Annotated in this window: 54 protein-coding genes and 2 pseudogenes (1 of these 56 only partly in view); 32 read left to right on the top strand and 24 right to left on the bottom strand. The window is 56.1% G+C overall.

All coding sequences use genetic code 11. From position 1 onward, the window contains the following. Window positions 1–185, top strand: the end of a protein-coding gene (gene bktB, locus NH344_RS11775) for a beta-ketothiolase BktB (RefSeq protein WP_253027942.1). It extends 1,000 nt beyond the left edge of the window; the window shows 185 of its 1,185 coding nt (coding positions 1,001–1,185); its start codon lies off the left edge, out of view; it ends in the stop codon at window positions 183–185. Window positions 186–223: 38 nt separating this feature from the next. Next, window positions 224–1,876 carry a fatty acid--CoA ligase gene (locus NH344_RS11770; RefSeq protein WP_253027941.1) on the top strand — a complete coding sequence of 551 codons (1,653 nt, stop codon included), beginning with the start codon at window positions 224–226 and terminating at the stop codon, window positions 1,874–1,876. An 11-nt stretch (window positions 1,877–1,887) separates the two neighbouring features. Here the strand turns inward: NH344_RS11770 and NH344_RS11765 are convergent, their stop codons facing one another. Beyond that, on the bottom strand, window positions 1,888–2,892 hold the full coding sequence (locus tag NH344_RS11765) for an AraC family transcriptional regulator (protein WP_253027940.1): 1,005 nt from the start codon (window positions 2,890–2,892) through the stop codon (window positions 1,888–1,890). A 154-nt stretch (window positions 2,893–3,046) separates the two neighbouring features. Between NH344_RS11765 and NH344_RS11760 the strand changes: the two genes are divergently transcribed. Further along, the gene (locus NH344_RS11760) at window positions 3,047–4,966 is read left to right on the top strand and encodes an ATP-binding cassette domain-containing protein (RefSeq protein ID WP_253027939.1); all 1,920 of its coding nucleotides are present in this window, start codon (window positions 3,047–3,049) and stop codon (window positions 4,964–4,966) included. 53 nt (window positions 4,967–5,019) lie between these two features. On the opposite strand, the gene NH344_RS11755 is transcribed toward NH344_RS11760, so the two are convergent. After that, entirely contained in the window at window positions 5,020–5,472 is a 453-nt protein-coding gene (locus tag NH344_RS11755; protein ID WP_044629774.1) for a universal stress protein, read from the bottom strand. A gap of 146 nt (window positions 5,473–5,618) precedes the next feature. Here NH344_RS11755 and NH344_RS11750 point away from each other — a divergent pair, with 146 nt between their 5' ends. Further along, a complete protein-coding gene (locus tag NH344_RS11750) occupies window positions 5,619–6,161 on the top strand; it encodes a preprotein translocase subunit YajC (RefSeq protein ID WP_253027938.1) in 543 nt (180 codons plus the stop codon). A gap of 3 nt (window positions 6,162–6,164) precedes the next feature. Here the strand turns inward: NH344_RS11750 and slyA are convergent, their stop codons facing one another. The 4 genes and pseudogenes from slyA to NH344_RS11730 form a co-directional block, all read right to left on the bottom strand. Beyond that, a complete protein-coding gene (gene slyA, locus NH344_RS11745) occupies window positions 6,165–6,617 on the bottom strand; it encodes a transcriptional regulator SlyA (RefSeq protein WP_139528432.1) in 453 nt (150 codons plus the stop codon). Window positions 6,618–6,689: 72 nt separating this feature from the next. Beyond that, window positions 6,690–7,721 (bottom strand): annotated as a pseudogene (locus NH344_RS11740) (DUF5924 family protein); the annotation flags it as partial. Window positions 7,722–7,736: 15 nt separating this feature from the next. Continuing rightward, window positions 7,737–8,993, bottom strand: a complete 1,257-nt coding sequence (locus tag NH344_RS11735; RefSeq protein ID WP_172415914.1) for an ISL3 family transposase — start codon at window positions 8,991–8,993, stop codon at window positions 7,737–7,739. 25 nt (window positions 8,994–9,018) lie between these two features. Continuing rightward, window positions 9,019–9,177 (bottom strand): DUF5924 family protein, encoded by a 159-nt coding sequence (locus NH344_RS11730; RefSeq protein WP_253027953.1) that lies wholly within the window; start codon window positions 9,175–9,177, stop codon window positions 9,019–9,021. A 285-nt stretch (window positions 9,178–9,462) separates the two neighbouring features. Between NH344_RS11730 and fadB the strand changes: the two genes are divergently transcribed. Together fadB and fadA are read left to right on the top strand one after the other, a co-directional pair. Further along, window positions 9,463–11,649 carry a fatty acid oxidation complex subunit alpha FadB gene (gene fadB / locus NH344_RS11725; RefSeq protein ID WP_253027937.1) on the top strand — a complete coding sequence of 729 codons (2,187 nt, stop codon included), beginning with the start codon at window positions 9,463–9,465 and terminating at the stop codon, window positions 11,647–11,649. A gap of 24 nt (window positions 11,650–11,673) precedes the next feature. Further along, window positions 11,674–12,852 carry an acetyl-CoA C-acyltransferase FadA gene (gene fadA / locus NH344_RS11720; RefSeq protein ID WP_044629769.1) on the top strand — a complete coding sequence of 393 codons (1,179 nt, stop codon included), beginning with the start codon at window positions 11,674–11,676 and terminating at the stop codon, window positions 12,850–12,852. Window positions 12,853–12,914: 62 nt separating this feature from the next. On the opposite strand, the gene NH344_RS11715 is transcribed toward fadA, so the two are convergent. Beyond that, the gene (locus tag NH344_RS11715) at window positions 12,915–13,376 is read right to left on the bottom strand and encodes an NAD(P)H-dependent oxidoreductase (RefSeq protein ID WP_139528436.1); all 462 of its coding nucleotides are present in this window, start codon (window positions 13,374–13,376) and stop codon (window positions 12,915–12,917) included. Window positions 13,377–13,535: 159 nt separating this feature from the next. Here NH344_RS11715 and NH344_RS11710 point away from each other — a divergent pair, with 159 nt between their 5' ends. From NH344_RS11710 to NH344_RS11665, 10 genes and pseudogenes are all read left to right on the top strand, one after another. Then, entirely contained in the window at window positions 13,536–14,102 is a 567-nt protein-coding gene (locus NH344_RS11710) for a hypothetical protein (RefSeq protein WP_253027936.1), read from the top strand. Further along, window positions 14,063–14,336 (top strand): annotated as a pseudogene (locus NH344_RS11705) (hypothetical protein). The gene NH344_RS11710 and the pseudogene NH344_RS11705 overlap by 40 nt, the downstream one beginning before the upstream one ends. 91 nt (window positions 14,337–14,427) lie before the next feature. Then, the gene (locus NH344_RS11700; protein WP_253027935.1) at window positions 14,428–14,775 is read left to right on the top strand and encodes a zinc ribbon domain-containing protein YjdM; all 348 of its coding nucleotides are present in this window, start codon (window positions 14,428–14,430) and stop codon (window positions 14,773–14,775) included. 285 nt (window positions 14,776–15,060) lie between these two features. Further along, window positions 15,061–15,525 carry an SUF system Fe-S cluster assembly regulator gene (locus NH344_RS11695; RefSeq protein WP_054641091.1) on the top strand — a complete coding sequence of 155 codons (465 nt, stop codon included), beginning with the start codon at window positions 15,061–15,063 and terminating at the stop codon, window positions 15,523–15,525. 69 nt (window positions 15,526–15,594) lie between these two features. After that, the gene (gene sufB, locus NH344_RS11690; protein WP_074210746.1) at window positions 15,595–17,037 is read left to right on the top strand and encodes a Fe-S cluster assembly protein SufB; all 1,443 of its coding nucleotides are present in this window, start codon (window positions 15,595–15,597) and stop codon (window positions 17,035–17,037) included. Window positions 17,038–17,107: 70 nt separating this feature from the next. Beyond that, complete coding sequence (sufC, locus tag NH344_RS11685; protein ID WP_044629764.1) at window positions 17,108–17,857, top strand: Fe-S cluster assembly ATPase SufC; 750 nt, start codon at window positions 17,108–17,110, stop codon at window positions 17,855–17,857. Next, window positions 17,854–19,194, top strand: coding sequence for a Fe-S cluster assembly protein SufD (gene sufD, locus NH344_RS11680; protein ID WP_058578311.1), 1,341 nt, complete (start codon window positions 17,854–17,856; stop codon window positions 19,192–19,194). The genes sufC and sufD overlap by 4 nt, the downstream gene beginning before the upstream one ends. 14 nt (window positions 19,195–19,208) lie before the next feature. Then, window positions 19,209–20,474, top strand: coding sequence for a cysteine desulfurase (locus tag NH344_RS11675; RefSeq protein ID WP_074210745.1), 1,266 nt, complete (start codon window positions 19,209–19,211; stop codon window positions 20,472–20,474). 8 nt (window positions 20,475–20,482) lie between these two features. Then, complete coding sequence (gene sufT, locus NH344_RS11670) at window positions 20,483–21,052, top strand: putative Fe-S cluster assembly protein SufT (RefSeq protein WP_044629761.1); 570 nt, start codon at window positions 20,483–20,485, stop codon at window positions 21,050–21,052. Between the two features lie 18 nt (window positions 21,053–21,070). After that, window positions 21,071–21,859, top strand: coding sequence for an ElyC/SanA/YdcF family protein (locus tag NH344_RS11665; protein WP_083602213.1), 789 nt, complete (start codon window positions 21,071–21,073; stop codon window positions 21,857–21,859). Window positions 21,860–21,880: 21 nt separating this feature from the next. Here the strand turns inward: NH344_RS11665 and NH344_RS11660 are convergent, their stop codons facing one another. The 4 genes from NH344_RS11660 to NH344_RS11645 form a co-directional block, all read right to left on the bottom strand. Further along, window positions 21,881–22,327 (bottom strand): hypothetical protein, encoded by a 447-nt coding sequence (locus NH344_RS11660; protein ID WP_044629760.1) that lies wholly within the window; start codon window positions 22,325–22,327, stop codon window positions 21,881–21,883. Between the two features lie 88 nt (window positions 22,328–22,415). Next, on the bottom strand, window positions 22,416–23,324 hold the full coding sequence (gene rimK, locus NH344_RS11655) for a 30S ribosomal protein S6--L-glutamate ligase (protein WP_044629759.1): 909 nt from the start codon (window positions 23,322–23,324) through the stop codon (window positions 22,416–22,418). A 40-nt stretch (window positions 23,325–23,364) separates the two neighbouring features. Further along, the gene (locus NH344_RS11650; protein WP_062362040.1) at window positions 23,365–23,805 is read right to left on the bottom strand and encodes a RimK/LysX family protein; all 441 of its coding nucleotides are present in this window, start codon (window positions 23,803–23,805) and stop codon (window positions 23,365–23,367) included. Window positions 23,806–23,857: 52 nt separating this feature from the next. Next, a complete protein-coding gene (locus NH344_RS11645; RefSeq protein ID WP_054645068.1) occupies window positions 23,858–24,910 on the bottom strand; it encodes a DUF3549 family protein in 1,053 nt (350 codons plus the stop codon). 285 nt (window positions 24,911–25,195) lie between these two features. On the opposite strand from NH344_RS11645, the gene NH344_RS11640 reads away from it, so the two are divergent. Next, window positions 25,196–25,528 carry a YqcC family protein gene (locus NH344_RS11640; RefSeq protein ID WP_044629756.1) on the top strand — a complete coding sequence of 111 codons (333 nt, stop codon included), beginning with the start codon at window positions 25,196–25,198 and terminating at the stop codon, window positions 25,526–25,528. A 98-nt stretch (window positions 25,529–25,626) separates the two neighbouring features. Here the strand turns inward: NH344_RS11640 and NH344_RS11635 are convergent, their stop codons facing one another. The 6 genes from NH344_RS11635 to NH344_RS11610 form a co-directional block, all read right to left on the bottom strand. Next, window positions 25,627–26,253, bottom strand: coding sequence for an OmpW family outer membrane protein (locus NH344_RS11635; protein WP_062375358.1), 627 nt, complete (start codon window positions 26,251–26,253; stop codon window positions 25,627–25,629). Window positions 26,254–26,504: 251 nt separating this feature from the next. After that, window positions 26,505–27,995, bottom strand: a complete 1,491-nt coding sequence (putP, locus tag NH344_RS11630) for a sodium/proline symporter PutP (RefSeq protein WP_253027934.1) — start codon at window positions 27,993–27,995, stop codon at window positions 26,505–26,507. Between the two features lie 298 nt (window positions 27,996–28,293). Next, on the bottom strand, window positions 28,294–31,485 hold the full coding sequence (gene putA, locus NH344_RS11625; protein WP_253027933.1) for a bifunctional proline dehydrogenase/L-glutamate gamma-semialdehyde dehydrogenase PutA: 3,192 nt from the start codon (window positions 31,483–31,485) through the stop codon (window positions 28,294–28,296). A gap of 259 nt (window positions 31,486–31,744) precedes the next feature. Then, window positions 31,745–32,608: a helix-turn-helix domain-containing protein gene (locus NH344_RS11620; RefSeq protein WP_253027932.1), complete on the bottom strand. Its 864-nt coding sequence runs from the start codon at window positions 32,606–32,608 to the stop codon at window positions 31,745–31,747. Window positions 32,609–32,635: 27 nt separating this feature from the next. After that, window positions 32,636–32,995 (bottom strand): hypothetical protein, encoded by a 360-nt coding sequence (locus NH344_RS11615; RefSeq protein ID WP_044629751.1) that lies wholly within the window; start codon window positions 32,993–32,995, stop codon window positions 32,636–32,638. A 278-nt stretch (window positions 32,996–33,273) separates the two neighbouring features. Next, entirely contained in the window at window positions 33,274–33,681 is a 408-nt protein-coding gene (locus NH344_RS11610; protein WP_044629750.1) for a CBS domain-containing protein, read from the bottom strand. A gap of 145 nt (window positions 33,682–33,826) precedes the next feature. Between NH344_RS11610 and NH344_RS11605 the strand changes: the two genes are divergently transcribed. The 8 genes from NH344_RS11605 (at window position 33,827) to NH344_RS11570 (ending at window position 40,083) form a co-directional block, all read left to right on the top strand. Then, window positions 33,827–34,351 carry a YqaE/Pmp3 family membrane protein gene (locus NH344_RS11605; RefSeq protein WP_044629749.1) on the top strand — a complete coding sequence of 175 codons (525 nt, stop codon included), beginning with the start codon at window positions 33,827–33,829 and terminating at the stop codon, window positions 34,349–34,351. Between the two features lie 86 nt (window positions 34,352–34,437). Beyond that, window positions 34,438–35,307, top strand: coding sequence for a carboxylate/amino acid/amine transporter (locus tag NH344_RS11600; protein ID WP_054641093.1), 870 nt, complete (start codon window positions 34,438–34,440; stop codon window positions 35,305–35,307). A 112-nt stretch (window positions 35,308–35,419) separates the two neighbouring features. Further along, window positions 35,420–36,352 carry an NAD(+) kinase gene (locus NH344_RS11595; protein WP_172416063.1) on the top strand — a complete coding sequence of 311 codons (933 nt, stop codon included), beginning with the start codon at window positions 35,420–35,422 and terminating at the stop codon, window positions 36,350–36,352. A gap of 1 nt (window position 36,353) precedes the next feature. Continuing rightward, window positions 36,354–37,340: a metallophosphoesterase gene (locus NH344_RS11590; RefSeq protein ID WP_172416064.1), complete on the top strand. Its 987-nt coding sequence runs from the start codon at window positions 36,354–36,356 to the stop codon at window positions 37,338–37,340. A 200-nt stretch (window positions 37,341–37,540) separates the two neighbouring features. After that, entirely contained in the window at window positions 37,541–38,392 is an 852-nt protein-coding gene (locus NH344_RS11585; protein ID WP_253027931.1) for a rhomboid family intramembrane serine protease, read from the top strand. 41 nt (window positions 38,393–38,433) lie between these two features. Next, window positions 38,434–38,718: a DUF1315 family protein gene (locus tag NH344_RS11580; protein WP_058578321.1), complete on the top strand. Its 285-nt coding sequence runs from the start codon at window positions 38,434–38,436 to the stop codon at window positions 38,716–38,718. A 46-nt stretch (window positions 38,719–38,764) separates the two neighbouring features. Continuing rightward, window positions 38,765–39,565, top strand: coding sequence for a DUF2797 domain-containing protein (locus tag NH344_RS11575; protein WP_253027952.1), 801 nt, complete (start codon window positions 38,765–38,767; stop codon window positions 39,563–39,565). 92 nt (window positions 39,566–39,657) lie between these two features. After that, complete coding sequence (locus NH344_RS11570) at window positions 39,658–40,083, top strand: CopD family protein (RefSeq protein ID WP_044630638.1); 426 nt, start codon at window positions 39,658–39,660, stop codon at window positions 40,081–40,083. A gap of 49 nt (window positions 40,084–40,132) precedes the next feature. On the opposite strand, the gene NH344_RS11565 is transcribed toward NH344_RS11570, so the two are convergent. Then, window positions 40,133–40,591 (bottom strand): DUF2231 domain-containing protein, encoded by a 459-nt coding sequence (locus tag NH344_RS11565; protein WP_044630639.1) that lies wholly within the window; start codon window positions 40,589–40,591, stop codon window positions 40,133–40,135. A gap of 68 nt (window positions 40,592–40,659) precedes the next feature. On the opposite strand from NH344_RS11565, the gene coxB reads away from it, so the two are divergent. The 4 genes from coxB to NH344_RS11545 are packed head-to-tail and all read left to right on the top strand — an operon-like array spanning window position 40,660 to window position 46,904. Next, the gene (coxB, locus tag NH344_RS11560; protein WP_253027930.1) at window positions 40,660–41,724 is read left to right on the top strand and encodes a cytochrome c oxidase subunit II; all 1,065 of its coding nucleotides are present in this window, start codon (window positions 40,660–40,662) and stop codon (window positions 41,722–41,724) included. Continuing rightward, on the top strand, window positions 41,721–44,246 hold the full coding sequence (gene ctaD, locus NH344_RS11555) for a cytochrome c oxidase subunit I (RefSeq protein ID WP_253027929.1): 2,526 nt from the start codon (window positions 41,721–41,723) through the stop codon (window positions 44,244–44,246). The genes coxB and ctaD overlap by 4 nt, the downstream gene beginning before the upstream one ends. Window positions 44,247–44,250: 4 nt before the next feature. Further along, window positions 44,251–44,595, top strand: coding sequence for a hypothetical protein (locus NH344_RS11550; protein WP_253027928.1), 345 nt, complete (start codon window positions 44,251–44,253; stop codon window positions 44,593–44,595). Beyond that, entirely contained in the window at window positions 44,586–46,904 is a 2,319-nt protein-coding gene (locus NH344_RS11545; protein ID WP_366072903.1) for a cation-translocating P-type ATPase, read from the top strand. The genes NH344_RS11550 and NH344_RS11545 overlap by 10 nt, the downstream gene beginning before the upstream one ends. Here NH344_RS11545 and NH344_RS11540 read toward each other — a convergent pair. From NH344_RS11540 to NH344_RS11520, 5 genes are all read right to left on the bottom strand, one after another. Beyond that, window positions 46,825–47,118 (bottom strand): winged helix-turn-helix domain-containing protein, encoded by a 294-nt coding sequence (locus tag NH344_RS11540; RefSeq protein WP_089675408.1) that lies wholly within the window; start codon window positions 47,116–47,118, stop codon window positions 46,825–46,827. The two genes, NH344_RS11545 and NH344_RS11540, sit on opposite strands and share 80 nt — an antisense overlap. Window positions 47,119–47,156: 38 nt before the next feature. Then, window positions 47,157–48,236 (bottom strand): PA0069 family radical SAM protein, encoded by a 1,080-nt coding sequence (locus NH344_RS11535; protein WP_253027927.1) that lies wholly within the window; start codon window positions 48,234–48,236, stop codon window positions 47,157–47,159. Window positions 48,237–48,333: 97 nt separating this feature from the next. After that, complete coding sequence (locus NH344_RS11530; protein ID WP_062360251.1) at window positions 48,334–48,837, bottom strand: opioid growth factor receptor-related protein; 504 nt, start codon at window positions 48,835–48,837, stop codon at window positions 48,334–48,336. A gap of 73 nt (window positions 48,838–48,910) precedes the next feature. Beyond that, a complete protein-coding gene (locus NH344_RS11525) occupies window positions 48,911–49,945 on the bottom strand; it encodes a WYL domain-containing protein (protein ID WP_253027926.1) in 1,035 nt (344 codons plus the stop codon). A gap of 39 nt (window positions 49,946–49,984) precedes the next feature. After that, a complete protein-coding gene (locus NH344_RS11520) occupies window positions 49,985–50,551 on the bottom strand; it encodes a hypothetical protein (protein ID WP_253027925.1) in 567 nt (188 codons plus the stop codon). 683 nt (window positions 50,552–51,234) lie between these two features. On the opposite strand from NH344_RS11520, the gene NH344_RS11515 reads away from it, so the two are divergent. Genes NH344_RS11515 through NH344_RS11505 form a run of 3 tightly spaced genes read left to right on the top strand, consistent with a single transcriptional unit; the run spans window position 51,235 to window position 55,163 of the window. Further along, a complete protein-coding gene (locus NH344_RS11515) occupies window positions 51,235–51,561 on the top strand; it encodes a hypothetical protein (RefSeq protein WP_062360255.1) in 327 nt (108 codons plus the stop codon). Beyond that, a complete protein-coding gene (locus tag NH344_RS11510; protein WP_253027924.1) occupies window positions 51,558–54,482 on the top strand; it encodes an SNF2-related protein in 2,925 nt (974 codons plus the stop codon). Before NH344_RS11515 ends, NH344_RS11510 begins: the two co-directional genes overlap by 4 nt. Before the next feature lie 54 nt (window positions 54,483–54,536). Then, the gene (locus NH344_RS11505) at window positions 54,537–55,163 is read left to right on the top strand and encodes a DNA methyltransferase (RefSeq protein ID WP_253027923.1); all 627 of its coding nucleotides are present in this window, start codon (window positions 54,537–54,539) and stop codon (window positions 55,161–55,163) included. A 218-nt stretch (window positions 55,164–55,381) separates the two neighbouring features. Here the strand turns inward: NH344_RS11505 and NH344_RS11500 are convergent. Further along, window positions 55,382–56,379, bottom strand: a 998-nt coding sequence (locus NH344_RS11500; protein WP_253027922.1) for an IS1380 family transposase, incomplete at its 5' end; no start/stop codon positions are given.

Raw genomic sequence — 56,379 nt, 5'->3', positions numbered from 1 at the left:
GTTTTCCATTGGAAAAGTTAAATCCCAATGGCGGGGCGGTTGCTCTTGGCCACCCCGTGGGGGCGACAGGCGCTATCTTAATCTTGAAAGCGCTGCATGAGCTGGAGCGTATTCAGGGGCGCTATGGGCTTATTACGCTCTGCATTGGCGGTGGGCAAGGTATCGCGCTATTGATCGAGCGCTAAGCCACCCAGGTATCTAACAACAATCAAAGGTATGTCTTATGTCGACGATAACGCCAAAACTGCTTCCTTCTACGTCCTCTGCCACCAACCCTCCCATGCTGATCAAGGATCTGCTGGAGTCCGGTGTGCGCATGGCGGGCAACAATCAAATTGTGTATCGCGATCAAAGCCGTCACGACTACCGCCGATTTCAAGAGCGGGTCCATCAGTTGGCCCACCTACTGACCTCACAGGGCGTTCAGGCTGGAGACGTGGTGGCCGTACTGGATTGGGACAGCCACCGTTATTTGGAGTGCTTTTTCGCCATCCCCATGATTGGTGCGGTGCTGCATACGGTGAACGTCCGTTTAGCACCCGAACAGATTCTTTACACCATGGAGCACGCAGAAGATGTCTTTGTGCTGGTGCATGAAGACTTTGTGCCCCTGCTGGAACCGCTAGCGCATCAACTGCCTAACATTCGCGGTTACCTACTCTGCCAGGAAGCACCGCAGGAGGTGGCTACGCCGCTACCCCTGGTGGGGGAGTTTGAAACGCTGCTGGCTGAGCAACCAAGCCACTACGACTTCCCCTCTTTTGATGAAAATGGCGTGGCCACGCTGTTCTACACCACCGGCACAACGGGTAATCCTAAAGGGGTGTTTTTTACCCACCGACAGCTTGTGTTGCACACGTTAGGCGAGGCCAGCACGTTTCAAGCCCCCGGTTTTGAGCTGCTGAACCGAGATAAGGTGTATATGCCCATTACGCCGATGTTCCACGTTCACGCCTGGGGAGTCCCTTATACGGCTACGCTGTTAGGGGCGACCCAGGTGTATCCGGGCAAATACGAGCCTGAGATGCTGGTGAAGCTGCTGGTCAGCGAAAAGGTCGACTTTTCTCACTGCGTGCCGACGCTGCTTAATATGGTCGTTAGTGCCGAGGCGATAGCGTCGAAGAAGGTGGATTTAACCGGTTGGAAAGTCTTGGTCGGCGGCAGCGCACTGACTCAGGCATTGGCAAGTCGTGCCTGGGCGTTGGGGGTCGATACCCGCAGTGCTTATGGTATGTCGGAAACGTGCCCGCTGCTCACGGCTGATATTTTACCCAAAGAGGTCGCCGAAGCTGATTTTGAAAGCCAGTTGCCGTGGCGCTGTAAAGCAGGGCTACCGGTGCCGTTTGTAAGGCTGCAGGTGGTCGATGTTGACGGACAGCCGCTCCCCCACGATGGCAAAAGCGTCGGGGAGGTGCGTGTCCAAGCCCCGTGGTTAACTCAGGCTTACTATAAAGAAGAAGCGCGTAGTGAGGAGCTGTGGCGAGATGGCTGGCTGCATACCGGAGATGTGGGTTCTCTGGATGAGCATGGTTTCCTAGCGATTAGCGACCGTATTAAAGATGTAATTAAAACTGGCGGCGAGTGGCTGTCCTCATTGGAGCTGGAAAGTTATATCAGCCAGTGTCCGGGTGTTGCCGAAGTGGCGGTGATAGGCGTGGCAGATGATAAGTGGGGAGAGCGCCCGGCCGCGCTGGTGGTGCCCAGTGATCTCAAACAGCCGCCTACCGTAGAGGCTATTCAGGGCTTTATGGAACAGTTTGTGGCGCAAGGTAAACTCAACCGTTGGGGCGTTCCCTCTCTGATTCGTATCGTCGATGAAATCCCCAAAACCAGCGTCGGCAAGCTAGATAAAAAGCGCATTCGTACCGAGATATAAGCGCGAACCTCTCACCTTGTCGCCTGTGCTTTACGGTAGGCGGCAGGGGAGTTACCTGTCCACTGCTTAAAGGCGCGGCTAAAGCAGGCTAAGTCCTCAAAGCCAAGCGTTTCTGCAATGGAAGATAGCGTCCGCTGGCTTCGGGTCAGCGCTTGAATAGCGTAGTCACGCCGGTACTCATCCTTAACGGCTTGAAAGCGCGTACCCTCTAGTTGTAAATGCCTCGATAGTGTCCGAACAGAGACATGCAGCGCCTCGGCAACCTCTTGAACGGTACACGCCTCCGGCAAGTGACGGCTGAGGTGCTCTCTCACCCGGTGGGTGGCTAAGCGGTCTTCAAACGAGACATAAAACCAATCCGCCGGTGCTCGTTGTAAAAAAGCCCCCAAATGCTGCTTTGTTTGCCGAATAGGGTGTTCTAAGAGCGACTTGTCGAAGTAAACAGCCGTTTGTGGCTGGTCGAACTTCACTTTTCCCGGATAAAAATAGAGGTAGTCGGCGCTGTGGGCGGGCTGCGGGTAGCTGCACTCCATTAAAACGGGCGGTATCTTGCGAGCAATCATCCAGGAAGCGATGCCGTGGAAAAGTTTTAGCATCAGCTCATGGACTAAAATGCGGCTGCCTTGCAGCGGCGCATGCTCTTCTAGCGCCAGACGCGCCAAGTCGTTTTCAATCGTAAAGCTGTAGCCAAAATCATCCAGAAGTATACGAAAAAACTGGGTGTAGCGATGCAGGGCGACCTGCAGGGTAGGCGCTTCCAGCATACTTAAGCACAGCAGCTTGAGGGTTCCACAGCGTAAAGGGCGTGAGAAAAAACGCGGTGTTTCATCGTCTAGCTCAACGGCCAGCAGGCGGTAGAGCTCAGCAAATTGCTCAACGGTGACGCGCCCATTAGGGGCAGTGAGTAAAAAGGGTGAAATGCCTGCTTGTTCTAAATAGCGGGTGGGTGGTTGCCCCGCAGCGGTTAGGCCACGAAATAACTCATTAACAAAATGCATGGAGACTGTCACTGTCACGGTGATTTCACCTTACCAGCGTTTTTCAACACCGCTTTATTGTTGTTAATTAGCCTATGACGTTAGCACGTTGTCTCGCTTGGCTCTACAAGGGGGCATCGTAATTCGGAAGCATGCGTTACACTGTGCGCCTCACGACGAAGGAGGACACTGCGTGACCCTGTTACGACTCGAACAGCTGCAACTCGCTTACGGCACCCAAGTACTGCTCGATCGCGCCGACCTGACGGTTGAAAGAGGCGAGCGGCTGGCGCTGGTCGGACGCAACGGCACCGGTAAATCCACGCTACTCAAGCTCGTAGCGGGCGATATTCAGCCGGATGATGGCACCATTTGGCGCGCCCCCGGTTTGAAAGTCGGTGTGCTGGCTCAGGAGCTTCCCGAATCCTCGGGGATGACCATCTTCGATATGGTGGCCCAGGGACTGCCCGAAGCAGGTGAGCTGCTGTCGGAATATCAACACCTGATCAACGATCCTGACCCGGACATGAACCGCATGGCGACGCTGCAGACGCGGCTCGAGGCCATTGACGGCTGGTCGTTTCATCAGCGTATCGATGTCGTGCTCACACGACTGGGTTTGCCACCCGAAGCGGAGATGAGCGCGCTTTCCGGCGGCTGGCGTCGTCGGGTGGCGCTGGCCCGTGCGCTGGTTTCCGAGCCGGACCTACTGCTGCTGGACGAGCCGACCAACCATTTAGACCTGGACACCATCGCGTGGCTGGAGGAGCAGCTGCTCGCCTTCAACGGCGCGGTGCTGCTGATCACCCACGATAGGGCGTTTTTATCGAAACTAGCGACGAATATTTTAGAGCTTGATCGCGGGAAGCTCGGGCGTTATCCCGGTGTCTACAGCGAGTATCAAGAGCGCAAACAGCACGAGCTGGAGGTCGAATCGCGCGAGAATGCATTGTTCGATAAAAAGCTCGCTCAGGAAGAGGCCTGGATCCGCCAGGGGGTCAAAGCGCGCCGTACCCGTAACGAAGGGCGCGTCCGCGCGCTAGAAGCCATGCGCAATGAGCGCAGCCAACGGCGCGAGCGTCAAGGCACCGCCAATCTTACGGTGGATAGTGGCGAGCGCACCGGTAAGCGGGTGGTCGAGCTCAAAGGCGTGACACAGCGCTTTGGTGATGAGGTGATCCTGCGTAATGTGAACCTGGAAGTGATGCGTGGCGACCGCATCGGCTTCTTGGGGCGTAACGGTGCCGGTAAAACCACGCTGTTGAAAATATTGCTTGGCGAGCTAGCCCCTACCGAAGGCAGCGTACAGTTAGGTACTAATCTCAAAGTGGCCTATTTCGACCAGTTACGTGCCGGGCTTGAGCTGGAAAAAACGGTTTACGATAACGTCGCCCAAGGTAGCGACCGAGTCAGCGTGGGTGGTAAAGACCGCCATGTGATGAGCTATCTGCAGGATTTCTTGTTCACCCCAGATCGCGTGCGTCAGCCAGTGAAAGCGCTATCCGGGGGCGAGTCCAATCGCCTGCTGTTAGCCAAGCTGTTTACTCAGCCTGCTAACGTACTGGTGCTGGATGAGCCCACCAACGACCTAGACATGGAAACGTTGGAGCTGCTTGAAGAGCTGCTGTTAGATTTTGATGGCACGCTGCTTCTGGTTTCCCACGACCGAACCTTCATGGATAACGTGGTGACCAGCATGCTGGCCTTCGAAGGTGAAGGGCGCGTGCGTGAATACGTGGGCGGCTATACCGACTGGATTCGCCAGGGCGGTAAGTTACCCCCTGCACCGTGGGAAGGTGCTGCACGCCAGCACACAGAACCCACCAGCGAGGCCGTTAAAAAAGCTGCGCCAGCCCCAGCGGCTGAACCGGCCAAAAAAGCTGTTAAGCTCTCTTACAAACTACAGCGTGAGCTAGATGCGCTGCCCGCTGAGATTGAACGCTTAGAGGGGGACGTAGAGACGCTTGAGCAGGAGATTGGCGACCCGGCGTTTTATCAGCAGGAGGCCACCGCTGTGACGGCTAAACTGCAAGCGCTAGAGAAGGTTCAGCAGGCACTGGAAGTGGCGATGGAGCGTTGGATGGAGCTTGAAGCAATGGCCAATGGCGAATAGCTAGCGCTGTTATATGCTAAAGGCCCCGGGTGGGGCCTTTACCGTTAAAAAAGCTATTCGTCGCTTTTTTCACCTTTTTTGCCCACACGAACGGCTAAAACGTCGCACTGAGCGCCGCGTAATACGCCAGTAGAGGTGGAGCCAAGCAGCAAAGCAAAGCCGTGACGGCCATGGGAGCCGACCACGATGAGGTCAACGTCGTGCTCTTCGGCAAAGCGGTGAATCTCCGTGTCCGGCATACCTACCACTACATGCTGGTCAGCAGCCTCGACGTGAGGCGCGGCGATCTCCGCTAAGCGCTTCTTGGCATGCTCATCTAGCTGGTCCTGGATGCTGGTAAGATCCATAGGAATATCGCCGCCGTAGGCGAATCCCAAGGGTTCCAGAGTGTGCATGATCGAAATTTTCGCGCCGTTGTTGCGCTCGGCAATCGCCACCGCACGCTCAAGGATTTTGTGAGAGTCTTTGGTTAAGTCGACGGCGACCAGGATATGGCGATAGCTCATGGCGTATCTCCTTGGTGATGTGGCACACAGAAAGGCTCTTGTTCGATACCTTTACTTTAGGTCTGAAAATGAATCTTAACAACGACCTAGGTCATAGTTTTTAAATATTGCGAGTTGAGTTTGACGAAAAGAGGGTAAGCGTTGCAATGGAATGGTTGATCATCGTTTTTATTCTGATGTTTGTGATTGCGCCAGTCATGTGGTTAAAACCAAGCCCGCGTCAAAAGCGCCAGATGGCGCTGCGCTCCTGCGCAGCGCGTCAGGGGGTGACGGTCAAAATGGCCAAACCGCCGCTCCATCACTTTAGAGGCACGATGCCCGCGTATCGCTGGCACTACCCGCAACAGGCGCCTGGGCCTGATTTTGTACTGGTACGTGACTCCAACGCTAGTGACGCTTTGGAGCCTTTTCACGCGGGTTGGCGCTGGCGCATTGCGCCGCTGCGTCCCTTGCCCGATATGGCCAGCACACACTTACGAACTCTGTTAGAGCGTCTGCCCCAGGATGCGTTGGTATTGGAATCTAACACCCATTCGCTGACGCTATGGTGGTGGGAATCACAAACCGCCGAGCGGTTTACGCGCTATTTGGCGGATATCGAACCTCTCAAGAAGGCGTTGAGCGGCCTTTCAGACCATCCACCTGCCAAACCGCTAGCGCCAGATGGCGTGGAACAAAGAAACGTCTAATGATTAGGCTGTGGGGCTATCTTGATCCCTTGCCTGAATCGCCAGACCGTTGGATTCGATCAGCGCAAGCCACTTATCCAACTGGTCCAGGTCCTGTTCGCTCAAGCCTGCTAGCATCTCCTGACGCGCAGCCAGTACCACACTATCGATCTGCTCCAGGAGCGGCATGGCGGCTGGAGTAAGATAGAGCCGTTTGCTGCGTCGATCGTTATCGCAGGCGCGACGCTCGACCAGACCTTGCGCCTCCAACTGTCCTAAAGTACGCACCAGCGACGGCGCCTCGACACCGATCGCGCGCGCCAAATCACACTGAGGATTGCCTTCCCCCAGTTTCCAAAGATGGTACAGAGTCACCCACCGGGTTTGGGTCAGCCCTAATGGTGCCAGCCTGCGATCGAGGATCGAGCGCCACAGATGGGGCAAACGAGCAATACGAAAACCAATTGTTGATGCCATAGGTAACTAACTGCCGAAAAGTGTAAGTGAACGAATTGTCATAAGCTGCGTCGCTGAATGCAAGGTGTTCTGCTACTCCGGCTCTGATGAATCGCTTTGAGTGCCGTTCTTTCCAGGGATAAAACGACGTAAATTAAGCGCGCTCAGCCCGCTAGGCTGAATGGTGCTATCGGCGACGGTTGCCTTGTCAGCATCTTCCGACACAGTAAACCGAATTAGGCCCAGCCGCTGGCCACCGTCCGTCATAATATCAATGCGCCACTCCCCTGAAGGGTCTTGCGGGAAATTCTGTTTGTGGCTCCATGCTCGGTAACCCTGTTCGCGTCCGCCGTTAATCGCCAGCTCTACGGTGTCCATCTCTGCACCGTTATGGTGCCAGGTATGGTAGATAGTTTCGCTTAATCCGCGAGGCGCACGAATAGCGGTATACACATACAGCCCATTACTGCGGATAGCATCAGGCGTCAATACCATGGTGCCTTGAGGTGTGCGCTGCTGTATATCAAACGCTGGGGATAGCGCTGTGCTGGTCATCCAGAGGCTAGCGGGCGGTACCCACACGCGACCAAGCCATGCCCCATAAGCCAGCACCACGGTTAGTGCAAAAAAGCCTAGCCAGCGCGCGAGGGAGCGCTTTTTCAATAAATGCCAAAAGCTAGGTAGAGCCACTAAAACAGTTAATACCAATGCTAACAGTAGGCTCTGTCCCGTGGTGAGGTGCACCATGATGGGTAGAATGACCAGTAGTACCAAGAACACACACTGGGCATGAAACATAAAATAGAGACTGCGCCAGCGCCCAGCGAGCTTGTAGTAGAGCGGATCGATAATTGACCACACGGCCATGCCAATCACCAACAGCGCGAATAGCGCTTGGCCGCTGTTCCACACGGTGGTCACCAGAATAAACGGCAAGGTAAAAAACAGCGTCTCCTGGTGAATCATTTGAGCGATAAAAGCGGTAATGCCTTTCGGCAGCGTCGGATGACCGCGATGGGCCAGCCAGCGGCCAATCAAACTTTCGGATAATAGCAGTAGCCAAGCAAACAGCAGCCCCAGTGCTAGAGCAGCCCCCAGCCACTGTTGGCGATCAACGAGGAAAAAGGGTTCTTCGTCACTTCACGTGGATTTGGCCTGATCGAATAGGCGGCCCACCGGGCTCCCAATCAGGTAGATCATGGCGATAAAGTTGGCCTCGTTCCGGTAGCCACGTGCTCGTGACCGAGCCGCTTGGAACAGACCATTCATTCCTTCCAGTCTTGCGTTCGTCAGTCCCGAGAGCCAGCGTCTGACCACCGTGTCGGCGTGCCGCTCAAGCGTCGCCAGGGCTTTCCCCATCGGCTTCAGCAGTGACTTTTCAGACACCGCCGCCTGCATGACCTTGAGGTAGTTCGTGATGCGCCACCGAGCCGCTCTGGGCGTTGGAGCCTTCTGGATCCAGCGTAGCTTCTCCTTGATCACCCAGGCATCGGCCGTGGCGCTCTGATCGGCCACCAACTCCTGGAGCGCCGAAAGCTGTTTGGGTGTCAGGTTCTTGTTATCCAGGTTCTTCAGCAGGGCCCAGCGCAGCGACTTGGGGTGCCCCTGCTCCCGGCGCTCTTTCTTGCGTACCTCGTCCAGCCGCTTGGTGAAGGTCTGTACGATATGGAACCAGTCGACCGTTACCTCGGCCTTGGGAAGGTGCTCGGTCACGCCGCTAAGGAAGGCTGGCGACATATCGCAGACGACCTCGACCACATTATTCGGGTCGCCGCCATGGGCCGCCAGGAAGGCGCTGAAAGCCTGGATGGCATCCTTGCCGCAGCCTGGGACGGCAAAGATAACCGGTTCCCGCTTGCGCTGCATGTCGAGGAACACCGTGACATAGCGATGACCGCGCCGGGAGGCGGTTTCGTCCACGCCGACCGTCACCACCTTGGACAGATCCAGTTCCCCCAACATGCGGCCAACGTAGTGGTGCACGATGCGCCATAGTCGTTTGTCGGAAATCTCCAACTGGCGGGAGACGGCCAGTACCGGCATCTCCTTGACCAGTGACATGGCCGCTTGCTCGAACAGCAGGGTAAAGTCGCTGCCCGGCCGGGCCCAGGGCACCTCTATGCGCTTGACGCCATGGTCAGGACACTTCGTGCGCGGCACGCGAGCATGCAGGTAACAGTGATGCTGAAAGAAGTTCAGATGCCGCCAGGTTTTGTCGGCAAAGTCATGAGCTTGGCAGGCCTTACCACATTCTGGGCAGGGATAGAGACTGCCTCGCTCCGCCTCGACATAGAGGTCCAGGCGGTGGGGCGACACGGCGGTATCCAGGTACTGGTTCTTGAGGATCCAGGGCGCTTCCAAGCCCAGGCCGAGTGTTAGAATCTGGGTGCCGTCCATGTCATACCTCCTGCCGCTGTGGAGGTCATATTCTGGCCCAGCTCAGGGGGCGAATTCCACACCCAACGTCGAAGAGCCGGAAAAAGCTGCCTAATCCGGCCGCAAACGCCATGGGCGGCCAGAGCCAACTCCAGGGCTTTAGGCGCTCTACGATCCTTTCGACGCGCTCTTGCAGTGCTTCCATGCGGGCGGGAGTTAAGAGTGTCCCCATAGCGTTAAAAACTCGTCAATGAAACGGATATGATCGTTGGGATAGCGGGTAAAGTCGATGTGTTACGCCATTATGCGCTAAAAAAGCGTAAGAAATGTGTGCATTTAGAAAGGTGTCTATCAAGCAAGCGGATTAGCCAAAAGTCAGGGCTTGACGTACTGGCGTAACTCAACCAAGCTAAGGCAATCAAACGACCGTATGAAATGCGTGGCAGGCTCGTCAACGGCGTGCCAGCCCGAACTTGTGGAGAGAGCGCGCATGATCTATCAAGGCAATGCCATCACGGTGGAGCGTCGTGACACCCTGGGTGGCAATGACATCGCAATGCTCACTTTCGATTTGAAAGATGAGTCCGTCAATAAGCTATCCAGCGCCGTTATGGCAGGGCTGGGCGATGCGGTAAAAGCGATTCAGGCCGAAAGTGGTTTGAAAGGGCTGATGATACGCAGTGGCAAAGATGCTTTTATCGTCGGTGCTGATATCACCGAATTCCACAGCCTGTTCGACAAGGGCGAAGAGTATCTGGTGGAGATGAACCTCAAGGTTCACGACATCTTCAATGCGATTGAGGACCTGCCTTTCCCCACCGTGACGGCGATCAACGGGTTGGCGCTGGGCGGCGGTTGCGAAGTGCTGCTGACCACCGATTTCCGCGTGATGAGCGAGAAGGCCAAAATTGGCCTGCCAGAAACCAAGCTGGGCATTCTGCCGGGTTGGGGTGGCTGCGTGCGCCTGCCGCGCCTGATTGGTGCCGATAACGCCGTTGAGTGGATTGCGGGTGGCACTGAAAACCGCGCAGATGCAGCACTTAAAGTGGGTGCTGTGGATGCGGCTGTTGCCCACGAACAGTTGGAAGAGGCGGCACTGGATATCCTCGACCGCGCCAATGCAGGCGAATTGGATTATCACGCTCGTCGCGAAGAGAAAAAATCACCGCTCAAACTCAACGCCATCGAACAAATGATGGCGTTCGAAACCGCTAAAGGATACGTCGCTGGCAAAGCGGGCCCGCACTATCCCGCCCCGGTTGAAGCCATCAAAGTGATTCAAAAGGGCGCCGGTGAGACCCGCGCCCGCGCGCAGGCCATTGAAGCCAAGTCGTTCGCCAAGCTCGCGCTGAGCAGCGTTGCCTTCAACTTGGTAGGTCTGTTCATTAACGACCAAGTCGTTAAAAAGAAAGGCAGCAAATACGAGAAGCAGGCGCAGCCAGTCAAGCAAACCGCCGTGTTGGGTGCTGGCATCATGGGCGGGGGTATCGCCTACCAGAGTGCCAGCAAGGGTACGCCCATCCTGATGAAAGACATCAAGGACGATGCCATCGAGCTAGGCCTGAAAGAGGCGCGCAAGCTGTTCTCTAAACAGGTAGAGCGTAAAAAGCTCACCACCGAGCAGATGGCCGAAAAACTCTCTAACATCCGTCCAACGCTCTCTTACGGCGATTTCGGTAATGTCGATTTGGTCGTAGAAGCGGTGGTCGAGAACCCCAACGTCAAAGACGCCGTGTTGACCGAAGTAGAAGACAAGGTAAGTGAGAACACGATTCTGACTTCCAACACGTCGACCATTTCGATTAACCGTCTGGCTAAGAACCTGAAGCGCCCGGAAAATTTCTGTGGCATGCACTTCTTCAACCCCGTGCACCGCATGCCGCTGGTGGAAGTCATTCGTGGCGAGAAAACCTCGGACGCCGCCGTTGCCGCAACCGTGGCTTATGCCCGGGCCATGGGTAAAACCCCCATCGTGGTGAATGACTGCCCTGGGTTCCTGGTCAACCGTGTGCTTTTCCCTTACTTCGGTGGCTTTAGCTTCCTGGTCGAGCAGGGTGCCGACTTCCAGCGCGTCGATAAAGTCATGGAGAAGTTTGGCTGGCCCATGGGCCCGGCGTACCTGCTGGATGTCGTCGGCATGGATACCGCCGTGCACGCCAACGAGGTGATGGCCGAAGGCTTCCCGGATCGTATGGCACGTGAAGGCAAAACCGCTATTCAAGTGATGTACGATAACAAGCGCCTGGGTCAGAAGAACGACAAAGGCTTCTACGCCTACGAAGAAGATAAGAAGGGTAAGCCTAAGAAAGTCAGCGACGAGCAGGCTTACGCACTAGTAAAAGAAGTGGTGAAAGAGCAAAAAGAGTTTTCGGATGAGGACATCATTGCTCGCATGATGGTGCCGCTGTGCCTTGAGACTGTGCGTTGCTTGGAAGATGGCATTGTCGATACGCCCGCAGAAGCTGATATGGCGCTGATTTACGGCATTGGCTTCCCTCCCTTCCGTGGCGGTGCGCTGCGCTACATCGACGCGCTGGGCGTAGCCGAGTTTGTTGCGCTGGCCGACCGTTTAGCACAAGAGCTGGGGCCGCTTTATGCACCCACCGAGAAGCTGCGTGCTATGGCACAGAATAACGAGCAGTTCTACGCTGGCACCACGGCAAACGCTCAGGCCTAAGTCACCACCCACAGGAGAAATAAGATGAGTTTGAATCCGAGAGATATCGTGGTGGTTGACGGTGTTCGTACCGCCATGGCGAAAGCGAAAAACGGCGCCTTCCGCAACGTGCGTGCCGAAAACCTCTCCGCTGCCGTGATGCAGGCGCTGTTTACCCGAAACCCTAATCTGGATCCGTCGGAAGTAGACGACGTGATCTGGGGCTGCGTCAATCAGACACTAGAGCAGTCCATGAACATCGCTCGCAACGCGGCGATCATGACCGGTATTCCTCGTACGGTGCCTGCCCAAACGGTGAACCGCCTCTGCGGCTCTTCGATGACCGCACTGCATATTGCTGCTGCAAACATTAAGGCGGGCATGGGTGATTTTTACGTGATCGGCGGTGTTGAGCACATGGAGCACGTACCGATGGCTCACGGCGTCGACGTGAATCCGGCGGCGAGTAAATACGCGGCCAAAGCCGCCATGATGATGGGGCTCACGGCGGAACTGCTGGGTAAAATGCACGGTATTTCCCGCGAAGATCAGGACAAGTTCGGTGTCCGTTCGCATCAACGTGCACAAGCGGCGATGGAGAAGGGCTACTTCGATAATGAGATCATCGGCGTCGAAGGTCACGACCAGCGTGGCTTCAAAGTGCTAGTGAAAAACGATGAGGTGATTCGCGCCGATGCCAGCCTGGAATCCATGGCGAACCTGAAGCCGGTCTTCGATCCGCGTAACGGTACCGTGACGGCGGGCACTTCGTCAGCGCTTTCAGTGGGCGCTTCCGCCATGGCCGTGATGAGCTACGAGCGTGCCCAGGCGCTGGGGCTGGAGCCGATTGCCAAAGTGCTCTCGACCGGTGTCGCAGGCTGCGATGCATCTATTATGGGGTATGGTCCGGTACCCGCGTCCAAGAAAGCCTTGAAAGCGGCTGGCTTGTCTGCAGCGGATATTCAAACCGTCGAGCTGAACGAGGCATTTGCCGCGCAGGGGCTGCCGGTGTTGAAAGACCTCGGCTTCCTGGACGCCATGGACGAAAAAGTGAACCTGCATGGCGGTGCCATCGCCTTGGGTCACCCGTTAGGCTGCTCCGGGTCGCGCATTTGCACGACGCTGCTGAACGTCATGCAGCAGCGCGATACCACCCTGGGCCTAGCCACCATGTGTATTGGCATGGGGCAAGGGGTTGCCACGGTGTTCGAGCGTTTGAAGTAATACGCGCTCTTCCCCGTAATGAAAACGGCACCCTGAGCGGTGCCGTTTTTTGTTTCAAGACGTTAAAACAATCCGTTGTCCAACCCAGCAGCAAGGGTCATGCCCAGCTCTTCGGCTTGGCTGATAAACGCCTCTTGCCACTCGCCGCGAAAAATCAGAGGGTCCTGCACCCAGCGCCAGCGTAGTCCCGTAACGATACTTTCCACTGCCCGACGAGTACCCGTTCCATCATGGCCCGCGCGGATGTAGAGTGCGCAGGGCAGGCCCTGCTTCTCTTCCAGTACGCCGTAGTAGCTGCGGTCGAAAAAGTCCTTTAGCGCGCCGCTCATGGTGCCTAGGTTTTCGGTAGTGCCCAATACGATACCGTCACAATCGAGGATGTCCGTCGGTCCTGCGTCGAAAGGCGTTTTGACGATGCACGTCACTGACTCGATATCCTCATGTTCTGCACCTCGCTGTACGGCCTCGCTCAAGGCGCGGGTATTGATGGAGGGGGAGTGAGCGACGATTAATAAGCGTTTCATGAGGATGTCTTCAGGCAATTGGCGGTAAGTTCAAGAGGTGCCACACTGTAGGCACTTAATGACACAGCCTAGAGGCCTTAGGGCAAACCAATCAAACGCTTTCAAACCGCGTATGGGATAGGGTGTTCCGTGTTGAACGATCAAAAAGGGAATCGCGTCATGCGTCAGCAGGCCAAAACGATAGGGATCGCCAGTCTTTGTTCATTAACGCTGTTATTAGCAGGGTGTGCCGGCCCATCACGCCCGCCTGCCGATAACGAGCGCTCGGCGGCCCCTGCCGTCAATCAAGTAGCGACAGTGCCTAGCGCGCAGATAGCCCAGCCATCTCCCGTGGGGCGCGCCGATGATTGGGCGCCGCCACTGCAGGTGAGCCCAGAAGAAGAGGCCGCTTATTACGTCAGCCGCCTGGCGGATCGCCGGTTTGTCAGCCAGTATGGAGGCCCCGATAACCCAAGGCCCTGGTACATCGCCGCCGAGCGTCTAGGCGACATCGGCCTGCCGGCAGTGCCGCTGTTGTTCTCGAGATTACACACCGATGACGCTTATGAGTTGATGCTGGTGCTATACGCGCTTCAGCTCGCCACACAGGATCCGCTTGTGACGTTTCAAACGGACGGTGACTACATCCAATTGCCCTCCGTATTAGACCCTAACGCGAATGCGGAAAATCGGCGAATTGCGCAGCAGTGGTGGGAACGCCACTCGTCGCGATTAGAGTTTCGCTAAATCATGCGATTCCTGCCAAGCACACGGGCGAGGCTGAAGACGTTTCCCCAGCGCTTGTGTGGGAGGGGGCGTCGGAAGGGCATGGTAGCCACCTTTACTACTTCTTTCTGGGTACTGGCGCTGGACAAGCAGACGTCACTGCCAGAAGGGTTAACGCTGCCTGAGCTACTCCAGGCCGTGGAACTCCATCTGCTGGGAATGAATCGCTTGGTAGGTACTTACCAGCGCGGCTAAACCTGCATTAGGCTGGAGCATTGCGCTCAAGCCGTGTAGGCTCCGTCGCTTGCTACTGTTTGCGTGACTGTCTACTGCGATGGAGTCTTTAATGAGTGACCTGCCTAACTGTCCTACCTGTGCCTCTGAGTTTACCTACGATGATGGCCTTCAGTATGTTTGCCCCGAGTGTGGTCACGAGTGGTCGAAAGTGCCAAGCGCCAGTGAAGCGGCCTTGGATGATGGCATTCGTGATGCAAACGGCAACCTGCTCGTCAATGGTGACTCGGTGACCGTGATCAAAGATCTCAAGGTTAAAGGCAGCTCCTCGGTCGTCAAGGTAGGCACCAAAGTCAAAAACATTCGATTGGTGGACGGCGATCACGACATCGACTGTAAGGTCGACGGTATTGGTCCTATGAAATTGAAGTCCATGTTCGTCAAGAAAGTCACCTCTTAATCCCGCCTTCTGACAGCCTGCCGCTTGCGAGCAGGCTTTTTTATGTCCATGTCATAGTTTTCCTAAATGATAATGATTGGCTTTTTTGATGTTATCAGCCGCGAACGTGCTAAGAAGTCGCGCTATTTGATAAGGATTTTGCAGAAGGGCTTCACATCAAATTTATACAGTACTAAAATGGTACTCAATTAACGGGTAAGCCAACGGCTCATTCCTGCATGGCGTAGTGGTAAGTGAGCCGTTGTGGATTAGTCGTGGTGAACGATGACGGCAAACGGAGTGACTATGCTCAAGCTTTCTCGGCTGACAGATTATGCCGCTGTGGTGATGGCACAAATTGCCCGTCATCCCCAGGCGTCGCATGCGGCGGCTGACTTAGCAGAAGCGGTTCAATTGCCCCATCCCACGGTGAGCAAAACCCTTAAGATGCTGGTGAAAGCAGGGCTTTTGGAGTCGCAGCGCGGTGCCCAAGGCGGTTACCGCTTAGCGCGTCCCGCCTCGAAAATTACTGCCGCCGACATTATCAGTGCGATTGAAGGGCCGGTCGCCATGACCGAGTGCAGCCAAGCGGAAGGCGGCTGTGAACTGGTCGCCACTTGTGGCGTAGCAGATAACTGGCAGCGGGTATCGTTGGCTATTCGCACGCTGCTTGAAAGCGTGACGCTTGCTCACTTGGCGGACACCGCGCCCATCAAGCTACCCGTACAGTTACCGATTCAAAGTATCAGCCTATCGGCGGCATCGGCTTAAACCGTTAGGCAATTTAACCCTATTCACGGCGAGCTAACCTCGCCACCCAACTGCCCGGAGGGTATCACCATGGCAAGCGAAGAAATGGAACAGTTGGTTCGTCGCGAGTACAAAGATGGCTTTGTAACCGATATTGAAAGCGACACACTGCCACCTGGCCTGGATGAAAACACCATCGCCTTCATCTCCAAGAAGAAAGGCGAGCCGGAGTGGATGCTGGAGTGGCGCCTGGACGCTTACCGTCAGTGGTTGAAGATGGAAGAGCCGTCCTGGGCACACCTGAACTATCCGCCCATCGATTACCAAGAGATCTCCTATTTTAGTGCGCCCAAGCGCCCAGAAGATCGCCCCCAGAGCCTGGATGAAGTCGACCCCAAGCTGCTGGAAACCTACGAAAAACTGGGTATTCCGCTGCACGAGCGTGCCGCGCTCGCCGGTGTCGCGGTTGATGCGGTATTCGACTCCGTATCGGTTGCCACCACGTTCAAAAAAGAGCTGGCGGAAGCGGGAGTAATTTTCTGCTCCATTTCCGAGGCTATTCGCGATTACCCGGATCTCATTAAGCAGTACCTGGGTACCGTGGTGCCGGTAGCGGATAACTATTTCGCTGCGCTGAACTCTGCCGTGTTCACCGATGGCTCGTTCGTCTTCGTACCGGAAGGCGTCAAGTGCCCGATGGAGCTGTCGACTTACTTCCGCATCAACGCGGCTAACACCGGCCAGTTTGAGCGTACGCTGGTGATCTGTGAAGACCGCGCCCAGGTCTCTTACCTGGAAGGCTGCACCGCGCCCATGCGCGATGAGAACCAGCTGCACGCGGCGGTTGTCGAGCTGGTAGCGCTGGATGATGCCTACATCAAATACTCCACCGTTCAGAACTGGTACCCGGGTGACGAAGAGGGTAAGGGCGGTATTTACAACTTCGTGACCAAACGTGGCGACTGCCGCGGTGAGCGTTCACGCATCAGTTGGACACAGGTAGAAACCGGCTCTGCGATTACTTGGAAATACCCCTCTTGCGTGCTGCGCGGTAAAGACAGCATCGGTGAGTTCTACTCTGTTGCAGTAACGAACGGTCGCCAGCAAGCGGATACCGGCACCAAGATGATTCATATTGGTGAAGGTACACGCTCCTATATCGTTGCCAAAGGTATTTCAGCGGGTAAGAGCGACCAGTCCTACCGTGGCTTGGTCAAAATTGGGCCGCGTGCCAAGGGCGCGCGTAACTTTACCCAGTGCGATTCGCTGCTGATTGGCGACAAGTGTGGTGCCCACACGTTCCCCTATCAGGAAATTGGCAACAGCACCGCGACCATTGAGCACGAAGCCACCACCTCTAAAATCGGTGAAGATCAGCTCTTCTACTGCCAGAGCCGCGGTATCTCAGAAGAAGATGCGGTCAGCATGATTGTGAATGGCTTCTGTAAAGATGTTTTCCAAGAGTTGCCGATGGAGTTCGCGGTGGAAGCGGAAGCACTGCTCAATGTCACTCTGGAAGGCGCGGTGGGCTAACCGCTCCGGCACCCAACTTATTTTTAGGGCGTCGCACTCGCGACCCGCAAGTATTTAAAAGGCGATCACTATGTTGCAAGTTAACGATTTACACGTCACCGTCGAAGGCAAAGAGATTCTGAAAGGCCTGACGCTCACCATTAATGCCGGTGAAGTGCACGCCATCATGGGCCCCAACGGCGCGGGTAAATCCACGTTGTCAGCGGTTATTGCTGGTAAAGATGGCTACGAAGTGACCCAAGGCAGCATCACGTTTGAAGGCAAGGACGTGCTGGAAATGGAAATCGAAGAGCGCGCCCAAGCGGGCCTGCTGCTAGGTTTTCAATACCCGGTGGAAATCCCAGGGGTAAAAAACATTTACCTGCTGAAGTCTGCGCTTAACGCTCAGCGCGCTGCGCGTGGTGAAGGCGAAATGCCCGCGCCGGAATTCATGAAGCTGGTCAAAGAGAAGCTCGGCTTTATGAAAATGGATGCCAGCTTCCTGCAGCGTGCAGTGAACGAAGGCTTCTCCGGCGGCGAGAAAAAGCGTAACGAAATCCTGCAGATGTTGGTACTACAGCCGAAGCTGGCCATGCTGGATGAAATCGACTCTGGCCTCGATATCGACGCCATGAAAGTCGTCGCGGACGGTGTGAACAGCCTGCGTGCCGAAGAGCGCGCCATTCTGTTGGTCACCCACTACCAGCGCCTGCTGGACTACATTGTGCCGGACAAAGTCCACGTTCTGGTCGATGGCCGTATTGTCAAAACCGGCGATGCCGAGCTTGCCAAAGAGCTTGAGGCCAATGGTTACGAAGGCATTGAGGAGTCCGTGGCATGAGCGATACGCAAACGTTTTTGGACACGCTAGCCACGCGTAGCCAACAGCGCGCTGGAGAGCCTACCTGGATCGCCGCTCGCCGCCAGGCGGGCGCGGCTCGCTTCGAAGCAATGGGCTTCCCGACCCGCCGCGACGAAGAGTGGAAGTACACCGATGTTCGCGCCATCGCCCAGGGCAACTTTGCCTTGGCAGAGAACGCCGAGTTCTCTCAGGCCCAGGCGGCTGCCCTCACGCTGCCCCTGGATGCTTACCGGCTGACGTTCGTGGACGGTGTGTTTTCGGCAGCGCTATCGGACCTCGATGCGCTTCCCGACAGCGTGCAGGTGATGCCGCTCTCTAAGGCACTGGCCGAGAACCATGAAGCCGTGGGCGGCCCGCTGGGGCGTTTAACCGGGGTCGATTTCTCCACGTTCGCCGCTTTAAATACCGCCTTTATGGAAGAGGGCGCAGTGGTGCGCATCGCGCCGGGCACCGTCGTCGAAAAGCCCATTTTGCTGCAGTTCCTGTCTCGTGCGGGGACGCCGGTGATGAGCCATCCGCGCATTTTGGTCGAAGCCGCTGGGCGTAGCGAAGCTACCCTCATTGAGCACTACGTGGGTGAGGCGGATGCCGCCAACTTTACCAACGTCGTGGCAGAGCTAATGCTGGACCGTGGGGCAATTTTGAACCACTACAAGCTCCAGGAAGCACCCATTGGTGACCTGCACGTAGCGAGCATTCACGTCGAGCAGAACCGCGACAGCCGCTACACCTCGTACAACCTGAATTTGGGTGGCGCGCTGGTGCGCAACGACCTGGTCAGTGACTTGAACGGTCAGGGCGCTGAAACGAACTTCTACGGCCTGTTCTTTGGCCAGGGTCGCCAGCACGTGGATAACCACACTAAGGTGAACCACAACGCGCCACTGACGTTCTCGAACGAGAACTACAAAGGCATTCTGGATGATCGCGCTCACGGTGTCTTCAATGGCAAAGTGTACGTGAAGCGCGATAGTCAGAAGATTGAAGGCTTCCAGAGCAACCAGAACCTGCTGCTGTCAGATCGCGCGCAAATCGACGCAAAACCCGAGCTCGAAATCTACGCCGACGACGTGAAGTGCTCCCACGGCACCACCACCGGTCAGTTGGACGAGGATGCGATCTACGCACTGCGTACCCGGGGTATCGACGAAGCCACTGCACGTGGCCTGTTAACCCTCGCCTTCGCTGGTGAAGTACTTGAGCAAGTGGCGCTTGATGCTATTGCCGAGCGCGTTGAGCTGGCGGTAGCCGGTAAACTGCCTGAGCGTTTCAATCTCGCCGGACTGGTTGAAGCGGCGGCTGCGCTCAACGATTAATCAAGGAGTCATCAATGCCCCATAGCGTGATTGAGAAGCCTACCGAGCGCAGCGTTGCGGCCTATGACGTTGAAGCGCTACGCCGCGACTTCCCGATTTTGAATCGTGAGGTTCACGGCAAGCCGCTGGTGTATTTGGATAATGCCGCCACCAGCCAAACGCCGCAGCAGGTGATTGACGTGTTTAGCGATTACTACTCGCGCTACAACGCCAATATTCACCGCGGCTTGCATACGCTCGCCGATGAAGCGACGGCAGCCTTTGAAGCCACGCGTCATCGTGTTAAAGCGTTTCTCAATGCCGAAGATGCCCGCCAAATCATCTTCACGCGGGGCACCACTGAAGCGATCAATTTAGTGGCCCAAAGCTGGGGCCGCAGCCAGCTAAATGCCGGAGACGAAGTGCTGATCTCGATGTTGGAGCACCACTCCAACATCGTTCCCTGGCAACTGCTGGCGGCGGAGCGCGGCTTCACGATCAAGGTCATCCCAGTGGACGCGCACGGGGCGCTCGATATGCAGGCGTATCGTGAACTCTTGAGTGAGCGCACGAAACTGGTGGCGGTGAATCACGTCTCTAACGCACTGGGTACGATTAACCCCGTGAAAGAGATGGCAGCGCTGGCGCATCAGCATGGCGCGCTCATCTTGGTGGATGGCGCCCAAGCGACGCCGCATCAGCAGGTGGACGTTCAATCTATCGATGCGGATTTCTATGCGTTTTCAGGCCATAAAGTGTACGGCCCAACGGGTGTTGGCGTGCTATATGGCAAGCAGGCGTTGCTAGAGGTCATGCCGCCTTGGCAGGGTGGCGGTGAAATGATCAAAACCGTTTCCTTTGATGCAGGTACCACCTTTGCAGATATTCCGCATAAATTTGAAGCGGGTACTCCCGCCATTGCCGAAGTGATTGCGCTTGGCCGTGCGCTTGAGTGGATGGAGGGCGTTGGCGTTGAGGCGATTGGTGCGTGGGAAGCCGTGCTGCTCAACCATGCTACTCAGGCGGTGAGTGGCATTGAGGGCCTGCGGATATTAGGCACTGCGCCGCATAAAGCGGGCGTGCTCTCCTTCGTTGTTGAAGGTGCTCACTCGCAGGATATTGGCCTGCTGATTGACCAGCTGGGTGTAGCGATTCGTACCGGGCACCACTGTGCCCAGCCGCTGCTGCATCACTTTGGCGTTGAGGCGACCTGTCGTGCATCGTTTGCTGCGTACAATACCCTTGATGAAGTAGACACGTTTGTGGCAGCGCTCAACCGTGTGATTGGAATGGTACGCTAAGGACATCTATGGATATCGAGCAAATTGCGAGTCTTCAGCGCGGTCAAAAACTCCCGCTCCAGCGGGATGTAGAGGCCATCGCGATTCCGTTCGGCAAAACGGATACGCTGGCGGAAGACAGTATTGTCAGCGTAATGCAAGCCAAAGGTAGCTCGGTGAGTGTTGGTTTTGAAGGCCGCTTGTATCTCATTGAAGGGCGTAACCTTGATGCGCTGGGGCTTGAGTCGCTGCCACGTCCGACACTGCCAGAAAGTGCTACTGATGAAGAGATTGAGCAGTTTGTCTGGGATCAGCTGCGCACCTGCTTTGACCCGGAAATTCCGGTGAATATTGTAGATCTAGGGCTGGTGTACGGCTGTCGGATCGAGCGCTTGATTAGTGGCGAGCGGATAGTCACTATCCGTATGACGCTGACCGCGCCTGGCTGCGGCATGGGCGATGTCATCGCTGCCGATGCGCGCAACAAGATTCTGGGAGCGCCGCAGATCAGCAAGGTGCATACCGAAATTGTCTTTAGCCCACCCTGGAGTCGTGACATGATGAGCGATGAAGCCAAGCTTGAGCTCGGCATGTTCTAACCCCTGCTGGGGAGCTGGATGCACAGCCTGTTATTACGTTGGATAAAGCGTTTTCTAATGTCGCTAGGAGCCTTGCTGCTACTGGCGACATTGCTATTTATAGCCGGTAATTTATGGGTGCTTGCAAGTACCGCACGCTATATCGACGGTCATTTAGAGCAGTGCCAACCCACAGACGTTGCGATTGTCTTTGGCACCTCTCACTGGACTCGTAGTGGGCTACGTAACCCGCATTTTCATGCCCGCATGCGAACGTCTGCACGCCTTATCGCTGACCAGCGTGTTCAGCATCTGCTCATCTCTGGCGATAATCGCACCCAAGCCTATAATGAGCCGCGTGCCATGTGGCGCGATCTGTATCGCCGAGGGGTGTCTGCGGAGCAACTGACAATGGATTTCGCTGGCTTCAGCACCTATGACACGATGGTGCGGGCGCGGGATGTGTTTCAGCTTAAAGAGGCGCTGCTGGTTACCCAGAGTTGGCACTTGCCTCGGGCTATTTTTATCGGGCGTGCGCTGGGGATGGAAGTGACGGGCTGTATTGCTGAGGAGCAGTCAGCGGCAGATGAGTGGCGGTTAAAAATGCGTGAATGGGTAGCGCGAATTGCTACTCTGGGAGATCTCTACTTATGGCAGAGGGAGCCCTACTTTCTCGGCCCCGCTGAGCCTATCGAGCTTCATCGCCAGGAGGGTGGCGATAAAAGTAGAGAAGAGAGTAGCGAAAACACGCCTGAGGCGACCGTCAATATCAACGCCGCTCTATTTTTTCAGCAGTCACTGCAGGCATATACAGTCCCTGAGCATTAAAGCCGAGTTAACGCCGCAAAGTTAGCGGCGAGTATTACGTTTTTGCAGGTTGTATAGCTCGCGAATCAGCTTACGGCATCCCCGCATGCACTCATCCACTACCGGTTCGATCGGGTCGGGTAGGGGGTGGGTAAACAAGGTTGAGAGGGCCTGCATCAGTACACGCTCTTGTTCTAACAGCTCATTGATCAAGACTTGGCTATCGTTGCCAACGAAGCTCTTTAAACGGCTCCAGAGCCATAAGAAGTCATCACGCTCAACGTCAGCATCCCGAGGCAGCATTTTTAAGTGCGCGCGGGCAAGTTCCTGCAGCTTACGCATCTGCTTGAGTCGCTCAGTATAGTGCGGCTTCAGTGCATCGCGCAGCGAGGGGCGCAGGCGTTCGATATTATCCTGGAAATAATCAATGCTATCGGCCAGCGCTTCCAGCACGCTGTCCATCGCCACTTGGCGATTGTCGAGAAACATGAGCGTCTACCTCCTTCGGTGACGCAGATTGTGGGGGGGGCGGCGTTGATTTGCCACCCCTAATAGGGATTATTTTTGCAATTGACCGTTAGCCTTTAGGCTTGGGTGGTGCTTTGCGAGCAGGCACTGCATTCTTTTCGATATGCTCGATGATCATGCCGGCAATATCTTTACCGGTAGCGCTCTCGATGCCCTGCAAACCTGGTGAAGAGTTGACCTCCATAATCACCGGGCCGTGGTTAGAGCGAAGCAAATCCACGCCCGCGACGCGCAGCCCCATCGCCTTGGCTGCACGAATCGCGGTGGAACGCTCTTCCGGGGTGATGCGGATCACACTAGCAGTGCCGCCACGGTGAAGATTGGAGCGGAACTCGCCGTCGGCGGCCTGACGTTTCATGGATGCCACGACCTTATCGCCAATCACGAAGCAGCGGATATCCGCACCGCGTGCTTCTTTGATGTATTCCTGAACCATGATGTTGGCTTTCATGCCCATAAAGGCCTGAATGACGGATTCAGCGGCCTGGTTGGTTTCAGCCAATACCACACCAATACCCTGGGTGCCTTCCAGCAGTTTAATCACCAGGGGCGCGCCTTTCACCATGGTGATTAGGTCGGGAATATCATCTGGTGAGTGGGCGAAGCCGGTAATCGGCAGGCCTAATCCCTTACGCGACAGCAGCTGCAGCGAGCGCAGCTTATCCCGGGAGCGGGTAATCGCGACCGAATCGTTAATCACGTAGGTGCCCATCATTTCAAACTGGCGCAGTACCGCACAGCCGTAGAAAGTCACCGAGGCGCCAATACGCGGAATCACCGCATCAAACGGCTCAATCTCTGCGCCTTTATAGTGAATAGAAGGGTGGTGCGAGGCGATGCTCATGTAGCAGCGCAGGGTATCGACCACTCGGGCGGTATGGCCGCGCTGTTCGGCGGCTTCCACCAGTCGGCGCGTAGAGTAAAGGTTACGGTTACGGGAAAGCAGGGCAATATGCATGCAGGGCTCCGGGCCAAAAAGGGTCGTCGTTTAAATGTGTTTAAGGCTCGCCGTGCAAAAATGCAGCGCCGGGGGCCACCAGTAGGCGGCGCATAGCGCGCCTGCCCAGCAGCATCGCGTGGCGCATATTGCTACGGTCGGTCAAAGTAAGTTCAACCGGAAAGTTCAGTTCGCCCAGTTGCATTGGGGTACGGATAACATAGCGCCACTCGCTATGGCCGTTCGAGCTGGTGACGCGGCGACGGTCGTGTAAATGCAGGCGATAGCGGTGGGCAGGCGTCTCTGGCCCACCGCTATGGGTAATAAAGCTTACCCATAACTGTCCATCAGCATCTTCATGGCTTTCAATGTCTTCGGCGTGCAACGCCGATGTCCGTGCGCCTGTATCGGCTTTGCAGCAAAGGTGAAGCCCTAGTTCAGGTAACGTCACCATTTCACGGCGGCCGATGACCGCTTTGGCCTGATAGGGTAATTCCTTCACAGCGCACTCCTGACGATATAAGAGAAACAAGACATAGTGATGACGATTCCTGCTAGCCTTTTTGGTTAGGCTGCATGGCCGACAAACGCGATTGGATAGCCGAGCCTGCTGGGGCGTCGCGCAAGGTCAGCATGACGGGCAGACGCAGCCGAGGAATTAAAGCGATATCGCGCACAACGGCCGCAAAGTGGCTGCGCTCATCCTCTGCTAAACGTTGTAAGAATAATGGTAAACGCTCGGCATCTTCCAGTAATGGCCAACCGCGCCCGGCGATGGCGGCCATCAGGTCGGGGCCGCAGGCCGCGCTATCGTTTAGTAGGTTGGTATACCAGTCGCCTGCAAAAGCCGGCGCTGAGCTACCCACGCTACGTACGCAGGCGCAGAGCGTTTCTAAATCGCCGCTGCTGGCCGCCTGCTCGCCTCGTGTCCGCAACGCATCAATGAGCGCTTCAGACAGTGGCTGATGCTCAAGGCAGTAGCAGAGCGAATGAATAACGCTCACCGGCAGTTGAGGAATACGTAGCGCTAGGGCATCTGCCGTTGGTGTGTCCAAACGTACGACATAATCGGCGATGCCTTGTAGTCCCAGGGCTTGCCAATCAATCGTCTGTTGGCCACTTAAATAGGCTTCTACAGGCTCTAGGTGCTGGCTGGCAGGTAGGGCGCTGGCATAGGTGGCCCGGGCATTGAGCATGGCCTGAAAGGTGATATCAGGCGTAAAGGCCAGCGGATTATCCTTCATTAAATGGTCCACGTCTGCTGATTCTGCAGCGTCGAGCACAGTCGGGTCAGAAGCAGCGGCATTGCGACCCAGGGTTTCCAATAGGCGGTTAATAAAGCCATCGCGCTGTGCGGGCGATAGCATGCCTTGCTCATCCAGTGGCAGCGCTAAAAACCAGATAGCAGGCTCTTCCATTGCCCCTAGGCGAAAGACGATCCCCAGGCGTGCTTGCCCTTGCCACGGTTCAGGCCAGGCCTGTTCGGCATTTTCAAACGCGCGCAGGGTTTCCCTGGAGCAGGCAGTCACTCTGCGCCCCATATGGTAAAGCGACACCTCAGCGCCACTGCGTGTAAAAAATTCATCAAGGGTGTTAATTGGCTGCATGACATCCTTCCGCATTTCAAGCCTGCACTCTACCTTGCTGTTCTGCCACTGTCAGCCGCAACCGCTGATTTATCCATGCTTTATCATCTAAGTGGTTAAAAAATGAGCAACTTTGCGTAAGCCGCGTGAGACTAGCGGTGGCGACACCTTTCCATAGTTTATCCACAGCCTCTTGCAGGTTTTCTGTGAATCGGTGAATAACTCCATTGAGCACGCCTTTGAGTGGCAACTTACCCACAGAGTTGGGATAATGAACGCTAAATATGACCAACCCATAAGGTGCTTATGAGCGTCCATCAACAGCTTCAAACCGCGCTTCTTGAGCTTGAAGCCGCCATGAAGGCCGCTAATCTGTGGCGCACGCCCACCCCAGATGCGGCCGCTTTTGCCAGTCAGCAGCCTTTTTGTATTGATACCATGTCGCTGCCCCAGTGGGTGCGCTATGTCTTTGTTGCCCGCTTAAATGCACTTATTGAAGCCGAGGCTGCCATGCCCGCCAAGTGTGAAGTCGCTCCAGCGGTGGCGGCGTATTTAATGCAGGAGAAGGTAAGAGCAAGCGATCAGCTATTGGTAGTGAAAGCGGTGGAGCGTGTCGACAAGCTGGTCACAGAGAATTAACCACGCGAGTAAGGCAGACCAAATCAATGCCCAGAGGCAAGCTCTGGGCATTTTTTACGTGTTAGCGAAGGTGGGAGCTAGAAGCTAGAAGCTAGAAGCTAGAAGCGGTAGCTCAAGCCTGCCATGACCACCATGGGGTCAATCTCGACGGTGCCCGCACCTGCGCCATTAATAGAGGCGTCGGTGTCGATGTCTAAGTACCAGGCAGCGGCGTTGAGTGCCCAGTGGTCATCAATGAGTAGATCAACACCAACTTGAGCGGCCGCGCCCCATGAGTCGTCTAGCTCAAGTTCGCCAATGGCGAGGCTCTCATCGGAGAAGCGCGTGTAGTTAATACCCGCACCCACGTAGGGCTGTACTTGAGAGTCGCTACCACCCAGTGGGTAATACTGTAGCGTTAGAGTGGGCGGCAGGAGCTTTGTTGATGCTAGGTTGTCACCGTTGAGTTCAATGTCATGCTCGAAAGGGAGCGCAGCCAGTAGCTCCACGCCCATTTTGTCGTGGAAACGGTAGCCCAGGGTGAAAGCGAAGTCGGTTTTATCCTGAGCATCGACCGCGAAGGCACCACCTGCGAGCGAGCCGTTGTCGCTTTTCGGCGCGATGTTGGCAACGCCAACGCGGGTAAAGAAATCGCCAGCGCCATAGGCAACGGCTTGGCTGCTAACTGCTAAGGTGGCAGCGGCAAGCCCAGTGGCGAGTAGGGTAGGCGGTGATAAATGGCGCATAGCGTCGCTCCTGACCGATAACATGGTGGGTGAGTGGTTTAAAGTTGTCGTAAACCATATAGCCAGTGTATCGAGCCAACGAGGGAGCGTTATTGACCTAGGGCAAAGAGCTGTGAACTGATAGGTTCAGCGCCTAGCAAGGTAAATATCTGAAGGGAGAAGGGGCTAAAGAAGGGGCTAAAAAAGAGGAGGCTTAACGGGTTAACTGCAACCCGTTAAGCCTTAGGCTAATTAAGCGACGTTACGCTCGTTTAGCGTTCAATATGCTGATACTCGCCAGCATCGGCGGTTATGCTGCTTACTGCCAGGATGGCAATGAAAGAAGCGATAAAGCCTGGGATGATCTCGTAAACGCCAGGGCCACCCATGAAGGAGCCGTTCCAGCCCAGCGCAATCCAGATCATAACCGTGGCAGCACCCACCACCATACCGGCGATAGCACCTGCGCCGTTTGTACGCGACCACATCAGCGACAGAATAATCAGCGGGCCAAAGGCGGCACCAAAACCTGCCCAAGCGTTACTCACCAGCCCCAGCACTTGCGAGTTCGGGTCAGAGGCAATCACGGCTGCGATCAGACCCACTAGCACAACACTGACACGACCTACGGCCACACACTCTTTGTCTGTAGCTTCTTTACGCAGGAACAGGCGATAGAAGTCCTCGGTCAGTGATGAAGATGACACCAGCAGCTGGCTAGAAATAGTACTCATCACAGCAGCAAGCAGGGCCGCGTAGAGGAAGCCGGTGATCAGCGGATGGAACAGCAACTCAGCCAGGATGATAAAGATCGTTTCCGGGTCTTGGACTTCCATCCCATTGCGAACCGCATAGGCGCGACCAAAGATGCCGAGAGAGACCGCACCGATCAGGGAAATAGCCATCCAGCTCATGCCGATGTTGCGGGCAATCGGAACATCTTGCAGCGTACGGATAGCCATAAAGCGCACGATAATATGCGGCTGACCAAAATAGCCCAGGCCCCAGGTAACGGCAGAGAGCCACCCAATGAACGTCAACCCTTCAGTCCACGACAGCAGCGTGGGATCAACTTCATTGAGGGTCTGTGAGGCTTGAGTAAAGCCACCACCGCCTTCGCCAAACAGTACTACTGCTGGCATGATGACCAAAGCCAGCATCATGATGCAGCCTTGCACAAAGTCCGTCATGCTCACGGCCAAAAAGCCGCCAACCACGGTGTAGGCCAGCACCACGCCCAGCGTGATTACCACACCCACCGCGTAGTCGCTCATACCACCGATGTTGATAACGCCAGCAAAGGCGCTCTCAAACAGTTTGCCGCCTGCGACCAAGCCAGAAGCAGTGTAAACGGCGAAGAAAATCACGATGACGATAGCGGACACCGTTCTCAGCGACAGCGCCCGAGTGGGGAAACGGTTGGCTAGGAAGGCTGGAATGGTAATCGCGTTACCATAGTGAACTGTCTGTTCACGAAGGCGCGGCGCGACCAGAATCCAGTTAAAGAGTGCGCCCACAAATAGGCCAATCCCGATCCAGGCCGAACCCAAGCCAGAGACGAACATTGCCCCTGGTAAACCCAGTAGCAGCCAGCCGCTCATATCCGACGCGCCAGCCGACAGGGCGGCTACTTTAGGGCTGAGGGTACGGCCACCCAGCATGTAATCCTCAGACGTAGATGTCGCTTTGCGCATAGCATAAACGCCGATGGCAATCATGAGCGCAAAGTAGGCAAAAAGGCTGACCCAAACGCCAATATCCATAAAATATCTCCAATTCATCAGGACGGAGCTAGCTCCGACAGGTGCCTGCGCCGACCAAGTAACGTTGGCCGCCGCGCAGTCTTGTTGTTGTTAACCCCTTTTCGTATTCAAGTCGCTGACCCTAGCGAGTAACCGCTAGGGATGTCATTAGAGGGGGTATGGCTACGTTTATGTGCAATGTTCCCTATACCCAGCACACGGCCTGGAGGGGCCGCGAATGTGAAGGCAATCGCTCTATTGTTGTCAACCATGAGACGGTTCCTTTTCAGGAGTTCAGGTTAGTAGTGTTGATGAGCCGTTACTCATCCCCTAGCGCCAGAAGCGACGCGTTGCCACCCAGGGCGGCGGTGTTATTAGTAATCGTTTTTTCGGTCACAAAGCGCTGCAAATAGTGCGGCCCGCCTGCTTTAGGGCCAGTACCTGACAACCCTTGGCCACCAAACGGCTGAACACCAACAACAGCACCGATGATATTACGGTTGATGTACACATTGCCTACCCGAATTTTCTGCGCTATTTCAGCGGCAAAGGATTCGTTACGGCTATGCACCCCAAATGTCAGGCCATAACCCCGGCCATTAATATCGTTGATCACCTTATCAAGCTCGCGGGCTTTGTAGCGCACAATGTGCAGCACCGGGCCAAACTGCTCGCGAGAAAGGGCATCAATGCTGTCGATGGTAAACGCCACCGGCGGTACAAAGGTGCCGTGCTGGGTGTGCTCGGCAGACATCGGTGTTTCGGCGACTAAGCGGTTCTCGCCTTTGAGCTTCTCGATGTGCTCCATCAAGCCTTTACGGGCGTCTTCATCAATGACCGGGCCGACATCGGTACCCAGGTCACGAGGGTCGCCAATGCGCAGTTCGCTCATTGCCCCCTTGAGGATTTCGATAACGCGGTCAGCAACATCTTCCTGAAGGTAAAGCACCCGCAGGGCAGAGCAGCGCTGGCCAGCACTCTGGAAGGCAGACTGAATGACATCCACGACGACCTGCTCAGGCAGGGCGGTGGAGTCAACGATTATCGCGTTCATGCCGCCGGTTTCAGCGATCAGCGTGGGTAGCGGCGCGTTATCACGAGCGGCGAGAGCACGGTTAATAATTTGCGCTGTGTCGGTACCGCCGGTAAACACTACGCCGGTAATGCGCGGGTCAGAAGTCAGCACGCTGCCCACGGTAGGGCCGTCACCCGGCAGCAGCTGCACCACATCACGGGGCATACCGGCTTCGTATAGCAGCTCGATAACGCGGTGGGCGACAATAGAGGTCTGTTCAGCGGGTTTCGCCAGAACAGTGTTGCCTGCGACCGCAGCGGCAACGATTTGCCCGCAGAAGATGGCTACCGGGAAGTTCCAAGGGCTAATGGCGGCAAAAACACCTTTACCACCCATCATCAAGCGGTTGGATTCACCGGTCGGGCCAGGCAGTTCGATGGGTTCGCCAAACGACTCTTCAGCGCGCATGGCGTAGTAACGGCAGAAATCAACCGCTTCTTTGATTTCATCGACGCCGTCAGTGAGCAGCTTGCCGCCTTCACGGGAGCAGAGTGTCATCAGCTCCGCCATGTGCTCTTCCATCAGGTCGCCCAGCCGACGCACAATCGCTGCGCGCTCGGCTACGGGAGTCGCGTCCCAGCGCGGGAAGGCTTCCCAGGCAGCGTCGAGGGCTTTCGCTGCCTGCTCTTTGCTGGTCCACTGCACGCTGCCGACGGTTTGGCGGCGATCGAAAGGCGAAGTGACGCTATGGGTATTGGCGCTATCGTCGGCCACATCAAACGCTAGCAGCGGCTTGGTGGGGTACTGCTTATCCATGAACGTCGCCATTTTCTCCATCAGCGGGTAGTAGTGGCTACGGATGTTTAAGTTGACCCCACGGGAGTTGCGACGCTTCGGCCCGTAGATGTCTTTTGGCAGCGGGATGCGCTTGTTGTAGAAGGTTTTTTGCTGGCGCAGTGTTTCGATGGGGTGCTGGCACAGCGACTCCACCGGCACGTCCGGGTCGACAATCTGGTGAACGAACGACGAGTTGGCACCGTTTTCCAACAGGCGGCGCACTAGGTAGGGCAGCAGGTCTTTATGCGCACCGACCGGCGCGTAAATGCGGCAGTAGGTGCCTTTAGGGGCACGCTCAAGGGCCGCATCATAAAGTGCTTCGCCCATGCCATGCAGGCGCTGGAATTCAAACGGCCGGCTGTCGTGGTTCGCCAGCTCCAGAATGGTGGTCACGGTGTGAGCGTTGTGCGTCGCAAACTGAGGGAAGATACGGCCACGGGTGTCGTCAGACAGTAGGAACTGCGCGCAGGCCAAGTAGGCCACATCGGTACACGCCTTGCGGGTATAGACCGGGTAGCCATCGATACCAAGCTGCTGAGACTCTTTGATTTCGCTATCCCAATAAGCACCTTTTACTAGGCGTAGCGGAATTTCATCGCCCTGCTCATCCGCCAAGCGGTTGATGTAGTGCAGCACGGGCAGCGCACGCTTGGAGTATGCCTGAACCACTAGGCCAAAGTGGCCCCAGCCTTTGACGGCGTCGCTTTGGTAAATCGCGCGGAAGACTTCAAGAGAAAGCTCCAGACGATCAATTTCTTCCGCGTCGATGGTCACCGCCACATCCAGCTCGCGCGCTTTGGTGACCAGTTGAATAACGGTGTCTACCAGCTCTTTCAGAACCTGTTCGCGGCGGCCAAACTCATAGCGGGGGTGCAGGGCAGAGAGCTTGATGGAGACTGACGGTGCCGGGGTTTTGTCGCCCAGCGTTTTGCACGCTTTTCCCACTTGCTCAATGGCACGGGCGTAGTCGTCAAAGTAGCGTTTGGCATCGTCGCGGGTGCGTGCGGCTTCGCCCAGCATGTCGTAAGAGTAGGTGTAGCCTTTATTGAATAGCGGCTTAGAGCGTTTCAGGGCTTCGTTGATATCACGGCCAAGCACGAACTGCTTGCCCATGATTTTCATCGCTTCCATCATCGCCCGGCGAATCACCGGCTCGCCCATACGATTAACCATGCGGTTAATAAAGTGGGCGGGCTGACCCTCTTTCGGATGGTCCAGCTTCAGCACGCGGCCGGTCATCAGCAGGCCCCAGGTCGAGGCGTTGACCATCCACGACTCGCTTTTGCCTACATGGGACTGCCAATCCGCTGGGCCCAGCTTGTCTTCGATCAGCGCATCTGCGGTGGCTTTATCCGGAATACGCAGCATCGCTTCCGCCAGGCACATCAGCATCAGCCCTTCGTGGGTATCCAGGCTGTACTGCTGAAGCAGCTCGTCGATGGTGTCGACGGCGGTGTCCATGTTGCGAACGTCGCGCACCAGCGCTGCCGTGTTGGCCTCAATGCGCGAAAAATCGTCTTGGTCGGCGTTGAGCAGTTTAATCAGCTCGCTGACGTAGGCATCTTCATCGACGATATAGTGTTCGCTGACACGCTGCATTAGCGTATCAAGGTCGGTTTGCCAGGTGGCAGGGTCACGCATTTTTTTAGCATTGAGCATTGAGGCCCCCGTAAGACAGGTCTGAAACGAACAGCTTGAACGAATAGCTGTGTCAGCTAGCGTTCAAAAAGTGGTGGCAGGGCAGGTGCCCAGACTGACGTTCGAATGTAGAGCTAGCCGTCGTTAGGTGTATGTCGTTTTCGTGGCAAAACGTGTCAATTTCACGGCAAGCTGTGCCTATTTACGACTTTAGTAGAGTTGGGTGCGGCTCGCTAGCGGCAAACAACGCGACTTTTTTACTACATCCACCAACGTAATATCAGCGAGACGAGAGCGCGCTTGCCCCTGCGGGGGTGGCTGAGGATGATAACGCCGTTGAATGAGCCGTTGAGCGATTGTTGGTATCTAAGGAGGGGCTGGCAAAGCCTTGGCGTAGCTGGCGCGGCGAGGCTCCGTAGCTGCGGCGAAACGCATGGGACAGCGCGCTCTGGTTGGCAAACCCTGTTTGTATGGCGATATCGGTAAGTGGCAAACGACTTTGCATGACCAACTGGCGTGCCGCGTGAAGCCGCTGCCGTCGTACATACTGCCAGGGGGAGAGGCCGGTTTGGGCGCGAAAACGCTCAGAAAAATGTGCTTCGCTCAGGCAGGCGAGCTTGGCCAGGTCGGCCACCCGCAGCTCATCGGCTAAGTGACGGCGGATAAACCGGTCAATCTGGTTAAGGTCAATGCGTCGCTGGGCAGCGCTCCCTGAGGCACCTAGGCGGGCTTTTAGCGAGCCTAACAGCGTGGCCGCTAGGCGGTCTTGCTGAAACGAGGTGGCAGAGTTGTCTAATCCTCGGGCCAGTTCGCTCTCGACAAAGGTAAGATAGTGGCGCAGCGGGCTGTCTAAGGCAAAAAAGCGCGGCACATCAAATAGCGCCACCAATTCACGGTGCTCACCCGTCAAAGCGGGAGCATCTTCTGGTAAATCTAGAATCAACTGACGATTATGGCCGTTGCCAGAATAGTAGTGCTCGTGGTTAGCAGGCACGATGCAGCCGGAAAAAGCGTTTACACGGCCGCCCAACCCCTCGATTTCAAATTCAGAAGAGCCACATAGCGTGATCACTATCTGATGGAAGTCATGGGAGTGATGCTTCGTCGCCGTTTCCAGGGGTATTTGACGAATGGTACTCGGCATACGGTTCTCCTCGTCGCTGCTGCTCTGTTAGCGCTGACGAAGCGCTGTATGTGCCGCTAAATGATCACGTAATGCTTTTAGCTCCGCGTAACCCTCCTGGTTGAGGAGCGGCTTGCCCTGAGCAATCTGCCAGCGTCGCCCGTGTGTATCCATTAGGTGTGAGGCACGGCGGCGAACGTTGTCTAAATACTCATCATGGCGGATAGGGTAGCCAATCAGAGCATTCCACTCGGTCTCGCTGACCTTGCTCTCCAGCGCCTTATCAAACAGCGCGATCAGATCCTTGGGCTCGGTGCGGTAGCGAGGCGTTCCTGCGTTCATCAGCACCAGCAACACAGCCCCCATTACCAGTAAACAAACGCCAAACACCAGTAAGTAAAGTGCCATGCATAGCTCCTGGCCACATCAGGATAGACGCCAGCTTATGCGCCCAGTTGAGAATAGCCACCTAGTATACGCCTGCGCCTGCTGAGACGAAAATTTTAACCTTTTGCGAACTTTTTCTCTGCAGGGTGTCTGAGTATGTACAGACAACATCGCGATAGCAGTCGCTAATAGTGTTGTTCTGGCTATTGTTTTCGATCCCTTGCTTCCGCTGCTTGTTTCAAGCAGCGGTTTTTTTTGTAGGTACCTTTATTAGCATCATGCCGCAGGTGTTCAAGCGTCTAATGGCGGCGAATCATTAGTAAGGCCATCAAAATGTCCCGACGCGTGACGATGCCCACTAAGCGATGCTGTTCGACGACCGGATAAATTTTCGGTTTCGCGCCCAGCATTTCCTGCGCTAAATCGGTCACGCTTTTATTGGGGGAGGTAGTGAGCACGTCCTGACGCATTAACTCTCGGACCAACGGCGCTTCGTGGTCATGGTAAATGCTGTCGAGCACGTGCCCCAGAACATCCTGCTCAGAGATAAAGCCGATTAAGCGGTCAGCCGTATCCACCACCGGGGCGCCCGGCAAACGGTGCAGGGCAAGCCCTTGGGCAAGGGTAGTGATAGACGTTTCTCTAGAGACGCGGTAGCAGTCGCGGGACATAATATCGCGTACGGTATCCGGGATTTTTTTATTCATTGGAGCACTCCTTAACGTGATCGACAGGCCACTGCCGATTCTCTTACTGTAGGTGATTTAACTCACCCTGTGCTGACCCCATACTGTCTCTATTCAACGCTTTGCCAATTTTTCAAGCCCGCTTCAAATGCTGTGAGGAGTCGTTATGGATGCTCGTGAATATCTGAACCGTAAAGGCGTTGGCCTAGATCGAGACCCTGACAGGCCCAATACGCTGGAAGAGAAAGCCTGGGAGCGTGCCCGTGGCGCAGGCAGTCATCGGCCCAACTCGGGGACACCCTACGACTGGGAAGATTGGGAGCGCTACCACGACGACTTGGCAGAGGGCGCAGACACCCTAGAGCAAAAAATAGATAAAGAGGCGCACCGTAAAGCGCTTGCCCATGAAAAGGAGCAGGCCGAGAAAGCACAAGCGGCCGTTGGGCACTTTACCCCCTCAGCGAAGCCTATAGCCCCTGAAGAAAAAACTTCACCAGAACCACCCGCCACACCCGCGAAAGAACCTGCCAACTTACAGCTAGCTTATCGCGCCCTGGCCGTGCTGCTACCGCCCTTAGCCGTTGGTTTAACCGAAGGCGGGGCCCAGCGTGTATTAATCAGTGTCGTGCTGACACTAATAGGTTGGTTGCCCGGTGTTGTCTATGCACTTGTTTGGCTGAATAAACGGTAAAAACCGCCTTACGCTTTTGGCCCATTGGCAGGGGATTCTAAAGGCGTATAATCCCCGTCAACTTTCTTTTTGCTTGGGGTTTACTGATGGGCTATTTGGTTGGCGTAACGGCGCTCTGGGCGTTTTCGTTCTCTTTAATTGGTGTGTATTTGGCGGGTCAGGTTGATAGCTACTTTGCCGTGCTGGTCCGCGTGACCCTAGCAATGCTGGTGTTCCTACCTTTTCTGCGCCCAAGCCTGCTGCGCGGTAAGCAGCGCTTGGCATTGATGGCGCTGGGCGCGATCCAGTTAGGCATTATGTACACCTTCTTTTATCACTCCTTCTTGCTACTCTCCGTGCCGGAGGTGCTGCTGTTTACCATCTTTACGCCGGTGTATATCGCGTTGTTGGATGACCTGATGTTCAAACGCTTTACGCCGATCTATTTGGTAACAGCTATTTTGGCAGTACTAGGCGCCGGGGTGATTCGTTACGACGGCATCGACAGCGGCTTCTGGCTCGGCTTTTTGGTCGTGCAGGGCGCTAACCTATGTTTCGCCATCGGCCAAGTCGGTTACCGCCGCCTAGCGGCAGACCTGCCGCCCACTCTTGCTTGGCATAACGTGTTTGGCTGGTTCTTTATCGGGGCTATTCTGGTAGCGCTACCTGCCTTCTTGCTGTTTGGTAATAGCACCGCGCTGCCATCCACCACTCTGCAGTGGGGCGTATTGGCGTGGTTGGGGCTGGTGGCATCGGGCGTTGGCTATTTTGCCTGGAACCAAGGGGCAACCAAGGTGGATGCGGGCACCCTGGCGATTATGAACAATGCGCTGGTGCCGGCTGGTTTGGTCGTTAACCTGGTGATTTGGAACCGCGATGCTGATGTGGGCAAGCTGCTTTTGGGGGCGGCGATTATGGGCGCTTCGCTGTGGCTAAACCACTGGTGGCTGCAGCGCCGCAAGGTGGCGGCTGCTTAAACTAAACCGCTGATTTTTCCCGGTGCGCAAGGCTTACCTCTGGCGCACCGGGTGATTTGCTCGATACTGCCTTCCTCTCCATAATGTGGGCTGATGCTAGCGAGAGTCGCCCATGTCTAATACCACATCGTCAGGTTCCAACCCCGGTAGCCTTAGTCACCCAGTGAAGCCGTTCAAGACGATTGGCTTGATTGGCCGCTTAGGCAGCGACAAAGTTGTCGACTCGCTTCAACGCTTGGTCCGTTACTTAACGGAACATGACTATAAGGTACTCATCGAAGACCGCACCGCCACGGCGCTGCCCCAACACGGCTTACCTGAAGCTAGCCGCCGCATGTTGGGTGAACTGTGCGATTTAGTGATTGTGGTGGGTGGCGATGGCAGCTTGTTAGGCGCTGCACGCACCCTGTGCCGCAGCGGTACGCTGATTCTAGGCGTCAATCGCGGGCGGCTGGGCTTCTTAACCGATATTTCTCCCGATGAGTTAGAGACCCGGGTAGGCGAAGTGCTGGCGGGGGAGTTTGAGGTTGAAGAGCGCTTCTTGCTGGATGCCGTGCTCTACCGCAATGGGGTCGCCGTAGGAAATGGCGACGCGCTTAACGAAGTTGTGGTGCACCCCGGTAAAGCGGTCCGCATGATTGAGTTTGAACTGTTTATCGATGGGCAGTTTGTCTACAGCCAGCGCAGCGATGGGCTGATTGTCGCCACTCCAACCGGCTCTACCGCCTATGCGCTTTCCGGTGGTGGGCCGATTATGCACCCGAAGTTGGATGTGGTGACGCTGGTGCCGATGTTCCCGCACACGCTCTCCAGTCGGCCCATTGTGATTGATGCGGCCAGCGAAATACGCATTCATATTGGCGAAACCAATCAGACCTACCCCCATATTAGCTGCGACGGGCAAACCCGCGCGGTGGCCAAGCCTGACGATGTCTTGGTTATCACCCGTAAGTCGGAGCGCGTTCAATTAGTGCATCCCATTGGGCACAACTTCTATGACGTGCTGCGCAGTAAACTCGGCTGGAGCCACCGGCTAGGGGATTAATATGGAGGGTTACGACTTAATTGGTGATATCCACGGCTGCGGTGCCACGCTAGCGGCACTGCTGGAAAAGCTTGGCTACCACCAGCACGGCGGTGTTTATCGCCACCCGCGGCGCAAAGTGATTTTTTTAGGCGACCTGATTGATCGTGGGCCACGTATTCGCTTGGCGGTGACCATTGCACGGCGCATGGTAGAGGCGGGCGAAGCGCATATTGTGATGGGCAATCACGAGTATAACGCGTTGGCCTATACCCATCCCGCGCCCTCTGGCAGCCACAAGCGCTGGCTGCGCGAACATACCCCGCGCCACAACCGCATTATTCAAGACACTCTTGATCAGTATCGCCACCATACCAACGAGTGGGAGGACACGCTGGCCTGGTTCAAAACCATTCCGCTGTTTCTAGAGCTAGACGGTATTCGCGTGGTACACGCGTGTTGGGATGATGCGCTGATCAGCGAGCTCAAGCAGCGCTTACCGACTGCCCGAATGGATGATCAGTTTCTGGTAGAGTCCAACGACCCAGGCTCCCAGGCGTATCGAATCCTTGATCGTCTTACCCGTGGCCCCCATATACGGTTACCAAAAGGTGTCGCGATTCACTCGGGGGACGGCTTTACCCGACAAAGCTTTCGCGCCCACTTTTGGGCAGCTAACCCGCAGCAGTGGGGAGATGTGGTATTTCAGCCAGATAACCTGCCCGGCGATTTGGAAGCGCGACCACTCACCGACAGTGAGCGAGAGCGGCTAAGTTATTACGGCCCAGAGCAGCCGCCGCTATTTATTGGCCACTACTGGTGCGAAGGGATTCCCGCCCTGCCTGCCGCAAATATCGCCTGCCTGGATTACAGCGCCGTAAAGTTTGGCCGTTTGGTTGCCTATCGTTGGAGCGGTGAAACCCAGTTGAGCGCTGATAATTTCGTATGGATTCAAGTGCCTAAAGAGGAGCGTGCGCTGCCCAAACCCTGGGAAATAGATTTTGATTAAGCGTGCTGCAGATGATTTACACATGGTTACATAATTTTTGCAAAACTGCTGAACTAACCTAGCTGCCGGTTATCAGAGTAAGTGTTCCCTTGAATGATCCCTTGCTTTTATCCGGCGGCCCCCTCCGCCGGATTTTTTTGTTTATCCGTTGGTAAAGCCGCGCTAAAGCGCGACCACCACTTGGATAGAAGGGAGATGCCATGCATCCAGTCATGCTCTTACCCGCGGGCGCAGACACACAGGCACTGCGCAAAGCGTTATGGCACTACCGTATTGGCCACCGGATCACCGACGAAGCGGACGGCCAGCTGCTCTGGGTGGCCGACCCCCGCCAACATGAAGAGTTACGTACCCTGGTTAGCCGCTGGGAGCGAGGCGAACCGCTGATTCTTGAAGCTACCCGGCCCAAACGCGCGCCTGCGGCCCACAGCCTTGCTGCCACGCTACGCCAAGTGCCGGTCACGGCGTTAATGATCGGCGTGAGCCTGCTGGTATTTGCCCTAAGCGGCATTTTCGGCGATCTGCTAATTGTGGCGCTCACCATTGTGCCGGTGGGTATCTCCGGCGGCCAATTGGTATATGGGTCGCTGGCAGACACCGTGATGGGGGGGCAGGTATGGCGTCTGCTCTCCCCCGCATTCCTGCATTTTGGCTGGATGCACCTGATTTTCAACCTGATGTGGGTGTGGTACTTCGGACGGCAAATCGAGCTGCGCCAAGGCAGTAAAATGATGCTGCTCCTGCTTCTCGTCGCCGGTATCGGTGCCAACTTGGCGCAATACGTCACCGGAACGGTGCTGTTTGGCGGTATGTCCGGCGTGGTCTATGCGCTATTGGGCCATGTGTGGCTGATGTCCCGCCGTGCCCCGAACAGTGGCTTTTTCGTGCCGCAAATGCTGGTGGTGTTTATGCTCGGCTGGATGGTGTTCACCATGACCGATATTGCCAGTACCGTCGGCTTTGGCAACGTGGCCAATGAAGCCCACCTGGGCGGGCTGCTCGTGGGGCTCGCCACGGGCTGGTATTATTCCTCCAAACGTAGCAAAGCCTAACGCCGCCAATTTGAAAGCAGCAAATACTTGAGGTGCTAACCGTGAGCGATATGACCTTCGATAAAATGATCAGCCAGATGACGCCTGCGATTTATGAAAGCCTTAAGCAAGGGGTGTCGCTACGCAAATGGCCTGACGGCCGCCGTTTAACGCCGGAGCAAACCGAGCTGTGTTTGGAAGCTGTCATGCGTTATGAAGTTGAAAACAATGTACCGGAAGAGAATCGCGTAGGTTATTTGGAGCGGCGTACCTGCGGGGCAGGTGCGACGGGCGCAGGCGTTAGCCCAGAAATGGCGGGCCTTGGCCGGGATGCCACGCGTGACTGATTTGTTAACCCCAGAGGTCTCTCCCGTTAAAGGGTGTTTACAAAAAATGGCGGCGGCACTGCCTAGCCGCCAAGACGAGCAAGTGGTTTACCATCTGCGCGCTGGTGAGCATCGGGTGGCGTTGAATGAGCGTATTGGCTCCCCCATGCGCCTTGCATGGAGCGGTGCTATTGCCTGTACCCACTGCGGTCGGGCAACCAAAAAAAGCTTTGCACAAGGCTACTGCTACCCTTGCTTTAAGCGCTTGGCGCAGTGTGATACCTGCATCATGAAGCCAGAGTCCTGCCACTACTACCAAGGCACCTGCCGCGAGCCGGAGTGGGGCGAGGCGCACTGCTTTCAGCCCCACATCGTTTATCTGGCTAACTCTTCCGGTTTGAAGGTGGGCATTACTCGCAAAACCCAAATGCCCACCCGCTGGTTGGATCAAGGCGCTATTCAGGCGCTGCCGATTCTCGAAGTGAATACCCGCCAGCAGTCCGGGTTCGTCGAGATGCTCTTCAAAGAGCAGGTGGCCGACCGCACCAACTGGCGTGCCATGTTAAAAGGTGAGGTAGAACCACTCGACCTGCGCGCTGAGCGTGATCGCTTGTTGAGTAAACTGGCAGACGGCTTGGGTCAGCTACGCAGTGTTCACGGCGAGGATGCCATCCGCACGTTGGACGAAGCGCCTTTGCAGTTCGACTATCCTGTGGCTGCGTTTCCCCGCAAAGTAGTCTCTCATAATTTTGATAAGCAGCCGCTGGTTGAAGGCATCCTTCAGGGCGTGAAAGGGCAGTATCTCATGTTCGATACGGGTGTGATAAATCTACGTAAATTCACAGGTTACGAGATTTCGGTGGAGTGAAACTTGGCGTTTTGCCTAGCCAGAATGGCATCGGTTGACTAAGGTTATCAGGGTCACAATAGACTCTGCCCTAGTAACGCAAGGAAGCCTCGATGCCATGGCTAAAACTGCTGCACATCGCCGCGCTGGTCATTTGGTGCGGCGCTCTTCTTTATTTGCCTGCACTTTTATTACAGGCGCTTCAGCTACGTAAAGATGCGGGCTTCGCTCAGGGCACGCCGCCCATGCCGCGTTTTTTTTATAACTCCATTGCTACCCCGGCGGCACTCGCTGCGATTGCCTCAGGCACGCTGCTATTTCTGTTACATGGCCTGTTAGGCGGCTGGTTGATCTTAAAGCTGGGGGCCGTGGTGTTAATGGTAGCTGCCCACGGCTGTTTTGGCTGGCTTATCCTGCGCCTGGAAATGGGAATTTTTAAAGGGGTGAAGGCAGCCAGCCTGTGTGCGCTGCTGCTGGCGCTGGTGGGCATCTTTGGCGTGCTAGGGTTTGTGCTCTCTAAACCGCTGGAGTGGAGCTAGCTCAATGGCCAATATCCAATTACGGGCTGCCATTGAGCCGCTCGGGTTACTATTCTACTTCAACGCCCACCGCGTGCTCGTACACCAGTTGGCCACCGAGCCACCCGGCCAGCGCAATCAAGCCGGCCGTTACCAGCGAGATGGTCAACCCCCACGGCAGCACCGCACTGGGCTCAGTGAAACGCAGCAGCCAGTTCAGCGACGCCAGAGAGAGCATGACCACAGCCACAATGGCGTGGCTCCAGCCAGTAATCAGTCGACGGATGCGTGCTACCGACACCAAGTCAATAATGCCTGCCACCGACGCAATCCAGCCGCCAAACGCGCCAACACCCGCCAGCCAAAGCCCGCCGCGCAACCAAAACGTATCTTGGGTATACCAGTAGGCGATATCGCAAGCGACCAGTGCCATCAGGGCCGCCACCGGGAAGTGAATCATTACCGGATGGAGTGGATGGCCAGCCAGCGACGCGCGGCTTTTGATCGAGCGTTGGGGAGTAGGTGTCATCGTCACTTCCTGTGGTTAGACAAAGCAAAACAGTCGGACAGATCAACTGCACTTCAGGGAAAACGCTAATGAGGGAACGTAATAGCGCTACGTCCGCCATCATGTCGTGTTTAACATCGCGACGAGCCCGTCAAGCCGCCTGCTGGCTAGGGCTTAGCCTGCTGCTCAGTGTCGCGGGCTGTACTGGCGACAGATCTATCTTAGACCCTGCAGGGCCCGCCGCGCGAGACGTTTGGTTAATTTGGTGGGTAATGCTGGGCTTTGCCACCATCGTGCTGATCGGTGTCACCGTGGTTTGGCTGTACGCCTTCAAACCGCGCAACGTGGAGCGCACGCCTGCCCAAGAGCGACGCATTGCCCGCCGCTGGATTATTGGTGGAGGCCTTGTGTTGCCGATCACCAGTGTGACTGCACTGCTGATGTTTGGGGTGCCCGCCGGGCAGCGCATGCTGCCGCTCCCGCTAGGCGAGCCGCCTGAAGTGATTGAAGTGATCGGCCACCAATGGTGGTGGGAAGTGCGCTACCCAGGCGCCGAAGGCGGCGAAGTCGTCACCGCTAACCAGCTCGTCATGCCCGCCGGGGAGCCGGTGGATTTTCATGTGAGCGGAGCGGATGTCATTCACGCATTTTGGGTGCCGCGCCTGGGCGGCAAAATCGACATGCTGCCAGGAAGGGTGAATAAAATCCGCCTGGAAGCCGATGAGCCCGCCGTATTTGGTGCCCAGTGTGCCGAGCTGTGCGGGGTGGGCCATGCCCATATGCATTTGTACGTCGAAGCCGTGCCTCGTGAAGCATTCGATGCATGGCTGGCAGCTCGCCAAGACGCAGAACTAAGCGAATTAGCGACCCAAGATTCAGCCCACGATAGCGCAAGAGAGGCCTTTGCGACCCACTGCGCGAGCTGCCATCGAGTGGCTGGCGTCAGCCAGGGCGATGTAGGGCCGAACCTCTCGGATATCGGTAGCCGCACGATGCTGGGTGCCGGTGTGATGGCCATGGAAGAGGGCGCGGTGAGCCAGTGGCTGCAGCAGCACCAAACGCTGAAGCCGGGCAATAAAATGCCCGCCCACGACGATATTGATAAGGACACCTTGGATGCCCTGGGTGCTTGGCTGGAGACCTTGACCCCATGAAGAGCGTGAATCAAGAGGCGGTAGAGCAGGACCCGCAGCAACTACACGAAGACCTACATGACATTTGGGGCAACCCGAAAGGGCTAAAGGCCCTCACCATCGTGAACCATACAACGCTCGGTCTGCGTTTTATGATCACCGGGATGGTGTTTTTCCTGATTGGCGGCATTCTCGCCATGCTAGTGCGCACCCAACTGGCGATGCCCGACCAGGACTTTATGTCGCCGGAGATCTATAACCAGGTCACCACCATGCACGGCACGGTGATGATGTTCCTGTTCGCCATCCCTATGCTGGAGGGGCTGGCGATTTACCTGATCCCTAAAATGATTGGTGCCCGTGACTTGGTGTGCCCACGGCTAACGTCGCTGGGTTATTTCTGCTACCTGTTTGGCGGGATCATCCTCACCTCCAGCCTAATTATTGAGATGGCGCCTTCAAGCGGCTGGTTTATGTACACGCCGCTGAGCAGTAAAGAGTTTGCCCCGGATCTGGGGTCTGACTTCTGGCTGCTAGGCATTACCTTCGTGGAGATCTCGGCGCTCTCGGCGGGGGTGGAACTGGTCGTCTCTATCTTACGCACCCGCACACAGGGCATGGCGCTGCATAAGATGCCGCTGTTTGCGTGGTATATCCTCGCCATGGCGCTAATGATCGTGGTGGGTTTCCCACCGCTGATACTCGGCAGCGTGCTGCTGGAGCTTGAACGGGCGGTAGGCATGCCGTTTTTCCAAATTGCGGGCGGCGGCGACCCGGTACTCTGGCAGCATCTGTTCTGGCTGTTTGGCCACCCAGAGGTGTACATCATCTTTCTGCCTGCTGCCGGGATTATTTCGACGCTGATTCCCGTGTTTGCCGGGCGGCCCATCGTGGGATACGGCTGGGTAGTGGCAGCGATCACCATTATGGGCTTTATCAGCTTTGGGCTATGGGTTCACCACATGTTCACCATTGGCATTCCGCAGCTGGCCCAGGCGTTTTTCTCGGCGGCCAGTATGCTAGTGGCCGTGCCCACGGCGATTCAGGTGTTTGTCTGGATAGCCACGCTCTGGCTTGGCAAACCCAAAATGAAGCTGCCCATGCTGTGGGTGATGGGCTTTTTAATTATCTTTGTGTGTGGTGGGTTAACCGGCGTCATGCTGGCGCTGGTGCCGTTTAACTGGCAGGTGCACGACACCCACTTTGTAGTGGCTCACATGCACTACGTGCTGGTGGGGGGCATGTTCTTCCCGCTGATCGCCGGGCTTTACTATTGGTTGCCGCTCTTCTCCGGGCGAATGCCCTCCGAAAACCTGGGGCGCTGGGGGTTTTGGCTTACTTTCCTGGGCTTTAACGGCACCTTCTTGATCATGCACTGGACCGGGCTGCTCGGTATGCCCCGGCGGATTTACACCTATGAAGCAGGGTCGGGCTGGGAGATTTTTAACCTGCTCTCGTCGATCAGCAGCTTTGTGCTCTCGGCAGGGATTGCCATGGTGCTGCTGGATATCGCGCTGCACTTTCGGTTTGGCAAGCCTGCCAAGCATAACCCCTGGAATGCCGATACGCTGGAGTGGGCCAACACCATGCCGCCCAGCGCCTATAACTTTGTCAGCCTTCCCAATGTCGAAACCCGCCACCCGTTGTGGGATGACCCAAATCTGCCTCATACCATGGCCGAGGGTAAGCACTCGTTGGCGGTGGCTTCCCACGGCAGAAGGGAGATGTGGGGCACCGATCCAATTTCAGGCAAGGTGCGCGAGATTATCCACCTGCCCGGTAACTCCTGGTGGCCGCTGTTTGCCGCTGCCGCGCTGGCGGTGGTGTGCCTGAGCCTGCTGACCAAGGTGTACGCGTTGGCAGGCGTGTTCGTGATGATTGCCGGTATCTTTCTGCTGCGCTGGTCCTGGGAGAACGGTGCCCACCCCAAGGCGGCACCGGATGCAGGCGTCAAACCCGGCGACCCACCGCTTCACTCGCGCACCATGGATGGCCCCGGCCTCTGGGCGATGGGTGTTTTTCTGATCGCCAACGGATCGTTTTATCTCTCTTACCTGTTTGGCTGGTTCTACCTTTGGACCGTTTCACCGCAATGGCAGATGCCAGAGTCGCCGCCGCTATCGCTCATATTAATGGGTGCAGCTGGCGTAGCGGTTTTAGCCGGTTGTGGTGTGATGGAAAAGCTGGTACGTGGGCTGCGCCAGCAGCGTGACGCCGGGCTAGGTGCAGGCTTCTATTTAGCCGCTGCGTTAGGCGCACTACAAGTGGGGCTAACGGGCTGGGCGCTGTGGCAAGCCGAGCTTGCCCCCACGCAAACCTCCCACGATGCGGTGATGCTGGTCGGCCTTGTCTACGCTCTGTTCCACGGCGGTTTAGCGGTCGTCTTGACCGTGCTTCAAGGCCTGCGTGTGGGCTATGGCTATGTGGGCGCTCATGCTCCCTTCGAGCCGGGCGTAGTAGCCCTGCTATGGCGCTATAACGTGGTCACCTTTGGGCTGCTCATAGGGGCGCTAGCGGTGCTGCCCCGCGTGTTAGGAGGGTAGGGCGATGGAACGACTTAACTTTACCCACCCTATCCATTTGATAGTGGGGCTAACGCTTTGGAGCGTTTGGTTTGTGGCCGTTTATAGCGGCCTATCGGTGGCCTGTGCGGTCACCCCCCCTCCGCCCGAGGCGGGAGCGCTAACGCTCCTCAACGTAGGTTTGGGCGGTTTTACCCTAGTCTGTGCCGCCGGGCTTGTGCTCTTGGGCTGGGGGAGCTGTCGCACGGCCAAACAGCACCAGGGGCGTCAGCGCTTTCATGCCGTGGTATCCGGTTGGCTCTACTTGTTTTCTGCCTTTGGCGTGGCGTTTGCGGGGCTACCCATCATTGGCGTGCCGCCTTGTCTGTAACCGTGAACAGTGACTCGCCTGCTAATGACGACGCACCGCTCTATACGCTTCATGGCATGTGGTGCACCAGCTGTGCGCTGGCGGTAGAGGGCGCGCTAGCTCGCGTACCGGGCGTCGCTCAGGCCAGCGTTCATTACCCTACTGCAACGGTATGGGTAAACGGCTCTCCCTCAGCAACCCAGTTGGCTGCGTTAGCCCCCGTGGTGAAACGGCTGGGCTATCGGCTGAGCGAGTTAGAGCCAATGCAAGATGCCCAGCAGCGCTTAGCCCAAGAGAGCCGCTACCTCACGCTGCGCCTGATTGTAGGTGCAGTGTTGGGTATGTGGACCATGCTGGCGTCGCTGCTGATCTACGTGGGCGCGCTGCCCAATGCCACCATAGAGCTGGTCGTCGCGTGGGTGTCCGGTGCCTTTTCACTGCCCGTCGTGTTCTATTCCGGCCTGCCGTTTTACCGAGCGGGGTGGCGTACGCTATTGGCCCGACGCCCCGGCATGGATGTATTGGTAAGCCTGGGTGTGCTTGGCGCCATGGCGGTATCGGTAGGGCTGCTGCTGCGCGGCTCTTCAGAGGTCTATTTCGATACTGCGGTGATGCTGATTGTGCTGCTTCTGGTGGGCCGGCTGGTCGAAACCCTGTGCAGGCAGCAGGGGCTCAAAGCCTTTGATGCACTAAGGCTGCCGGAGGCTGATGTCGTAGTTTGCCAAGGCGAGCAGCGCGACACGCAGCCCGTTGGGGAAGTCTCCATAGGAGCCGTGATTGAAGTGCCTCCTGGTGAGCAGGTGCCCTTGGATGGCCTGCTGGAAACGCCCGGCTGGCTGGACACCGCCACGCTCACTGGGGAAAGCGTGCCCCGTTACCTGCATGCTGGGCAGCGGGTCTATGCGGGCTGCCGCTATGCGGCGGGGCTAAACGCAGCGCCTTTGAAGGTGACTGTGACGGCCACCGTCGGCCAGCGGCGGGTGGATAATCTGTGCGAGCAAATGCGCCGCTCCCAGGCAAAAAAGGGCGAATTGCACAAGCTGGCCGACCGCTTTGCCTCATGGCTAAGCCCCGTAGCGCTGCTGCTGGCTGTGCTGACACTCCCACTCGGGCTGCTATTGGGCCTTGGTCTAGAAGACGCTGCTGTGCGTGCGCTGTCTGTTTTGGTGGTGGCTTGCCCCTGCGCGGTGGGGCTGGCGGTGCCGCTGGCAAACCTTGCCGGTAGCAGCCAAGCGTTACAGCAGGGCATTGCGCTTCGCGACCCTGCTGCTTTTGAAACCCTGGCGAAAGTACGCGGTATTGCCTTCGATAAAACCGGTACGCTCACCCGTGGGCAGCATCAGGTAGTGCATGCCGCGCTGCGCCAAGGCGAAGATCTCACGATTTTTCAGACGATGCTGCACAGCGCCGTTAGTCAAAGCGAACACCCGCTAGCCAGCGGTTTGCTGGACTGGGCGAACAAGGCTGAAACAGCAACGCCGCCCAAAGCGCTTCATAAAGTATTTCATAACGTACTTCATATTGAAGATTATCCCGGCAAAGGCCAGCAAGTAACGTTTCAAAACGGAGAGCAGTGGTGGTTAGGTAGCGCCGCATGGATAGAGCAGCAGCTTGGCGCGCCCTTGCCAGATAACGCCGAACACCCTGACTACGCCTTTGCTTCACAGGTGGTAGTGGCCAACAGCCGCGGTTGGCTCGCCACGCTCTACTGTGCCGACCAGCCGGTAAGCGATGCGAAAGCAAGCCTTGCCGAACTACAGCGCTCAGGGTACATCGTGGCGCTGATCAGCGGCGACCGCCAGGGGCCGGTGGGCTGGCTTGGCCAGCAGGTAGGGTTAGCAAAAACCGCCTGCTACGCCCAGCGTTCGCCGGAAGCCAAAGCGGCGCTGCTCAAAGCGCTGCCATCGCCCACGCTCTATGTGGGCGACGGGGTGAACGATAGCTTAAGCCTTGCCGAAGCCGGGGTGGGCGTCGCCCCCATGCAAGCCAGCGAAGCCGCCCGCGAAGGAGCGGCCGCACAGCTGCTTTGGCCTGGGGTGAGCGGTATCGTGAGGCTATTGGCACTGTCTAAGCGCACCCGCCGAGTTATGGTGCAAAACCTAGTGTTTTCGGCACTCTATAACACGCTGGCGCTTGGGCTGGTGATCATGATGGCGGTACCGCCCTTGGCCGCCGTGCTGGCGATGGCGGCAAGCTCGCTCAGCGTGACGTTAAACACAGCGCGCCTTGCGTGGGCAGAGCCTGACGAGGCTAGCGATAGCCCAGCACCTGCCCTAAGCGCTCAGCGTTCGATGCCACCCAGTGCGGGTCAATCGCGCCCCACTGCCTAATGGTGTAGTGGCCAATGTTGTGGCGCTCGCCCTCGCCTTTTTCAAACACGCACTCAATATCCAATTCCCCCAGGGACGTAATGGTGTCCTGGGCGGTGCGCCTCGGCATGCCGGTGGCTTCCATCAACGCGGGTACGCTGGCCACGCCTTGCTCAATCAAGTGGGCCACGTAAAGGCGGCGGTAAAAGCTGGATTTTGTTTTGCTGAGCGACATGGAGAGGGCGTCTTCTTCGTGATGGGTATTCCTGCAGTCTAATCAAATAAATCCCCCTGTGCCCGGGGCGGGCGAAAATCACGGGTGTTCAGCCCCTGCTCGGTGCGTGGCTGCATGTTCCACTGGCGGCTAGCACGCTGAAACCGCTGGGCGATTAAGTCAGCGAATGCTCCCTCACCGCGAAAGCGCTTACCAAAGGCAGCATCGTAGGTTTTACCGCCCCGACACTGGCGCATCAAACTCATTACCTTAGCGGCGCGCTCGGGGTAGTGCGCTTCTAGCCACGCTTCAAACAGCGGCGCGACCTCGTGGGGTAGCCTTAGCAGCATCCAGGTGGCGGTGCGCGCCCCAGCACGGCTGGCGGCTTCCAGGATGCGCTCAATTTCGTGGTCAGTCAGGCCGGGAATAATCGGTGATACCAGCGTGCCGACTGGTATTCCCGCCGTGTTTAGCTCACGAATCACTTTCAGGCGCGCCTGCGGCGATGCCGCACGGGGTTCCAGCGTGCGCTTTAGGTTAGCGTCTAGGCTGGTCAAACTCACGAACACCCGCACCAAGCGATGCTCCGCCATTTCTGCTAGTAGATCTATATCTCGCAAAATCAGCGTGCTTTTCGTCACTAGCGTCACCGGGTGGCGGCAAGCTAGCAGCAGTTCCAGCAAGCGGCGGGTGGTTTGGTAGGTGGCCTCTAGCGGCTGGTAACAGTCGGTATTACCGGAGAGGTTAATGGGGCGACAAACGTATTGAGGGTGGCAAAGCTCCTCTTTTAAATGCTCCACAAGCCCGCGGCGGGCGATCAGTTTGGTTTCAAAATCCAACCCTGGCGACAAATCCCAATAGGCGTGGGAGGGGCGCGCATAGCAGTAGATACAGCCATGCTCACAGCCGCGATACGGGTTAAGCGAACGATCAAAGGGTAAATCTGGAGAGTTGTTCCAAGAGAGCGCGCTTTTACTGGCTTCCTCGCGCACTTCTGTTGCCAGCGAGGTGGTGGCCTCCTCTTGCCACCAGCCGTCATCCTCCGCCACGCTGCGGGTAGGGGCGAAGCGGTTATGTGGGTCGTAGGTTGCACCACGCCCTTTATGCACGGTAGTGCGGGAAGGGTCAAACGCCGCCATCTGCCACCTCGTAAGATATGTCGCTGTATATGTTTAAACATACAGTATATGGCGTATGAAAGAGGGTGCAAGCACGACGCTGCTAGCTCATGCTGAGCTAAAATGCTTCGTGCCAGTACTGTAGTGTCGTTTCTGATACCACGCCATGCTGCGTACCAATCTCAATCACCGCTTGTTGGAGCGCGCGGGCCAAAGTTGGTTGGTGGCATAACGCTAACGACCGAATCATGCGCGTAATACGCAGGTGGTTATGGCCCCCGGCTTTCAACCAGATATGGGTTTGTATCGATAGCGTTGGCTGAGCGGTGATGATGTTGCCATCCCGTGTTAGCCCCAAAAAATTTAACATTACATCCAGTGAGCGTTGCTGGTGGTGGCGTAAGCGCTCGTCATTCGCAAAAGCTGCTTGCACTGCAGGCGTTAAGAGCGGCGCAAAGCTATTAAAACGGCTCGCTTCTGGAATAGGAAACAGCCACTGAATATAGTCGTGGGTATGCTCTAGCCAAAACGGCGAGAGCGCCCAGATATCTTCAAGTAAACGCCCTTTATGATCGGGGGATTCACCGCGATAAAACGCGAGTAAGCGGGTATCGTTATCCATTATGTCTCCCCATTAACGTTTCAGCGTGGCCATGCAGCGCCAATCCGAGCGCAGGCAGTTTTCGTACAAATCCTCAGTGTGTCTCGTAGGTGAGCGTTGTGTCCTGGTAGTGCGCTAGTACCTGCTCAGCACTCTTTTTTAATGCCTCACGCCACGTGGCAGGGGCGGTGACTTTCACATTGGCGCCCATGCCCATCAGCCACCAGAGGGTTTGTTGGTCATCCGGCACTTGGGCGGTTAACCGGTACCAGTTACTGTCGGGGAGGGCTTCAATGGTTTGCGTCTCAGAAAGCGGTGTTTCCTGCAGCAACCACGCCACAGGTTTCGCGATCTCCGCTTCCAGCGTCACATCGCTCGGCCCTTGCCGATAACCAAACGCGCCGCCCTGAATGTAGCGGTCAATATCAAAATCAGGCTGTGCCTGCCAGGGGTGCTGGCTGAGTGTGGCTTGTTTAATGCGATGCAGGGCAAACTGGCGCAAATCCTCAAATCCGTTTACATGGGCCAGTAAATAGGTCGCGCTATGGCGGCTGACGATGCCTTGCGGATGAAGCGTGAACGGCTTTTCTGTTTCGCTGGAGCGCGACAGGTAGACGACATCAACTGCCTTCTGCTCAAGCAAGGCTTCAGAAATAGTTTGCCAAGTGGACTCATCTATTTCAGCCGGAATCAGCGCTTTACCGTTGGGAATGGCGCGTACTTTTCGCGCCCATTGGCTAAGCCCGTTGGCGTTCATTTCATCCAATAACCGCCGTGCATCGGTAAAGTGGGGCGATAACTGCCCGACCACCACTGGGGGTAAGAGCCCTTTTAAATACTCTTCCGCTAGCACCAGCGTTAAGGCGCTGGGTACATCCAGTGCCGGTAGCTGGCACTGAAAATCACGATCAAAATACCAGCGGTAAGGCTTCTGGCTATCGTCGCAGCCAATCGGAAACTGAGTAGAGAGCTTCTGACTAAGGTCACGCTGTAGGGAGCGAGTGTCGATCTTAAAGCCGCGCTCGGCAAGCTTCTCCTTTAGCACAGGGGTCGCGATACGCCCAGGAAAGCGGGGAATCAGCTGCAGCATGGTTAAATAACGAAAGAGCGTGTCGCGTGCTTCGGACATAATAAGCCAACCTTGGCCACTGTGATAAAGATGAAGAGTTTACCGAACCTCACAAAACTTAGCGACTCTCTCGGGTAACCCATTGGTCTCTTTAGCGATTAGGTGAGCGCGATGACGCCAGAGCATGGCAACTCGCACATCGGGTTGCGCATTGGGCAAGTGCCACCAAAGCTCGGCAGGGTGAGTATCTGCCGTCACTTCGAGCGATGTGTCAGGGTGCCCCTCCAACCAGCGATACACCTCCATTGCATTGCGGCCCACGCACACCGGAAACAGCGGTGCATCAACCGGTAGCGCAACACCTAACGCCAGCAGCAGCGTGTTCACTTCATGGTCGCACGCCAGGTGCCAACGATGCCGACTAGCTACCAAGGGGGCGGTAAGATGCCCCGCCACACAATGCCAAATCAGATGCGCCTGCAAATAGTGGCGCGCTTCTTCCGTCAGCGTGGCGCTATAGCGAGGGCAAAAATAGAGAAACTTGCCATCGGTGCTGGCGCTACCGAAATATTGATCAGTAATAGGAGACAACATTAAGAACTGGCTAAAAAAGCTCATAACAGGCAGCGTTTCGGCCCATGTGTCGCGATCCGCCTGCCACTTCACAAGCTCCTGCCGAGCGCAATCATCAGTAAGTAAACAATCGGGCATCATCACCATCACTTTTACTCTTTTTGATGTTAGAGGCATACGTTATGGTGGTGATGCGACAACTAATGTCGCGTTATTTTTGAATATGCATACTTAGGCGTTATGTGTGCCGCATGGGGGCTAAAGTGCTGCCGGAGCGCTGGCTAGTGACGTTAGCGTGGCGAGAAAAAATAGACCAGATGGCAAGGCAGCTATACACCCTAAAAGCATAATGGTGAATAAGGAATGCCACGATTAGTCAAGACCACCATCGAGATTGACAAGTGGAAGCATCAGGGGCGCCAACAAGCGGCACGATGGCTGGGGTAGAGATATGGCGTGATTGGGTGATCTGAGGACGCGTATTACCTAAGCAGATGCCAGACATCACACCTTTGCGTAGAATACTAGGCAAGTTAGCTTAGCTTGATTAAGCCCAAGAGTGGCAAAGTAGCCACCCCAATCTGACAGGGAGGTAGAATGGTCACGGTTTATCCACGTCTAAGCGACGCTGAGTTAGAAGCATTGCCTTCCCGTACTGAGGCGAGTATTTACCGCAATGCCTATGAAATTGCCTGCTGGTTAAAAGAGCGCCACGACGCTGTCGTAGAGCCAGGGGAGCACTTGCCCAGCAGCCAAAAAGCAGTGGCTGTTTACACGTGGAAAAGCCCCAAGATCAATGGCCGCAGCTACAAAAAGCCATTTCCGAGCTGGAGCAAGACGGCTTCCAACCGGAAGATATCTTGCTACTTACCCCCTTCAAGGTAGCCAATAGCCAAGTGCTACAAGCGCTCATGGAGCACAGCCCGCAGTATAGCGAGCGTATGTGTAACGTGGCCTCAGTTAAGGGGTTGGAGGCACCCGTGGTTGTTCTGGTTGATATGGGTGCCAGCGCTTGGGCGGCGAACCCGAAAGTGGAGTATGTAGGAGCGTCGCGGGTGCGGGTGAAAGTCGTCGTGTTTACAACTGCACAGAGTGTTAAATGAATATCACCGCCTACCACGCAAAATACTATGCTCATGAGCTGACCAAGCGCCATGCGGATAACGGCGTTGACCGCCTATCACAGTCGCTGTTTGATGCCAGTGTGGATTTAAACCCACACCAAATTGAAGCGGCGCTGTTTGCTATGCGTAACCCGCTACAACAAGGTGTACTGCTGGCTGATGAAGTAGGGTTAGGTAAAACCATTGAGGCCGCCTTGGTAGTTTGCCAGCTATGGGCGGAGCGTCGTCGCCGTATTTTGATAATTGCACCCGCCAGCTTGCGTAAGCAATGGGCACAAGAGCTGTATGAGAAATTCGCAGTCCCCACCAAAGTAGTGGATGCGGCTGTATTGCGCCAAGAGGCAGTCGGAAATATGTTGCAGACGCTCGAATACATAACGCGTAGCAACATTGTGATTATGTCGTATCATTTTGCGACTCGACTGGAAGAAGAGCTGCGCGGTATTCCATGGGATCTAGTCGTATTGGATGAGGCCCACAAACTGCGCAATGCCCATCGTCCAAGCAACCGTATTGGACAAGCATTACGCCGCGCCCTGGAAGGGCGTAAAAAGCTATTGTTGACCGCCACGCCGCTGCAAAACTCGCTCATGGAGCTTTATGGGTTGTCTACTCTGATTGATGAGCATCTATTTGGCGACGATAAAGCCTTCCGTAAGCAGTTTGTGAATAATGATGCTAACCTGCCGGAATTGCGCGAAAGGATAAAACACTTTACCCACCGCACATTGCGTAAAGATGTGTTGGAATATGTGCAATACACTCAGCGCAAAGCCCTTACTCAACCCTTTGAGCCAACTGATGACGAGCAAGCAGTTTACGATGCTATCTCAGCCTTTTTGCAGCGTGAGCACTCTTTTGCTTTGCCGAAAAGTCAGCGCCATCTGACAGGTCTGATTCTGCGTAAATTACTTGCCTCTAGTACTCCAGCCATTATGGGTACCCTTGGCAGTATTTATCAACGTCTGGAACAGCGGCTTAAGGAGATGCATGAAAATTTAGTCTCAGTGTCTAATGGCTCCAGCTGGTGGTACACCCTGGCGGATGAAGAAGACTTGGAAAGCGATACGCTTGAAGCATTAGAAGAACAAACTCAAGAGAGCGCGTCGGCAGCAATAGCAGCAGATGCTAATAACCCCACCAATTTAACGCGTGCCCTAGAAGAAGAAATGGCTGAACTAGGGGGCATTATTGAGCAAGCAAGTAACCTGAATGACCACACTAAAGCCAGCGCCTTGCTTTCTGCTTTAACCCTTGGCTTTGAGAACATGCAGGCCTATCGTGCGCCGCGCAAAGCGATTATCTTTACCGAATCGCGCCGCACCCAGGAGTACCTCCACCAGTTTCTCTCAGCTAACGGCTACGCGGGCAAGCTGGTGTTGTTTAGCGGTACCAATAACCACCCGGAAAGCCAAGTGATCTACCGCCAATGGCTGGAAGAGCACAGAGGCACCGACCGAGTGACTGGTTCGGCACAGATTGATAAGCGCACTGCCTTGATTGACCATTTCCGAGACAAAAACGGCGCGGATATCATGATTGCTACCGAAGCCGCCGCCGAAGGGGTAAACCTGCAGTTTTGTGCACTGTTGATTAATTATGACCTGCCCTGGAACCCCCAACGCGTTGAACAGCGTATCGGCCGCTGCCATCGCTATGGTCAACAGTTTGACGTGGTAGTAATCAACTTCCTTAATACCCGCAATCAGGCGGATCAACGCGTGCTGGAGCTACTGTCAGAAAAGCTCAATCTGTTTTCCGGCGTGTTTGGTGCCTCTGATGAAGTGCTGGGACGCATTGAAAGCGGCATCGACTTCGAAAAACGCATTCTGACCATTTATGATACCTGCCGCACGCCAGAGGAAATTGAAGCCGCCTTCAATCAGTTGCAAAGCGAGCTAGAAGAAGTGATTACCCACCGCGTGCAGGAAACCCAGGAAAAGTTGCTAGAAAACTTCGATGAAGACGTTCATGACCGGCTTAAACTGCGCCTGGACGAAGCTGAAGCCCGGCTGGATAAAATAGGCCGCTGGTTTTGGGGCGTTAGCCGCTATGCGCTGGCCAAGTGCGCCCGTTTTGAGCCACAAACCTATAGTTTTGCCCTGCAGGATGTGCCCAGTGATGTGAGTCAACACGCTCCGCCGGGACACTATCAACTAATTCGTGGGGCCGCTCAAGCGGACATGCTGGCCCATGCCTACCGTTTGAGCCATCCGCTGGGGGAGTGGGCTTTGCAGCAGGCTCGTCAGGCAGCTACGCCAGTGGCAAGTGTCACCTTTGATTACCAACGCCATGAAACCAAGCTCTCGCAGGTGGAAGCGCTGGTTGGGCAGTCTGGCTGGCTGACACTGCAGCGCTTAGCCTTTACCGCTTTTGAAACCACTGAACGGCTACTGTTTAGCGGCATGACCGATAGTGGCGTACTGCTGGACCAAGAAGCCTGTGAAAAACTAATGTCGGTAGAAGCTCGGGGCGTGCCAAGCGCTATTTCGCTCCAGCCCCCAGCGGCCTTGGTCGAAAATAGCCAGTGCCAGTTGCAAGCGGTGACGGCCGAGCTACTGGAAGATAACCAGCGGCTATTTATGGAAGAGCGCGACAAGCTGGAAAAGTGGGCTGACGATAAACTGCTGGCCGCTGAAGAAGCCCTTAAAAACACCAAGGCCCAGCTTAAACAGCACAAGCGCGATGCCCGTAAGGCCATCACCCTACAGGAACAAAACGCCTATCAGGAAAAAATCGCCGCTCTCGAACGCCAGCAGCGCCAGCAACGCCGCGAAATTTTCAATGCCGAAGATGAGATCATCGACAAACGCGACGAACTGATTGATTCCTTGCAGGTTAGGTTGAAGGAAACCACTGAAACAGAACTGCTCTTCACCCTACGTTGGCAGGTAGTGTAGCGGCACTTAAGCAATATCAGGATAGAACCACACCGCATCAGGAGAAAGAATCTAATGGACACAAGCCATCATACGACTGAGATTAATGAACTAGGACACAGCCCTGATGCCCAGCAAGAGCGACAGCAGCAGCTTTTAAACCTGCTACGCCAAACCGCTCCTGAAGTGATTAGCGACAACCAGTTAAACCTGGAGCGCCTCAAAGAGCTGATGGGAGAAGAGCGCCTGGCACCTGCCGAGCACTATGAGCTGAGCTGGGCAGGTAAAAAAGACGCACGGCGTGAAATTCAAAAGAAAACCAGCCACACCCTACGGCCGGATGCCAACAACCCAGAAAGCGCCCAGCACATGCTGATTGAAGGGGAGAACCTGGAAGTGCTGCGTGTGCTGCAGAAAAGCTATTACGGTAAGGTCAAGATGATTTACATTGACCCGCCCTACAACACCGGCAACGACAGCTTTGTTTACCCGGATGACTACTCTGAAACGCTTGATGAATATCAAAAGCGCACTGGGGAAAAGAACGAAGCAGGGTTTTTGAACAAGCAAAGCCTATGGAAGAAAAACAGCAAAGAAAGTGGTCAATACCATAGCGCTTGGCTATCGATGATGTATCCCCGCCTTTATTTGGCACGCAACCTGCTACGTGAAGACGGCGTTATTTTTATCCTGAATCCGTGAAGCCGGCGCCGACACTTTCCCTATCACCGCCAGCGAGCACTTTTTGATCATTCGCCCCGTGCAAGTTGGCTTTCGCAAGCCCGTTATTGCCAAAACCCACCGTGCTGATCGGTGCTGACGGCCCGTTTTGTCATGCCTTTCCACCCGCCAGGCACGACATATCTGGCGATCGCGTGTCGCTTGGAACTGCTTGTGGATAGAGTGTCGCCGATTGACGGTCAGCATGGCGTTCCTCGTGGATAACGCAGTCGGCTCCGCAGCGTCTTGAGCACCGTCATGCGCCCGATATCCTGCCCGAAGTCGAGGATGATCTGCCGTGCCTTGTGAATCACGAGAGCCGCACGGTGCACCAGCTCTTGTAGCACGGTGCGCAGCCGGCGCCGCTTGGCCGGGTGGCGAACCGGGCTCAGCTCGCCGGTCATGCCCAGCTGTCCCATCAGGCGCAGGATGTTGTAGGCCAACTGGGCGAGATGCAGGATCAGATCGTTGGTGGCGAACTTGCCGGACGGCAAGCGCTCCAGGTCGAGATCGGTCTTGATCTCGCTGTGAAACTGCTCATGGGTGGCATGCGCCTGGTAGCGCTTGATCACCGCCTCCGGCGCCTCGTCCAGGCTGGTCCACCAGCCTTCCAACTCATAGTCCGGTTCGAGCAGCAACTGGCCATCGCGATCGGCGGTGCGCTCGACCAGGCGCATCACGCGTTGGACGACGTATTCGGTCTTGTTGTCGTCGTGGATCGAGACGGCCTGCGTCCACAGCGCCTGGCGCTTGCCAGGACGCAGCTCTTCCCAGTAGTCCGCCGCCACCGCCAGCCAGGTATCTCGATCAGCCGTGGCCGAGCCGCGCGGGTTCCATTTGACGACATAGTCGAGCCGGCGCCCCTCGTCGGCAAAGACCTGGCGTTGCTGTTCGAGAAGCGCCAGGTGCGCCTGGCTGTCGAAGCCGCTGTCCTCGCGTAACAGGATCGGTTGCTTGGTCAGGCATTGGGCGCGAGGCAGTACCCGCTCCAGGAAGGCGTTGCTCTCCTTCATGGTGTGCTGCTTGCCAGGCCGCAGTTCCAGACCCAGGCACCACCCTTCGTTGCCCAGATAGGCGGCGATCGGGGTGTAGCCATCGACCTTCTGGTAGGTCCGCGAGACGCCTTCCTTCTTCGAGTTGCTGTTGTCCATGACGAAGGTGTCGATGTCCAGGCAGACGTGCGTCGTCTCGGCGGTGA

This window comes from Halomonas sp. Ps84H-12 (assembly GCF_024124725.1).
GTDB classification, from domain to species: Bacteria; Pseudomonadota; Gammaproteobacteria; order Pseudomonadales; family Halomonadaceae; genus Vreelandella; species Vreelandella aquamarina.
The sequence above is the reverse complement of the archived record's forward strand: the minus strand, read 5'-3'. Positions and strand labels throughout refer to the sequence as shown.

What these genes read in the sequence shown, in the direction of transcription:
- NH344_RS11770 (WP_253027941.1), top strand. Translation starts at nt 224, where the DNA reads ATGTCGACGATAACGCCAAAACTGCTTCCTTCTACGTCCTCTGCCACC.
- NH344_RS11755 (WP_044629774.1), bottom strand. Translation starts at nt 5,472, where the DNA reads ATGAGCTATCGCCATATCCTGGTCGCCGTCGACTTAACCAAAGACTCT.
- NH344_RS11750 (WP_253027938.1), top strand. Translation starts at nt 5,619, where the DNA reads ATGGAATGGTTGATCATCGTTTTTATTCTGATGTTTGTGATTGCGCCA.
- slyA (WP_139528432.1), bottom strand. Translation starts at nt 6,617, where the DNA reads ATGGCATCAACAATTGGTTTTCGTATTGCTCGTTTGCCCCATCTGTGG.
- NH344_RS11735 (WP_172415914.1), bottom strand. Translation starts at nt 8,993, where the DNA reads ATGGACGGCACCCAGATTCTAACACTCGGCCTGGGCTTGGAAGCGCCC.
- NH344_RS11730 (WP_253027953.1), bottom strand. Translation starts at nt 9,177, where the DNA reads ATGGAAGCACTGCAAGAGCGCGTCGAAAGGATCGTAGAGCGCCTAAAG.
- fadB (WP_253027937.1), top strand. Translation starts at nt 9,463, where the DNA reads ATGATCTATCAAGGCAATGCCATCACGGTGGAGCGTCGTGACACCCTG.
- fadA (WP_044629769.1), top strand. Translation starts at nt 11,674, where the DNA reads ATGAGTTTGAATCCGAGAGATATCGTGGTGGTTGACGGTGTTCGTACC.
- NH344_RS11715 (WP_139528436.1), bottom strand. Translation starts at nt 13,376, where the DNA reads ATGAAACGCTTATTAATCGTCGCTCACTCCCCCTCCATCAATACCCGC.
- NH344_RS11710 (WP_253027936.1), top strand. Translation starts at nt 13,536, where the DNA reads ATGCGTCAGCAGGCCAAAACGATAGGGATCGCCAGTCTTTGTTCATTA.
- NH344_RS11700 (WP_253027935.1), top strand. Translation starts at nt 14,428, where the DNA reads ATGAGTGACCTGCCTAACTGTCCTACCTGTGCCTCTGAGTTTACCTAC.
- NH344_RS11695 (WP_054641091.1), top strand. Translation starts at nt 15,061, where the DNA reads ATGCTCAAGCTTTCTCGGCTGACAGATTATGCCGCTGTGGTGATGGCA.
- sufB (WP_074210746.1), top strand. Translation starts at nt 15,595, where the DNA reads ATGGCAAGCGAAGAAATGGAACAGTTGGTTCGTCGCGAGTACAAAGAT.
- sufC (WP_044629764.1), top strand. Translation starts at nt 17,108, where the DNA reads ATGTTGCAAGTTAACGATTTACACGTCACCGTCGAAGGCAAAGAGATT.
- sufD (WP_058578311.1), top strand. Translation starts at nt 17,854, where the DNA reads ATGAGCGATACGCAAACGTTTTTGGACACGCTAGCCACGCGTAGCCAA.
- NH344_RS11675 (WP_074210745.1), top strand. Translation starts at nt 19,209, where the DNA reads ATGCCCCATAGCGTGATTGAGAAGCCTACCGAGCGCAGCGTTGCGGCC.
- sufT (WP_044629761.1), top strand. Translation starts at nt 20,483, where the DNA reads ATGGATATCGAGCAAATTGCGAGTCTTCAGCGCGGTCAAAAACTCCCG.
- NH344_RS11665 (WP_083602213.1), top strand. Translation starts at nt 21,071, where the DNA reads ATGCACAGCCTGTTATTACGTTGGATAAAGCGTTTTCTAATGTCGCTA.
- NH344_RS11660 (WP_044629760.1), bottom strand. Translation starts at nt 22,327, where the DNA reads ATGTTTCTCGACAATCGCCAAGTGGCGATGGACAGCGTGCTGGAAGCG.
- rimK (WP_044629759.1), bottom strand. Translation starts at nt 23,324, where the DNA reads ATGCATATTGCCCTGCTTTCCCGTAACCGTAACCTTTACTCTACGCGC.
- NH344_RS11645 (WP_054645068.1), bottom strand. Translation starts at nt 24,910, where the DNA reads ATGCAGCCAATTAACACCCTTGATGAATTTTTTACACGCAGTGGCGCT.
- NH344_RS11640 (WP_044629756.1), top strand. Translation starts at nt 25,196, where the DNA reads ATGAGCGTCCATCAACAGCTTCAAACCGCGCTTCTTGAGCTTGAAGCC.
- NH344_RS11635 (WP_062375358.1), bottom strand. Translation starts at nt 26,253, where the DNA reads ATGCGCCATTTATCACCGCCTACCCTACTCGCCACTGGGCTTGCCGCT.
- putP (WP_253027934.1), bottom strand. Translation starts at nt 27,995, where the DNA reads ATGGATATTGGCGTTTGGGTCAGCCTTTTTGCCTACTTTGCGCTCATG.
- putA (WP_253027933.1), bottom strand. Translation starts at nt 31,485, where the DNA reads ATGCTCAATGCTAAAAAAATGCGTGACCCTGCCACCTGGCAAACCGAC.
- NH344_RS11620 (WP_253027932.1), bottom strand. Translation starts at nt 32,608, where the DNA reads ATGCCGAGTACCATTCGTCAAATACCCCTGGAAACGGCGACGAAGCAT.
- NH344_RS11615 (WP_044629751.1), bottom strand. Translation starts at nt 32,995, where the DNA reads ATGGCACTTTACTTACTGGTGTTTGGCGTTTGTTTACTGGTAATGGGG.
- NH344_RS11610 (WP_044629750.1), bottom strand. Translation starts at nt 33,681, where the DNA reads ATGAATAAAAAAATCCCGGATACCGTACGCGATATTATGTCCCGCGAC.
- NH344_RS11605 (WP_044629749.1), top strand. Translation starts at nt 33,827, where the DNA reads ATGGATGCTCGTGAATATCTGAACCGTAAAGGCGTTGGCCTAGATCGA.
- NH344_RS11600 (WP_054641093.1), top strand. Translation starts at nt 34,438, where the DNA reads ATGGGCTATTTGGTTGGCGTAACGGCGCTCTGGGCGTTTTCGTTCTCT.
- NH344_RS11595 (WP_172416063.1), top strand. Translation starts at nt 35,420, where the DNA reads ATGTCTAATACCACATCGTCAGGTTCCAACCCCGGTAGCCTTAGTCAC.
- NH344_RS11590 (WP_172416064.1), top strand. Translation starts at nt 36,354, where the DNA reads ATGGAGGGTTACGACTTAATTGGTGATATCCACGGCTGCGGTGCCACG.
- NH344_RS11585 (WP_253027931.1), top strand. Translation starts at nt 37,541, where the DNA reads ATGCATCCAGTCATGCTCTTACCCGCGGGCGCAGACACACAGGCACTG.
- NH344_RS11575 (WP_253027952.1), top strand. Translation starts at nt 38,765, where the DNA reads ATGGCGGCGGCACTGCCTAGCCGCCAAGACGAGCAAGTGGTTTACCAT.
- NH344_RS11570 (WP_044630638.1), top strand. Translation starts at nt 39,658, where the DNA reads ATGCCATGGCTAAAACTGCTGCACATCGCCGCGCTGGTCATTTGGTGC.
- NH344_RS11565 (WP_044630639.1), bottom strand. Translation starts at nt 40,591, where the DNA reads ATGACACCTACTCCCCAACGCTCGATCAAAAGCCGCGCGTCGCTGGCT.
- coxB (WP_253027930.1), top strand. Translation starts at nt 40,660, where the DNA reads ATGAGGGAACGTAATAGCGCTACGTCCGCCATCATGTCGTGTTTAACA.
- ctaD (WP_253027929.1), top strand. Translation starts at nt 41,721, where the DNA reads ATGAAGAGCGTGAATCAAGAGGCGGTAGAGCAGGACCCGCAGCAACTA.
- NH344_RS11550 (WP_253027928.1), top strand. Translation starts at nt 44,251, where the DNA reads ATGGAACGACTTAACTTTACCCACCCTATCCATTTGATAGTGGGGCTA.
- NH344_RS11540 (WP_089675408.1), bottom strand. Translation starts at nt 47,118, where the DNA reads ATGTCGCTCAGCAAAACAAAATCCAGCTTTTACCGCCGCCTTTACGTG.
- NH344_RS11535 (WP_253027927.1), bottom strand. Translation starts at nt 48,236, where the DNA reads ATGGCGGCGTTTGACCCTTCCCGCACTACCGTGCATAAAGGGCGTGGT.
- NH344_RS11530 (WP_062360251.1), bottom strand. Translation starts at nt 48,837, where the DNA reads ATGGATAACGATACCCGCTTACTCGCGTTTTATCGCGGTGAATCCCCC.
- NH344_RS11525 (WP_253027926.1), bottom strand. Translation starts at nt 49,945, where the DNA reads ATGTCCGAAGCACGCGACACGCTCTTTCGTTATTTAACCATGCTGCAG.
- NH344_RS11510 (WP_253027924.1), top strand. Translation starts at nt 51,558, where the DNA reads ATGAATATCACCGCCTACCACGCAAAATACTATGCTCATGAGCTGACC.
- NH344_RS11505 (WP_253027923.1), top strand. Translation starts at nt 54,537, where the DNA reads ATGGACACAAGCCATCATACGACTGAGATTAATGAACTAGGACACAGC.